At 76.5% G+C, this 55,904-nt stretch carries 58 protein-coding genes (1 of these 58 running past the window's edge); 25 read left to right on the forward strand and 33 right to left on the reverse strand.

Annotated elements, in window-relative coordinates:
* The 4 genes from ACI78U_RS01895 to ACI78U_RS01910 form a co-directional block, all read right to left on the reverse strand.
* Positions 1–477 (reverse strand): hypothetical protein (locus tag ACI78U_RS01895; RefSeq protein ID WP_456873590.1); only part of this gene is annotated, 477 nt, incomplete at its 3' end.
* A complete protein-coding gene (locus ACI78U_RS01900; RefSeq protein WP_456873591.1) occupies positions 474–1,004 on the reverse strand; it encodes a cupredoxin domain-containing protein in 531 nt (176 codons plus the stop codon). The genes ACI78U_RS01895 and ACI78U_RS01900, both read right to left, overlap by 4 nt.
* A gap of 104 nt (positions 1,005–1,108) precedes the next feature.
* Positions 1,109–2,035 carry an alpha/beta hydrolase family protein gene (locus ACI78U_RS01905; protein ID WP_456873592.1) on the reverse strand — a complete coding sequence of 309 codons (927 nt, stop codon included), beginning with the start codon at positions 2,033–2,035 and terminating at the stop codon, positions 1,109–1,111.
* Between the two features lie 2 nt (positions 2,036–2,037).
* Positions 2,038–2,394 carry a hypothetical protein gene (locus tag ACI78U_RS01910; RefSeq protein WP_456873593.1) on the reverse strand — a complete coding sequence of 119 codons (357 nt, stop codon included), beginning with the start codon at positions 2,392–2,394 and terminating at the stop codon, positions 2,038–2,040.
* Positions 2,395–2,448: 54 nt separating this feature from the next.
* Here ACI78U_RS01910 and ACI78U_RS01915 point away from each other — a divergent pair, with 54 nt between their 5' ends.
* Positions 2,449–2,988, forward strand: coding sequence for a helix-turn-helix domain-containing protein (locus tag ACI78U_RS01915; protein WP_456873594.1), 540 nt, complete (start codon positions 2,449–2,451; stop codon positions 2,986–2,988).
* Between the two features lies 1 nt (position 2,989).
* Here ACI78U_RS01915 and ACI78U_RS01920 read toward each other — a convergent pair whose 3' ends face one another.
* From ACI78U_RS01920 to ACI78U_RS01930, 3 genes are all read right to left on the reverse strand, one after another.
* The gene (locus ACI78U_RS01920) at positions 2,990–3,538 is read right to left on the reverse strand and encodes a hypothetical protein (protein ID WP_456873595.1); all 549 of its coding nucleotides are present in this window, start codon (positions 3,536–3,538) and stop codon (positions 2,990–2,992) included.
* 85 nt (positions 3,539–3,623) lie between these two features.
* Complete coding sequence (locus ACI78U_RS01925; protein ID WP_456873596.1) at positions 3,624–5,192, reverse strand: DEAD/DEAH box helicase; 1,569 nt, start codon at positions 5,190–5,192, stop codon at positions 3,624–3,626.
* Positions 5,193–5,462: 270 nt separating this feature from the next.
* A complete protein-coding gene (locus ACI78U_RS01930) occupies positions 5,463–6,476 on the reverse strand; it encodes a GlxA family transcriptional regulator (protein WP_456873597.1) in 1,014 nt (337 codons plus the stop codon).
* Between the two features lie 73 nt (positions 6,477–6,549).
* Between ACI78U_RS01930 and ACI78U_RS01935 the strand changes: the two genes are divergently transcribed.
* Together ACI78U_RS01935 and ACI78U_RS01940 are read left to right on the forward strand one after the other, a co-directional pair.
* Positions 6,550–7,872, forward strand: a complete 1,323-nt coding sequence (locus ACI78U_RS01935) for an MFS transporter (protein WP_456873598.1) — start codon at positions 6,550–6,552, stop codon at positions 7,870–7,872.
* A 139-nt stretch (positions 7,873–8,011) separates the two neighbouring features.
* Positions 8,012–8,884, forward strand: a complete 873-nt coding sequence (locus ACI78U_RS01940) for an endonuclease domain-containing protein (RefSeq protein WP_456873599.1) — start codon at positions 8,012–8,014, stop codon at positions 8,882–8,884.
* Between the two features lie 92 nt (positions 8,885–8,976).
* Here the strand turns inward: ACI78U_RS01940 and ACI78U_RS01945 are convergent, their stop codons facing one another.
* A complete protein-coding gene (locus tag ACI78U_RS01945; RefSeq protein ID WP_456873600.1) occupies positions 8,977–9,441 on the reverse strand; it encodes a MarR family winged helix-turn-helix transcriptional regulator in 465 nt (154 codons plus the stop codon).
* A 50-nt stretch (positions 9,442–9,491) separates the two neighbouring features.
* On the opposite strand from ACI78U_RS01945, the gene ACI78U_RS01950 reads away from it, so the two are divergent.
* Positions 9,492–9,962, forward strand: a complete 471-nt coding sequence (locus ACI78U_RS01950; RefSeq protein WP_456873601.1) for an SRPBCC family protein — start codon at positions 9,492–9,494, stop codon at positions 9,960–9,962.
* Positions 9,959–10,354, forward strand: a complete 396-nt coding sequence (locus tag ACI78U_RS01955; RefSeq protein WP_456873602.1) for a DUF6958 family protein — start codon at positions 9,959–9,961, stop codon at positions 10,352–10,354. The genes ACI78U_RS01950 and ACI78U_RS01955 overlap by 4 nt, the downstream gene beginning before the upstream one ends.
* 26 nt (positions 10,355–10,380) lie before the next feature.
* Here the strand turns inward: ACI78U_RS01955 and ACI78U_RS01960 are convergent, their stop codons facing one another.
* Both ACI78U_RS01960 and ACI78U_RS01965 read right to left on the reverse strand, forming a co-directional pair.
* On the reverse strand, positions 10,381–11,982 hold the full coding sequence (locus tag ACI78U_RS01960) for a GMC family oxidoreductase (protein ID WP_456873603.1): 1,602 nt from the start codon (positions 11,980–11,982) through the stop codon (positions 10,381–10,383).
* Entirely contained in the window at positions 11,979–13,517 is a 1,539-nt protein-coding gene (locus tag ACI78U_RS01965) for an aldehyde dehydrogenase family protein (RefSeq protein ID WP_456873604.1), read from the reverse strand. The genes ACI78U_RS01960 and ACI78U_RS01965 overlap by 4 nt, the downstream gene beginning before the upstream one ends.
* Positions 13,518–13,592: 75 nt before the next feature.
* Here ACI78U_RS01965 and ACI78U_RS01970 point away from each other — a divergent pair, with 75 nt between their 5' ends.
* The gene (locus ACI78U_RS01970) at positions 13,593–16,640 is read left to right on the forward strand and encodes a sacsin N-terminal ATP-binding-like domain-containing protein (protein WP_456873605.1); all 3,048 of its coding nucleotides are present in this window, start codon (positions 13,593–13,595) and stop codon (positions 16,638–16,640) included.
* A gap of 27 nt (positions 16,641–16,667) precedes the next feature.
* Here the strand turns inward: ACI78U_RS01970 and ACI78U_RS01975 are convergent, their stop codons facing one another.
* Positions 16,668–17,042 carry a hypothetical protein gene (locus ACI78U_RS01975; RefSeq protein ID WP_456873606.1) on the reverse strand — a complete coding sequence of 125 codons (375 nt, stop codon included), beginning with the start codon at positions 17,040–17,042 and terminating at the stop codon, positions 16,668–16,670.
* 217 nt (positions 17,043–17,259) lie between these two features.
* A complete protein-coding gene (locus ACI78U_RS01980; RefSeq protein ID WP_456873607.1) occupies positions 17,260–17,559 on the reverse strand; it encodes a hypothetical protein in 300 nt (99 codons plus the stop codon).
* Between the two features lie 193 nt (positions 17,560–17,752).
* Here ACI78U_RS01980 and ACI78U_RS01985 point away from each other — a divergent pair, with 193 nt between their 5' ends.
* The 3 genes from ACI78U_RS01985 (at position 17,753) to ACI78U_RS01995 (ending at position 20,299) form a co-directional block, all read left to right on the forward strand.
* A complete protein-coding gene (locus ACI78U_RS01985; RefSeq protein WP_456873608.1) occupies positions 17,753–18,118 on the forward strand; it encodes an STAS domain-containing protein in 366 nt (121 codons plus the stop codon).
* Positions 18,119–18,253: 135 nt separating this feature from the next.
* The gene (locus ACI78U_RS01990; RefSeq protein ID WP_456873609.1) at positions 18,254–19,465 is read left to right on the forward strand and encodes an acetyl-CoA C-acetyltransferase; all 1,212 of its coding nucleotides are present in this window, start codon (positions 18,254–18,256) and stop codon (positions 19,463–19,465) included.
* A gap of 72 nt (positions 19,466–19,537) precedes the next feature.
* Positions 19,538–20,299 carry an SDR family oxidoreductase gene (locus tag ACI78U_RS01995; protein WP_456873610.1) on the forward strand — a complete coding sequence of 254 codons (762 nt, stop codon included), beginning with the start codon at positions 19,538–19,540 and terminating at the stop codon, positions 20,297–20,299.
* A 28-nt stretch (positions 20,300–20,327) separates the two neighbouring features.
* On the opposite strand, the gene ACI78U_RS02000 is transcribed toward ACI78U_RS01995, so the two are convergent.
* The 3 genes from ACI78U_RS02000 to ACI78U_RS02010 form a co-directional block, all read right to left on the reverse strand.
* Entirely contained in the window at positions 20,328–21,191 is an 864-nt protein-coding gene (locus ACI78U_RS02000; protein ID WP_456873611.1) for a DUF1206 domain-containing protein, read from the reverse strand.
* 2 nt (positions 21,192–21,193) lie between these two features.
* Complete coding sequence (locus ACI78U_RS02005) at positions 21,194–22,030, reverse strand: DUF1206 domain-containing protein (RefSeq protein ID WP_456873612.1); 837 nt, start codon at positions 22,028–22,030, stop codon at positions 21,194–21,196.
* A 622-nt stretch (positions 22,031–22,652) separates the two neighbouring features.
* Positions 22,653–23,486 (reverse strand): hypothetical protein, encoded by an 834-nt coding sequence (locus ACI78U_RS02010; protein WP_456873613.1) that lies wholly within the window; start codon positions 23,484–23,486, stop codon positions 22,653–22,655.
* Between the two features lie 78 nt (positions 23,487–23,564).
* Between ACI78U_RS02010 and ACI78U_RS02015 the strand changes: the two genes are divergently transcribed.
* Together ACI78U_RS02015 and ACI78U_RS02020 are read left to right on the forward strand one after the other, a co-directional pair.
* On the forward strand, positions 23,565–25,199 hold the full coding sequence (locus tag ACI78U_RS02015; protein WP_456873614.1) for an SIR2 family NAD-dependent protein deacylase: 1,635 nt from the start codon (positions 23,565–23,567) through the stop codon (positions 25,197–25,199).
* Between the two features lie 38 nt (positions 25,200–25,237).
* Positions 25,238–26,470: a cytochrome P450 gene (locus tag ACI78U_RS02020; RefSeq protein ID WP_456873615.1), complete on the forward strand. Its 1,233-nt coding sequence runs from the start codon at positions 25,238–25,240 to the stop codon at positions 26,468–26,470.
* A 209-nt stretch (positions 26,471–26,679) separates the two neighbouring features.
* Here ACI78U_RS02020 and ACI78U_RS02025 read toward each other — a convergent pair whose 3' ends face one another.
* Both ACI78U_RS02025 and ACI78U_RS02030 read right to left on the reverse strand, forming a co-directional pair.
* Positions 26,680–28,992: a HelD family protein gene (locus ACI78U_RS02025; RefSeq protein ID WP_456873616.1), complete on the reverse strand. Its 2,313-nt coding sequence runs from the start codon at positions 28,990–28,992 to the stop codon at positions 26,680–26,682.
* Between the two features lie 232 nt (positions 28,993–29,224).
* Positions 29,225–29,881 (reverse strand): hypothetical protein, encoded by a 657-nt coding sequence (locus ACI78U_RS02030; RefSeq protein WP_456873617.1) that lies wholly within the window; start codon positions 29,879–29,881, stop codon positions 29,225–29,227.
* A 250-nt stretch (positions 29,882–30,131) separates the two neighbouring features.
* Between ACI78U_RS02030 and ACI78U_RS02035 the strand changes: the two genes are divergently transcribed.
* On the forward strand, positions 30,132–30,263 hold the full coding sequence (locus tag ACI78U_RS02035; protein ID WP_456873618.1) for a hypothetical protein: 132 nt from the start codon (positions 30,132–30,134) through the stop codon (positions 30,261–30,263).
* A 9-nt stretch (positions 30,264–30,272) separates the two neighbouring features.
* Here ACI78U_RS02035 and ACI78U_RS02040 read toward each other — a convergent pair whose 3' ends face one another.
* On the reverse strand, positions 30,273–31,004 hold the full coding sequence (locus ACI78U_RS02040; RefSeq protein WP_456873619.1) for a hemerythrin domain-containing protein: 732 nt from the start codon (positions 31,002–31,004) through the stop codon (positions 30,273–30,275).
* Between the two features lie 201 nt (positions 31,005–31,205).
* Here ACI78U_RS02040 and ACI78U_RS02045 point away from each other — a divergent pair, with 201 nt between their 5' ends.
* From ACI78U_RS02045 to ACI78U_RS02065, 5 genes are all read left to right on the forward strand, one after another.
* A complete protein-coding gene (locus ACI78U_RS02045) occupies positions 31,206–31,970 on the forward strand; it encodes an alpha/beta fold hydrolase (RefSeq protein ID WP_456873620.1) in 765 nt (254 codons plus the stop codon).
* A 13-nt stretch (positions 31,971–31,983) separates the two neighbouring features.
* Positions 31,984–34,245: a SpoIIE family protein phosphatase gene (locus ACI78U_RS02050; RefSeq protein WP_456873621.1), complete on the forward strand. Its 2,262-nt coding sequence runs from the start codon at positions 31,984–31,986 to the stop codon at positions 34,243–34,245.
* Positions 34,246–34,348: 103 nt separating this feature from the next.
* Positions 34,349–34,675 (forward strand): hypothetical protein, encoded by a 327-nt coding sequence (locus tag ACI78U_RS02055; RefSeq protein WP_456873622.1) that lies wholly within the window; start codon positions 34,349–34,351, stop codon positions 34,673–34,675.
* Between the two features lie 82 nt (positions 34,676–34,757).
* The gene (locus tag ACI78U_RS02060; protein WP_456873623.1) at positions 34,758–35,927 is read left to right on the forward strand and encodes an acyl-CoA dehydrogenase family protein; all 1,170 of its coding nucleotides are present in this window, start codon (positions 34,758–34,760) and stop codon (positions 35,925–35,927) included.
* The gene (locus ACI78U_RS02065; RefSeq protein WP_456873624.1) at positions 35,924–36,997 is read left to right on the forward strand and encodes an acyl-CoA dehydrogenase family protein; all 1,074 of its coding nucleotides are present in this window, start codon (positions 35,924–35,926) and stop codon (positions 36,995–36,997) included. The genes ACI78U_RS02060 and ACI78U_RS02065 overlap by 4 nt, the downstream gene beginning before the upstream one ends.
* An 18-nt stretch (positions 36,998–37,015) precedes the next feature.
* Here ACI78U_RS02065 and ACI78U_RS02070 read toward each other — a convergent pair whose 3' ends face one another.
* Positions 37,016–37,636 carry a hypothetical protein gene (locus ACI78U_RS02070; RefSeq protein ID WP_456873625.1) on the reverse strand — a complete coding sequence of 207 codons (621 nt, stop codon included), beginning with the start codon at positions 37,634–37,636 and terminating at the stop codon, positions 37,016–37,018.
* A 101-nt stretch (positions 37,637–37,737) separates the two neighbouring features.
* On the reverse strand, positions 37,738–38,667 hold the full coding sequence (locus ACI78U_RS02075) for a hypothetical protein (RefSeq protein ID WP_456873626.1): 930 nt from the start codon (positions 38,665–38,667) through the stop codon (positions 37,738–37,740).
* Between the two features lie 17 nt (positions 38,668–38,684).
* Between ACI78U_RS02075 and ACI78U_RS02080 the strand changes: the two genes are divergently transcribed.
* The 4 genes from ACI78U_RS02080 to ACI78U_RS02095 all read left to right on the forward strand — a co-directional run bounded on the left by ACI78U_RS02080 (position 38,685) and on the right by ACI78U_RS02095 (position 43,047).
* Entirely contained in the window at positions 38,685–39,407 is a 723-nt protein-coding gene (locus ACI78U_RS02080; RefSeq protein ID WP_456873627.1) for a type 1 glutamine amidotransferase, read from the forward strand.
* A gap of 17 nt (positions 39,408–39,424) precedes the next feature.
* Positions 39,425–40,159: an alanyl-tRNA editing protein gene (locus ACI78U_RS02085; protein WP_456873628.1), complete on the forward strand. Its 735-nt coding sequence runs from the start codon at positions 39,425–39,427 to the stop codon at positions 40,157–40,159.
* A gap of 120 nt (positions 40,160–40,279) precedes the next feature.
* Positions 40,280–42,292: a hypothetical protein gene (locus ACI78U_RS02090; RefSeq protein ID WP_456873629.1), complete on the forward strand. Its 2,013-nt coding sequence runs from the start codon at positions 40,280–40,282 to the stop codon at positions 42,290–42,292.
* 521 nt (positions 42,293–42,813) lie between these two features.
* The gene (locus ACI78U_RS02095) at positions 42,814–43,047 is read left to right on the forward strand and encodes a hypothetical protein (protein WP_456873630.1); all 234 of its coding nucleotides are present in this window, start codon (positions 42,814–42,816) and stop codon (positions 43,045–43,047) included.
* A gap of 283 nt (positions 43,048–43,330) precedes the next feature.
* Here ACI78U_RS02095 and ACI78U_RS02100 read toward each other — a convergent pair whose 3' ends face one another.
* From ACI78U_RS02100 to ACI78U_RS02130, 7 genes are all read right to left on the reverse strand, one after another.
* Complete coding sequence (locus ACI78U_RS02100; protein WP_456873631.1) at positions 43,331–44,389, reverse strand: glutathione S-transferase family protein; 1,059 nt, start codon at positions 44,387–44,389, stop codon at positions 43,331–43,333.
* 157 nt (positions 44,390–44,546) lie between these two features.
* On the reverse strand, positions 44,547–44,969 hold the full coding sequence (locus tag ACI78U_RS02105) for a DUF1810 domain-containing protein (protein WP_456873632.1): 423 nt from the start codon (positions 44,967–44,969) through the stop codon (positions 44,547–44,549).
* Positions 44,970–45,024: 55 nt separating this feature from the next.
* A complete protein-coding gene (locus ACI78U_RS02110; protein ID WP_456873633.1) occupies positions 45,025–45,408 on the reverse strand; it encodes a type II toxin-antitoxin system VapC family toxin in 384 nt (127 codons plus the stop codon).
* On the reverse strand, positions 45,405–45,626 hold the full coding sequence (locus tag ACI78U_RS02115) for a hypothetical protein (RefSeq protein WP_456873634.1): 222 nt from the start codon (positions 45,624–45,626) through the stop codon (positions 45,405–45,407). The genes ACI78U_RS02110 and ACI78U_RS02115 overlap by 4 nt, the downstream gene beginning before the upstream one ends.
* 36 nt (positions 45,627–45,662) lie before the next feature.
* A complete protein-coding gene (locus ACI78U_RS02120) occupies positions 45,663–46,337 on the reverse strand; it encodes a hypothetical protein (protein WP_456873635.1) in 675 nt (224 codons plus the stop codon).
* A 224-nt stretch (positions 46,338–46,561) separates the two neighbouring features.
* A complete protein-coding gene (locus ACI78U_RS02125; protein WP_456873636.1) occupies positions 46,562–47,149 on the reverse strand; it encodes a hypothetical protein in 588 nt (195 codons plus the stop codon).
* Between the two features lie 167 nt (positions 47,150–47,316).
* Complete coding sequence (locus ACI78U_RS02130; RefSeq protein ID WP_456873637.1) at positions 47,317–48,084, reverse strand: DUF6308 family protein; 768 nt, start codon at positions 48,082–48,084, stop codon at positions 47,317–47,319.
* A gap of 63 nt (positions 48,085–48,147) precedes the next feature.
* Here ACI78U_RS02130 and ACI78U_RS02135 point away from each other — a divergent pair, with 63 nt between their 5' ends.
* Complete coding sequence (locus ACI78U_RS02135; protein ID WP_456873638.1) at positions 48,148–48,720, forward strand: TIGR03086 family metal-binding protein; 573 nt, start codon at positions 48,148–48,150, stop codon at positions 48,718–48,720.
* 70 nt (positions 48,721–48,790) lie between these two features.
* A complete protein-coding gene (locus ACI78U_RS02140; protein WP_456873639.1) occupies positions 48,791–49,630 on the forward strand; it encodes an SGNH/GDSL hydrolase family protein in 840 nt (279 codons plus the stop codon).
* A 19-nt stretch (positions 49,631–49,649) separates the two neighbouring features.
* Here ACI78U_RS02140 and ACI78U_RS02145 read toward each other — a convergent pair whose 3' ends face one another.
* The 3 genes from ACI78U_RS02145 to ACI78U_RS02155 form a co-directional block, all read right to left on the reverse strand.
* Positions 49,650–50,669, reverse strand: coding sequence for a hypothetical protein (locus ACI78U_RS02145; RefSeq protein WP_456873640.1), 1,020 nt, complete (start codon positions 50,667–50,669; stop codon positions 49,650–49,652).
* 61 nt (positions 50,670–50,730) lie between these two features.
* Entirely contained in the window at positions 50,731–51,909 is a 1,179-nt protein-coding gene (locus ACI78U_RS02150; RefSeq protein ID WP_456873641.1) for an LLM class flavin-dependent oxidoreductase, read from the reverse strand.
* A 65-nt stretch (positions 51,910–51,974) separates the two neighbouring features.
* Complete coding sequence (locus ACI78U_RS02155; protein ID WP_456873642.1) at positions 51,975–53,033, reverse strand: hypothetical protein; 1,059 nt, start codon at positions 53,031–53,033, stop codon at positions 51,975–51,977.
* 117 nt (positions 53,034–53,150) lie between these two features.
* Between ACI78U_RS02155 and ACI78U_RS02160 the strand changes: the two genes are divergently transcribed.
* Entirely contained in the window at positions 53,151–53,900 is a 750-nt protein-coding gene (locus ACI78U_RS02160) for an enoyl-CoA hydratase/isomerase family protein (protein WP_456873643.1), read from the forward strand.
* 8 nt (positions 53,901–53,908) lie between these two features.
* Here ACI78U_RS02160 and ACI78U_RS02165 read toward each other — a convergent pair whose 3' ends face one another.
* Genes ACI78U_RS02165 through ACI78U_RS02175 form a run of 3 tightly spaced genes read right to left on the reverse strand, consistent with a single transcriptional unit; the run spans position 53,909 to position 55,470 of the window.
* Positions 53,909–54,061: a hypothetical protein gene (locus ACI78U_RS02165; protein WP_456873644.1), complete on the reverse strand. Its 153-nt coding sequence runs from the start codon at positions 54,059–54,061 to the stop codon at positions 53,909–53,911.
* Positions 54,058–54,504, reverse strand: a complete 447-nt coding sequence (locus ACI78U_RS02170; RefSeq protein ID WP_456873645.1) for a hypothetical protein — start codon at positions 54,502–54,504, stop codon at positions 54,058–54,060. The genes ACI78U_RS02165 and ACI78U_RS02170 overlap by 4 nt, the downstream gene beginning before the upstream one ends.
* A 57-nt stretch (positions 54,505–54,561) precedes the next feature.
* Complete coding sequence (locus ACI78U_RS02175) at positions 54,562–55,470, reverse strand: alpha/beta hydrolase (RefSeq protein ID WP_456873646.1); 909 nt, start codon at positions 55,468–55,470, stop codon at positions 54,562–54,564.
* A gap of 121 nt (positions 55,471–55,591) precedes the next feature.
* Here ACI78U_RS02175 and ACI78U_RS02180 point away from each other — a divergent pair, with 121 nt between their 5' ends.
* Positions 55,592–55,904, forward strand: the start of a protein-coding gene (locus tag ACI78U_RS02180; RefSeq protein ID WP_456873647.1) for a helix-turn-helix domain-containing protein. The gene runs 587 nt beyond the window's last position; the window shows 313 of its 900 coding nt (coding positions 1–313); it begins with the start codon at positions 55,592–55,594; its stop codon lies off the right edge, out of view.

The following is a 55,904-nucleotide window of genomic DNA, read 5'->3' on the forward strand; positions in this document are numbered from 1 at the left end:
CAGCCGCGGGGGGCGGGGGGGGGGGGCGGGGCGGCCCCCCCCCCCCCCCCCGGGGGCCCCGCGGCCGGCCGGCCGCCGGGCGAGGACGGCCAGCACGACGAGGACGACGACGGCGGCCGCCTCCACCCAGAAGGACTCCCACCACAGGGTCGCCAGGGTGGTCTCCACGAACCCGAAGAGGCCGACCGTCGTGGACAGCAGCAGTGCGGCCAGGGACCCCGCGGCGAACAGGGCGCCCAGCGATGCCGCCCAGGTCACCAGGCGCGGCGGCGCGGCCAGCAGCAGCAGCGCGCCACCGATCCCGAGTGCGGACTGCACGAGGAACGCCGGGCCGATCACCTCGACACCGCTGTAGCCCTGCTGCCACAGGTAGAGGTGGATGGCGGCGATCGCCGCCAGCAGCGCCGCCCCGACCAGTCGGAGCAGCGCGATCGCCACCCCGGTCCGCGGGGGCCGGGTCGAGGTCTGGCCGCTCATGCCGCGACCGTCACGTTCGTCAGCATCCCCATGGCCCGGTGGTTGCCGATCGAGCAGTAGAAGACGTACTCACCCGCCTCGAGGGTGACCGTCAGCGTGGTCGACTCGCCCGGTCCGATGGTGTCGCTCGCGGCGACGTCCTGCCCGTCCCGCTCGACGACCAGGTCGTGGGTGGCGTTGCCCTCGTTGACCACCTCGATGGTGTACTCACCGGGGGTGAAGGAGCTCTCCGAGAGGTCGATGTACATCTCGCCCTCGGTGGCGGTGACGGTCCGCGCCTCGGCCGGCGCCGCCGGGGCGGCAGCGGGGGTGCTCTCCGGCGCGGCGCTGCTGGGCGTGGTGCCACCGGACGTGGCGCTGCTCGAGGTGGCGCTCGGCGAGGGCGTGTCCTCGGAGTGCTCGCCCTCGGCGTGGGCGCTGGTCGAGGCGGCGGCGGTGTCACCCTCACCGCCGTCCGAGCACGCACCCAGCAGGCCGACGCCCAGGGTGATGGCGAGCGCCGCGGCGCGACGGGTGGGCAGCGACACATGGACCTCCTCGCGAACGACGGGGCCCCGTCCCGGCGACGGTCCACCGTTGGCCGGGGATACTGCACCCACCAGCGCCGGTCGGGAACCCCCGTCCTCCCGGCTCAGGTGGGTGACGTGACCGCGACCACCCGACGGCACCACCCGACGACGGCCGCGAGCACCTCGGCGTCCACCGGTCGGCGCAGCTCGCCGCGGTAGGCCCCCATCGACGCCCGCCCCGGCTGGCGGCGCAGCGTGTGCGTCAGGTCGGGCACCGCCACGGTGGTGACCGGGCCGGGCACCGTCGCCGCGACGACGTCGAGGTCGGCGACCGGGACCTGCAGGTCCTTCTCGCCGGTCACGGCGAGCACCGGCGCGGTGATCCGGGCGAGGTCGCCCCGCGGGTCGTGGTCGAGGAACTCCCGGTGCCAGCGGGCGTTCACCCGCACGCCGCCGATCCGGGCGACGTCGGTGGTGGTGGCCCGGATGCGCTCGTGGTTGGCCGCCACCTTGCGCTCCAGGTCGATCCGCAGCAGCCGCAGCAGGCCGCGGACGGGAGCCGGGAGGGTGGGCCCGATCTGCCGGGCCTGCCAGCGCAGCAGCTCGTCGCCGGGCCGCGCCGACGCCGCCAGCAGGACCACCGCGGCGGCCGGCACCCCGCGCGCGGCCGCCGCCGCGGCGAGCAGGGCGCCCTCGCTGTGGCCGGCCAGGAGCAGGCGGTCGGGGTCGACCTCGGGCCGGGCGGCGAGGGCCCCGCGGGCGCGGACCAGGTCGTCGGTGTTGTCGGAGAACCCGGCCCGCCGCCAGTCGCCGGGGGAGCCGCCGACGCCGCGCTTGTCGTAGCGCAGTGACGCGATGCCGCCCTCCGCGAGGGCGTGCGCCAGTTCCCGGGTGACGCCGAAGCGGGCCCGGCGGTGGTCGGAGTCGCGGTCCAGCGGGCCCGAGCCGGGCGCCAGCAGCACCGCGGGCACCGGGCCGGGGGAGCCGGGCAGGGTCAGGGTGCCGGCGAGCGTGGGCTCGCCCGGCACCGTCAGCGGGATCTCGCGCACGGTCAGCGCCCGGCGGGCAGGTGCGCGGCGACGGCGGCGGCGACCGCGGCGGCGTCGTCGGCGGACACCAGCAGGGTGCCGAACCGCTGCCCCGTCAGGTGCAGGCGCACGGCCGGGCCGCGGCGCACGCTGACGAACGCCTTGCTGCCCCGGCGCCGCCAGGTGCCGATCAGCCGCCGGCCGGGCAGGCCCAGCCCGGGAGCGCGCAGGCCGCGGGCGGCGGCCAGGCCGTCGGGGACGACCTCGGCCGAGTGCACCGCCGTCAGCGGCACCTCGAGGTCGCGCAGCAGGCCGAGGACCTTCTCGGCCCGGCTGAGGGTGACGCGCAGCGTCCGGGGTGTCGTCTCGATCGTCGCCATGGCATCATTGTTATCGATCGTGAGACCGTTGTCAATGATGAGAGAGGTGACTGCGTGGCGACCGCGGACCTCCTGCTGCACCCGGTGCGCCTCCGGGTCGTCCAGGCGCTGCTCGGCGACCGGACCCTGACCACCGGCGAGCTGCACGCCGAGCTGCCCGACGTCCCGGTCGCGACCCTCTACCGGCACGTCGGCGTGCTCGCCGACGCCGGCGTGCTCGAGGTGGTCTCCGAGCGGCGGGTCCGGGGGAGCACCGAGCGCACCTTCCGCCTGGTGGTCACCGCGGCCTCGGTCGGGCCGGCCGAGGCCGCGGCGATGACCCCCGACGAGCACCGCCGCGCGTTCGGGACGTTCGTGGCCGCGCTGCTGGCCGACTTCGACCGCTGGGTGGCGCGCGCCGCGGACGCGCCGGGCGGGCCCGATCCGGCGCGTGACGGCGTCGGCTACCGGATGACCGGGCTGTGGCTGGACGACGACGAGTTCGCCGGCCTGCTCGACGACGTCCGTGCGGTGCTCCGGGCCCGGCTGGGCAACGAGCCGGGCGGAGACCGGCGCCGGCGCCTGGTCGGCACGGTGTTCCTCCCCGGCGACTGAGCTACGCGGCGGCGCGGGCGGCGGCCCGGGCGGCGCGGCGCTCGGCCTGCCGCTCGACCTTGCGCTCGGCCTTCGCCACGCGGCGGTTGGCCCGGGCGAGGGTCCGCGAGGCCTTCTCCACGCGCTTGGCGCCGCGGTCGACGGTGCCGCGGGTGAGCAGCCCGACGCCGATGCCGAGCAGCCACACGTCCTTGGCCACGGTCAGGCCCTGCTCGGTGGGGGCGAGGCTGCCCTCCTTGCGCATGCCCGGCGTGCGCAGGTACAGGCCGAGCAGGCCCCCGGCGAAGCCGGTGAGGACGGCGCCGGCCACCGCGGTCGGGACGAACGGGGTCAGTAGGGCTGCCCCGACGGCGATCTCCGCCGTCGACAGGACCTGCACGAACTGCCGCGGCTCGACGTCCTTGAGGAACGGGTAGGTGCCGGCGGCGAAGCCGTGCAGCCCGGCGGCGGTCTGCTCGTCGGCGCCGCGCTTGCCCAGGCCGCTGTTGAGGATGAACGCGCCGGCGGAGACGCGGGGACCGATCTCGGACAGGGTGATGGGCAGGGCCACGGGGCACCTCACGGGGGTCGGGGACGGTCGGGAGTGCTCTTCCCGACCGTCCCCGCAACCAACCCCGGAACGGAGCCCGACGCGGTCAGCGGCCGCCGCGCCGCGACCGCCCGCTGAACGACGCCGCCGAGTGGGTCCCGGCCCGCGCGGCCAGCTCGGCGCGGGTGCGCGCCGGACCGGGGGTGCGGGACTGCCCGCGGCTCCCGGCCGTGGTGCTCGCCGTGGCCGACGCCGTCGTGCCCGAGCCGCCGCCGGACCCGCCGCGGCGCCGCCGTCCGCCGCCCTGGCCCTGCGGCTGTGGCGCCGGTGCCGGGGCCGGCTCGACGTACGGCGCCGCGGGGCCGGTGAGCGCGGTGATCTGCTCGGCGCCGGGGCGCACCGCGCTCACGACCGGCGTGATGCCGGCCTGGCGGGTCAGCGTCCGCACCTCGCCGTGCTGGTCGGGCGTGGAGAGGGTGACCACCGTGCCGCCGGCGCCGGCGCGGGCGGTGCGGCCCGAGCGGTGCAGGTAGGCCTTGTGCTCGGTCGGCGGGTCGACGTGCACGACCAGCGCGACGTCGTCGACGTGGATGCCGCGCGCGGCGATGTCGGTGGCACACAGGACCCGCGTGCCGCCGGTGCTGAACGCCTCGAGGTTGCGCTCGCGGGCGTTCTGGCTGAGGTTGCCGTGCAGGTCGACGGCGGGGACGCCGGCCGCGGTGAGCTGCTTGGCGAGCTTCTTGGCCTGGTGCTTCGTGCGGGTGAACAGCACGCTGCGCCCGAGGCCGGAGGCCAGCTGGCGCACGACCTCGGCCTTGTCCGCGGCGCTCACCTGGAACACGTGGTGGGTCATGGTGGCCACCGGCGCGACGGCGGGGTCGACCGAGTGGGTCACCGGCTGCGACAGGTAGCGCCTCACGAGCACGTCGACGCCGTTGTCCAGCGTGGCGGAGAACAGCAGCCGCTGGCCGCCCTGCGGCGTCCGGTCCAGCAGCCGCTTGACGCCGGGCAGGAAGCCCAGGTCGGCCATGTGGTCGGCCTCGTCGAGGACGGTGACCTCGACGGCGGACAGGTCGGCGTGCCCCTGGCCGATGAGGTCCTCGAGCCGGCCGGGGCAGGCGATGACCACGTCGACGCCGGCGGCCAGTGCCTGCACCTGCGGGTTCTGCCCGACACCGCCGAACACGGTGGTGCAGCGCAGGCCGAGGGCGCGGGCGAGCGGCTCGACGGTGGCGAGCACCTGGTTGGCCAGCTCGCGGGTCGGGACGAGGACCAGCGCGCGCGGCCGGCGGGCCTGGCGGCGGGTGGTGGAGGCGGCCAGCCGGGAGACCAGCGGGAGGGCGAAGGCGATCGTCTTGCCCGAGCCGGTGCGGCCGCGGCCGAGCACGTCGCGGCCGGCCAGCGAGTCGGGCAGCGTCGCGACCTGGATGGGGAACGGGGCGGTGATGCCGCTGGCGGTGAGCACCTCGGCCAGCGGGGCGGGCACGCCGAGCGCCTCGAACGTGGTGTCGGCGGGCAGCACGGTGGCGACGTCGCCGGCGGGGATCTCCTGCGGCTGCGGCTGCGGCTGCGGCTGTGCGGCCGGCGCGGCGGTGCCGGTGCCGCGGCCGCGGCCGCCGCGACGGCGGCGCGGCCGGGCGGGGCCGGCGGAGGTGGGGGACTGCTGGGAGGTCATCGGTTCCTCGGGCGTTCTCGGGTCGCCGTCGTCGGTCACCGTGCGCGGGCGCAGGCCGGCCCCGGGGAACGGGGCGGAGCGCGCCGGCGGCGACGTCGGACAGCCGGGCGCGCCTCCGTGGCGCTGCACCAGCCCGACGTCGAGTCCTGCCGCTCCGGATGAGCGAGGGCAACGCCGGTCCCCTCACTCAACCAGACGGGGCCGCCGATCCTGCCGCCGAACCGGGGAGTTGCGCGTCACACCCCCTGCGAGGGAGGTGCCTTTGTAGCGCTAAAGGCTGATGGAGGCGCCCCGGTAGGTGCGGCGGTAGGCGCCGGGCGCGACCCCGATCGAGGCGCGCAGGTGCGAGCGCAGCGAGGCCGTCGTGCCGAACCCGGCCTCGGCCGCCACGCGGTCGACCGAGGCGTCGGTGGACTCCAGCAGCCGCCGCGCCAGCGCGATCCGCTGCGCGGCGAGCCAGCGCAGCGGCGACAGGCCGGTCTCCTCGCGGAAGCGCCGGGTGAAGGTCCGCACGCTCATCCGCGCGTGCCCGGCGAGGTCGGCGAGGGTGAGCGGCTGGCCCAGGTGCTCGAGCGCCCAGGCGCGGGTGGCCGCGGTGCCCGCGTCGCCGGGCTCGGGCAGCGGCCGCTCGACGAACTGCGACTGCCCGCCCTCCCGCCACGGAGCGACGACGTTGCGCCGCGCCACCCGGTTGGCCACCTCGCTGCCGTGGTCGCGGCGCACCAGGTGCAGCAGCAGGTCGATGCCCGCGGCGACGCCGGCGGAGGTCAGCACGTCGCCGTCGTCGACGAAGAGCACGTCGGCGTCGAGGCGGACGGCGGGGAAGTTGCGGCGGAAGGCCTCGGCGTCGCGCCAGTGCGTCGCGGCCGGGCGCCCGTCGAGCAGCCCGGCCGCCGCCAGCAGGGAGGACCCGGTGCAGATCGACACCATCCGGGCGTGCCGCGCGGCGTCCCGCACGGCCGCGGCCAGTTCCGCGGGGGCGCGCCCCTCCGCGACGACGGGGCCGCCCATGATCCCGGGCACGACGACCGTGTCCGCCTCGGCGAGCACCGACCCGTCGTGCTCGGGGAGCACCGAGAAGCCGTCGGCGGTGCGGACCGGGCGCCCGTCGAGGGTGGCCACCCGGACCCGGTACAGCGGCCGGCCGGCGTCGTCCTCGGCCAGACCGAGCAGCCGGTAGGGCAGGCCCAGCTCGAACCCGACGACCCGGTCGACCGCCAGGACGACGACCTCGTGCGGGACGGGCGGAGCTGCGGAGCCGTTCGCGGGAGCCGCGGAGGACATGGCCGGATCCTTGCACATGTTGACCTCCCGGCCACTGGCCCGGTCGGCACGACACGGGTCATGCTCTCCGGCCGTGACGACTCCCGCGCCCGTCCGCAGCTCGCGCGTGCACCCGGCGTGGTGGGTGGCGGCGGTGACCTTCCTGGCGCTGGTCGGGGCCGCGGCGTTCCGGGCCGTGCCCGGCGTGCTCATCGACCCGCTGCGCGCGGAGTTCGGCTGGTCGGTGTCGACCATCTCGGCCGCCGTCGCGGTGAACATGGCGCTGTACGGGCTGACCGCGCCCTTCGCCGCCGCGCTGATGGAGCGGTTCGGCATCCGCCGGGTCGTCGTCGGCGCGCTGCTGCTCACCGCCCTCGGCAGCGGCCTGACCGTGTTCATGACCGCGAGCTGGCAGCTGGTGCTGCTGTGGGGGTTCGCCGTCGGGCTGGGCACCGGGTCGATGGCGCTGTCGCTGGTGGCCACCGTGACCGGCCGCTGGTTCGTCGCCCGGCGCGGGCTGGTCAGCGGCATCCTCACCGCCGGCGGCGCGACCGGGCAGTTGGTCTTCCTGCCCGTCGTCGCGGCGATCGCGCAGACCGGCGGCGGCTGGCGGGCGGCCTCGCTGGGGACGACGGCGGCCGCGCTCGCCGTCGTCCCGCTGGTGCTCTGGCTGCTGCGCGACCGGCCGCGCGACGTGGGCGCCGTCCCCTACGGCGGGACCGCCGCCGACGACGTCGACCCGGTGCGCACCGGCGCCGCCCGCACCGCCGTCCGCGGCCTGGTGGAGGCGGCGCGGACCCGTCCGTTCTGGCTGCTCGCCGCCGGGTTCCTCATCTGCGGGGCGTCGACCAACGGCCTGGTCCAGCCGCACTTCATCCCCGCCGCCCACGACCACGGCATGCCGGTGACGACGGCGGCCTCGCTGCTCGCCGTCGTGGGGGTCTTCGACATCGCCGGCACCGTGCTCTCGGGCTGGCTGACCGACCGGGCCGACCCGCGGGTGCTGCTGCTGGCCTACTACGCGCTGCGCGGGCTCTCGCTGTTCCTGCTGCCGCCGCTGTTCGGGCCGGACCTGCACGTGAGCATGGTCGCGTTCATCGTCTTCTACGGGCTGGACTGGGTGGCCACGGTCCCGCCGACGCTGGCGCTGTGCCGCGAGCACTTCGGCGCGCGGGCGCCGGTCGTCTTCGGCTGGGTGTTCGCCTCGCACCAGGTCGGCTCGGCGGTGGCCGCGTTCGGCGGCGGCGTCATCCGCGACGTGACCGGCTCCTACGACCTGGCCTGGTTCGGCGCCGGCGCGCTGTGCCTGCTGGCCGCGGCGCTGTCGATCTCGATCCGCCGCCGCCCGGCCCCGGCCGCACCGCCCGCCGTCCCCACCGAGCCGACCACCTCGTCCGCCGCCACCACCCACGGCTGACGCCGACCCTCCCCGGCGAGGTGCCTTTGTCGCGATATCGGCACCCGGGTGTCCCCGACGAGGTGCCTTTGTAGCGCTATTGGCACCCGGCCTGTGGATGACGCCGGTCGGCGGCTCCTGCGTCCACGACGCTGCCCGGGTGTCTGCTCACCGCCGTCTCCTCCCCGGGGTCTTCGTCGGCAGCGCTGCCATCGGTGAGGGCTTCCTCACCCGCGGCCAGTTGCGACGACGCGGCTACCGCCGGCTCACCCAGGGCGTCTACGCCGACCCGGGACTACCCCTCGACCACCAGTTGCGCTGCCAGGGCGTGGCGCTCGTGATGCCGCCGGGGGTCGCCGTCGGCGGGCACTCGGCGGCCGCCTGGTACGGCGCTGCCTTCGCCGCGGCCGACGACCCGGTGACCCTGGTGTGCCCGGAGGAGGTCCGCTGGCGCGGGCCGCGGGAGGCCACCGTGCACCACACCGTCCTGTCACCCGCGGACGTCGTCGTGGTCGACGACGTGCCGATCACCGTCCCGCTCCGGACGGCCTGGGACGTGATGACCCTCGAACCGCTGACGACGGCCGTCGCCGCGGTGGATGCGATGGTGCGTGCGGGCCACGTCCCGCTGGCCGGCCTCGCCGCGATGGCCGAGCGGGGTGCGGGCCGGTGGGGTGTGAGCCGGGTCCGCCGGGCGGTGCCGCTGGTCGACCCGCGTGCGGAGTCGCCGCGCGAGTCACGGCTGCGGGTCTGCCTCGTCCTGGCCGGCCTCGAGCCCGTGCCGCAGTTCGAGGTCGTCGACCACGGCCGGTTCGTCGCACGGGTCGACCTGGCCTTCCCGGACGTGCGGCTGGCGATCGAGTACGAGGGCGCGCACCACTTCGAGGCGGACCAGGTCGCGCGCGACGCCGAGCGGCTCGACCGGCTCCGCGCCGCGGGCTGGCGGGTGATCCGGGTGACCGCTGCCGACCTGCGCGACCTCGAGGCGCTCGTCGCTCGCATCCGCGCCGCGCTGGCAGCGGTCCGAAAGTGAGGAGCCGTCATCGCGATCAAGGCGCCCAGGGGGCCAATATCGCGATAAAGGCACCCGGGGGAAGGAGTCAATATCGGGATAGAGGCACGTCATCAGCGAGGCCGGGCCGCCAGCTCGTCGCGGACCGCGTCGACGGTGTCCGCGAGGGACTCGAGCACCGCGGCGGCGACCCGGCGGTCGTGCTCGGACAGGTCGTCCCCGACCGAGCGCACGCGGTCCCCGAGCGGGCGGTAGACCCGGGCGAAGGCGGCCCACGTCCCCGGCTGCAGGTGGACGTGGACCGCCCGACGGTCGCCGGGAGCCGCGGTGCGGGCCACGTACCCCGCGGCCTCGAGCCGGTCGAGCAGGGCGGTGACCGCGGCGCGGGACAGCCCGAGCGCGTCGGCCAGGGCGCTGGGTCCCAGCGGCCCGTGCTCGAGCAGGTTCAGTGCGCGCAGGTCGTTGCGGCCCACCCCCAGGACGCCGCACGCCGCCTCCTCGAACAGGTCCACCGCGCGAGCCAGCGCCCGGCACGCGGTGAGCAGGTCTGCGGACGGCAGCGTCTGGTTCCCCGACATGGTTCGATGGTCGCATCGTTCACCCGTCGAACTAATGGAGGGGGGTCCGCGTGCGCTGGACCGAGAGCATCGACGTCGACCGGCCGGTGGCGGAGGTGAGGGCCGCGATCGCCGACGAGCACGAGCTCATGCAGTGGTCGGCGTGGCCGGAGGCGACCGGCTACACGTGCGCGGTCGAGGGCGACGGGCGCAGCCCCGGATCGGAGATCGTCTTCCGCGACCGGTCCGGCGTCGTCCAGGGGCGGCAGCGGCTGGTGCGCGCGACCGCCGACCGGGTCGGGTACCGGCTGCGCAACCGGCTGCCCGGCGGCCGGGAGATGACGCCGGAGGTCGACTTCCGCATCGAGGACCTCGGCGGCGGCCGGTTCCGGGTCCACCTCGGCTTCCGCGCGACCCCGCCGCTGCCACCGGTGGTGCGCCGGCTCGCCGAGGCCGTCGTCGGCCGCCGGGTCCGCGCGCTGCACGTGCGCGACCTCGAGCAGCTCAGGGCGCACGTCGAGCGGCGCCCGGCGGTCCCGTGAGCGCCGACCCGCACAGCGGACCGGTGCCGCAGTCGGCCTGGGACGCCGACGCCGAGGCGCGCGCCCGCGGCCGGGTGCAGGTGTTCAACGCGACCCGTCCCGGCGGCCTGGACGGCTGGACGATGGACCTCGCCCAGTACGAGTTCGTGCGGGCCCACGTCCTCGACACCCTCGACGACCTGGCCGGCCCGGACGGCTGGGTGCTGCTGCGCGACGTCGTGGCGAGCGCGCAGGAGCGCCACGCCGCCCACCCGCTGTTCCCGAAGGGGCGGCTGCGCAACTACTGCACCTACACCAAGGTCGACCTCGAGGCGCGCGGGGAGATCGAGCGGGCGCCCGGTTCCGGCCCGCAGCGGATCCGCCGCCGCCCCGCCGCCCGGGACAGCCATTAGCGCTACAAAGGCCCCCTGGGCGGGGGTCAGGGGGTCGGGGAGAGGGCGGGGTCGGCGGTGCGGCCGGCCAGCAGGTCGGCGGCGCGCTCGGCGATCACCATCGTCGGGGCGTTGGTGTTGCCTCGGACCAGCGTCGGCATCACCGAGGCGTCGACCACCCGCAGCCCGTCGAGGCCGTGCACGCGCAGCTGCGGGTCCACCACCGCGGCGTCGTCGACGCCCATCCGGCACGACGACACCGGGTGGTACAGCGACTCGAGGGTGTCGCGCACCGCCTGCCGCAGCCCCTCCCGGGTGCGGACGGTGGCCCCGGGTGACCACTCCTCGGCCAGCACCCGGGCCAGCGGCCCCACCGAGGCGATCTCGCGGGCCTCCTCCACCCCGGTCACCAGCGCGTCGAGGTCGCGCTCGTCGGTGAGGTAGCCGGGGTCGATCGCCGGCGCCCACGTCGGGTCGGCCGAGCGCAGCCGCACCGACCCCCGCGAGTGCACGTGCACGACGACGGCGGCCGCGGTGAACGCGTCGACGTCGGGGTCGACCTCCGCCTGCCGCCAGAACTTGACCGGCAGGAAGTGGTACTGCAGGTCGGGCTCGGCGAGCTCGGGCCGGGACCGGGTGAACAGCCCCGCCTCGGCCAGGTTCGACGACAGGGGCCCGCGGCGGGCCGCGAACCACCGCGCGTAGCCCGACGGCGACTCGCCCCGGAACAGCGACCGCCCCGACCGCACGGTCCAGACGACCGGCACCAGGGGGTGGTCCTGCAGCCCGCCGCCCACGCCGGGCAGGTCGTGGACGACGTCGACGCCGACGTCGCGCAGGTGCGCCGCCGGCCCGATCCCCGACAGCATCAGCAACTGCGGGGAGTTCACCGCGCCGCCGCAGAGCACCACCTCGGCCGACGCGTGCGCGGTGTGCACCTGCCCGGCGCGCCGGTACTCGACCCCGGTGGCCCGCCCGCCCGAGACCAGCACCCGGGTGGTGAGCGCGCCGGTCAGCACGGTGAGGTTGGGCCGCCCCAGCGCCGGGCGCAGGTAGGCGTCGGCGGCCGACCACCGCCGGCCGCGCCGCTGGGTCACCTGGTACCGGCCCACGCCTTCCTGCACGGCACCGTTGAAGTCGTCGTTGCGCGGGTGACCGGCGGCCACCGCCGACTCCACCACCGCGCGGGTCCACGGGTGCGGCGAGCGGAGGTCCTCCACCCGCAGCGGCCCGCCGGTGCCGTGGAACCGGTCGGCCCCGCGGGCGTTGTCCTCCATCCGCCGGAACAGCGGCAGCACCCGCTCGTAGGACCACGACGGGTCGCCGGTCAGCCGCGCCCACTCGTCGTAGTCGGCGGCCGCCCCGCGGACGTAGATCATCGCGTTCATCGACGACGACCCGCCGAGCAGCTTCCCGCGTGGCCAGAACAGCCGGCGCCCGCCGAGGCCCGGCTGCGGCTCGGTGGTGTAGTTCCAGTCCCGCCGGGTGCGCCAGAGCTTGTACAGCGCGGCGGGGACCTGCACCTCGAGGACGTCGTCGGACCCGCCGGCCTCCAGCAGCAGCACCCGCACCGACGGGTCCTCGGTCAGCCGGGCGGCCAGCGCGCACCCGGCCGACCCGGCCCCGACGACGTCGTACCCGCCGGTCACCGGTGGCGCCCGTGCACCAGCCCCAGGACCCGCGCCACCGTGTCGGCCGCCGCCGGCGGGCGGCTGAAGGACATGAGGTCCACCGGCAGCCGGAACCGCTGACGGGTGATCGCCTTGGCGCGGGTGAACTCCTTGAGCCCGTCCTCGCCGTGGATGCGGCCGAAGCCGCTGTCGCCCACGCCGCCGAAGGGCAGCGCCGGAATCGCGGCGAAGGTCAGCACCGAGTTGACGCTGGTCATGCCGCTGCGCATCCGCCGGGCGAGGTCCATCGCCCGCGCCCGCGACCGGGAGAAGACCGCGCCGGCCAGGCCGTAGGACGACGCGTTGGTCCGCTCGAGCGCCTCCTCGGCGTCGCGCACCCGGGTGATGGTCAGCGTCGGCCCGAAGGTCTCCTCCCGCACCGCGATCGAGGTCTCGGGCACGTCGAGCAGCACGGTCGGCGCCACGAGGTCGCCGTCCACGGTGCCGCCGAGGACCGCGCGGCCGCCCGACGACGTCGCGTCGTCGAGGTGCCGCCTCACCACGTCGGTCTGCGAGGCCATCGTCATGGGGCCGTAGGCGGCCGCGTCGTCGGAGCCGGGCCGCAGGCCGCGGACCCGCTCGGTCACCTCGGCGACGAACCGGTCGTAGACGGGGGAGGTCACGTACGCCCGCTCGATGCCGATGCAGGTCTGCCCGGCGTTGCTCATCGCACCCCAGACGGCGGCGTCGGCGGCGGCGGCCACGTCGGCGTCGTCGTCGACGATCATCGCGTCCTTGCCGCCGAGCTCCATGAGCACCGGGGTGAGCGTCTCGGCGCAGGCGGCCATGACCTTCCGGCCGGTCGGCGCCGAGCCGGTGAAGGCCAGCTTGGCCACGCCCGCCCGGCACAGCGCGGCACCGGTCGCGCCGTGCCCGGTGACCACCTGGAAGGCCCCGGCGGCGTCGGGGACGGCGGCCCGCCACGCGGCGGCCAGCCACGCCCCGACGGCCGGCGTGTACTCGGAGGGCTTGAAGACGACGGCGTTCCCGGCGGCCAGCGCGTAGGCGATCGAGCCCATCGGCGTGAACACCGGGTAGTTCCACGGACCGATCACGCCGACGACCCCGAGGGGCTGGTACTCCAGGTACGCGGCGTGGTTGGCCGCCAGCACCCCCGCGCGCACGCGGCGCGGGCCCAGCGTCCGACGGGCGTGCGCGCCGGCCCAGGCCAGGTGGTCGATCGCCAGGGTGATCTCGAGGACCGCGTCGGCGTGCGGCTTGCCGTTCTCCCGGTGCACCAGGTCGGCCAGCTCGTGCACCCGCCGGGCGAGGTAGCCGCGGTAGGCGGCCAGCCGCTGCCGCCGCCCGTCGAAGCCGAGCTCGGCCCAGTGCCGCGCGGCCGGGCGGGCCCGCTCGACGGTCTGCTGCACCGCGGCGGCGTCGTGCACCGGGAAGACCCCGACGACCGCGCCGGTGGCCGGGTCGGTCGACTCGAAGGTCTCGGTGGTGGCGTGACGGTCGACGGTGCCGGCGGCGGCGTCGGTGACCGTGTCCATCTGCGCGGCGAGCGACATGTGGCGCAGGTTACCGGTGCGTAGCCCCCTGTCCGGAGCCGACTGCGGGACCCGCGCGCTGCCATGCTGGCCGCCGTGGCCGACCCCTTCGACACCGCGGAGCTGCGCCGCCGGGTGCTGGCGGCCTGGCGCGACTCGCCGGCCCGGTTCCGCGAGGACGCCAACGCGGAGGAGGACCTGGTCCGCGGCGGCTACCGCGACCGGCTGCTGGTCGAGCTGGCCCAGAACGCCGCCGACGCCGCCGTCCGGGCCGGGGTGCCGGGGCGGCTGCGCCTGGAGCTGGCCACGGTCGGCAGCGGGGTCGGCGGCGGGGGAGAGGTGCTGCACGCGGCCAACACCGGGGCGCCGCTGGACGCCGCCGGGGTGGCGGGCCTCGCGAGCCTGCGCGCGTCGGCGAAGCGCGACGACGTCGGGACGGTCGGCCGCTCCGTGGTCGCGGGCGGGCCCCCGCTCGAGACGATCGGCCGGTTCGGGGTCGGGTTCGCCGCCGTCCTCGCGGTCACCGACGAGCCGGCGGTGCACTCGGTGCACGGCGGCGTGCGGTTCAGCGCCGCCCGCACCCGCGCGGAGGTGGCCGAGGTCGACGTGCTGGCCGGCGAGCTGGCCCGCCGCGACGGCGCCGTCCCGGTGCTCCGGCTGCCCTGGCCCGCCGACGGCCCGCCGCCCGCGGGGTACGCCACCGAGGTCGTGCTGCCGCTGCGCGCCGGCTCGCGGGCCGCCGTCCGCGCGGCGCTGGAGGCGCTCGACGCCGGGCTGCTGCTCGCCCTCCCCGGCCTGACGGAGATCGAGGTGGTCGTCGACGGGGCCTCCCGCACCCTCTCGTGCGCCCGCACCCCGCCGCTGGTCCGTCTGCGCGACGGTGACACGACGACGGCCTGGCGGGTGGCCGAGCGCCGCGGGGAGCTGCCCGCCGAGCTGTTCGCCGACCGCCCGGTCGAGGAGCGCGCCCGCCGCGGGTACACGCTCACCTGGGCGGTGCCCCTCGACGACGACGGGCGCCCGCGGCCGCTGCCGGGTCGCCAGGTGGTGCACGCGCCCACGCCCAGCGACGAGCCGCTGTCCCTGCCGGCGCGGCTGGTCGCGCCGTTCCCCCTCGGCCCCGACCGCCGGCACGTGGCGCCCGGTCCGGTCACCGACGCGCTGGTCGCCGTCGCCGCGGAGGGCTACGCCGACCTCGTCGCCGCACTCGCACCCGACCCCGCGGTGCTCGCCCTCGTGCCGCGCATCGGCCTGGCCGCCGCCGACCTCGACGCCGCCCTGGGCTCGGCGGTGCTCGACCGGCTGCGCGGGACGGCGTGGCTCCCGGCGGCCGATCCGGAAGCGGAGGAGCGGCTCCGCCCCGACCGTGCGGCCGTCCTCGACGACGGTCCCGACGAGCGGGTCGCCGTCCTCACCGGCGTGCTGCCCGGCCTGCTGCCGGCCGACTGGGCGCGGCGCGAGGGCGCCCCCGCGCTGGCCGCCCTCGGCGTCCGGCGGGTCGGGACGGCGCAGGTCGTGGAGGCCGTCGCGGGGGTCGCCCGGCCGCCGTCGTGGTGGGCGCGGCTCTACACCGCCCTCGAGCACGCCGAGCGGGAGGAGCTCGGGGCGCTGCCGGTGCCGCTGGCCGACGGGCGCACCGCCCCCGGTCCGGCCGGCGTGCTGCTGCCCGGCGAGGACCTGCCGGTCGGGCGGCTGGGTCCCCTGGCGCTGCGCATCGCCGCCCCCGAGGCCGTGGCGCCGCCGCCCGCGCGGCGGCTGCTGGAACGGCTCGGCGCGCGCCCGGCCACCGCGGCCGCGGTGCTGGCCGACCCTGCCGTGCGGGCCGCCGTCGAGGAGTCCGTCGACGCGGTCGACGAGGGGTGGGACGACACCGACCCCGCCGACCTCGCCGGCGCGGTGCTCGCCCTGGTCGCCGCGGCCGGGACCGCGCCCGGGGAGCTGCCGTGGCTGGCCGAGCTCGCGCTGCCCGACGACGACGGCGCGTGGGCGCCGGCGGGGGAGCTGCTGCTGCCCGGGGCGCCGCTGGCCGCGGTCCTCGAGGACGGCGCGCTGGGGCTGCTGGACCCGGACTTCGCGGCCGGGTGCGACCCCGCGGCGCTGCGGGCGGTCGGCGTCCTCACCACCTTCGCCCTGGTGCGCGCCGACGATCCCGACGACCTCGACGTCGACGCGGCGGGTGCGTGGGCCGACGCCGTCCTCGACCGGCTGCCCACCGGCGCGCCCCCGCCGTCGTGGCCGCCGCTGACCGCCGTCCGCGACCTGGACCTGGTCGCCGACTGGGACGGCGCGCTGCCGCTGCTGGCCGCCGCCCCCGGCGAGGCGTGGGCCGACGTCGTCCTCGACGGCGTCCCCGTGCCCTCCCACCTGCGCTGGTGGCTGTCGGCCCACCCGGTGCTCGGCGGGCGGCGCCCCGACCGGCTGCGCGCGCCGGACGGCGCCGAGCTGGAGGGCCTCTACGAGCCGGCGCAGGCGCCGCCGGAGGTGCTGGCGCGGCTGCGGCCGGCCGCCACGGTCGACGACGTGCTCGCCGACCCCGACGCCGCGCGGGACCTGCTCGACCGGCTCGGCGACCCGGCCCGCACGGTGCGGCCCGCCGTGCTGCGCACCGTGTACGCGCGCCTGGCGGCCGCCCTCGACGGCCTCGACGTCGACCCGCCGGCGCGGGTGCGGGTGGCGCCCGACCGCGTCGCCGACCCGGCCCGGGAACCCGTCGGGGTGCTCGACGCGCCGTGGCTGCAGCCGCTCGCCGACGGCGTCCTCGTGCCCGCCGGTGGTGCGCCCGGGCCGGTTGCCGACCTGCTCGACCTGCCGCTGGTGAGCGAGCGGGTGCGGGCCGCGGTCACCAGCACCCCGGTGCGCCGCGGACCGTGGGCCGCGGTGCCCGGAGCGGAGCTGGCCGCGGCCCGGCTCGGTCGCGCGGCGCTGACCGGGGAGGTCGCCGTGCACGAGCCGCTGCTGGCCGCCGGCCGCCCGGTGGCCTGGTGGCCCGACGGCGCGGTCGACCACGTGGACGGCAGCCCGGCCGCGCTGGGCCGGGCGCTGGCCTGGCGGGCCGGGGCCTGGCCGCTGCGGCAGGCCCTGGCCGAGGCGTTCGCCGAGCCCGGCCGGGCCGCCGACCTCGCCGCCGAGGACGCCGTCGGCTGAGGCCCGGCCGGGGGCAGGGAGGTCCTCCTACTGCCAGCGCGGGGCGGCCAGCGCGCCGGGCGCGTGCCCGTGCGCGGAGGGGCGACCGCCGCCCCGCAGGGCGCCACCGCGCGCCGCCGAGCGGCGGGGCGCGGCGGAGTCCCTCTCCCAGCAGCGGTACAGCGACAGCCACTGGTCGGCGGTGAGGGCGTCCGCGCGGGCGGTGGGCGACAGGCCGGCCGCGTGCAGCCAGCGCACGCCGGCCACCCCGGGCAGCCGGGTGCGCAGCACGGCGCCGAGGGCCGCAGAGGGTGCGGCGAGCACCGCCGACGCCAGCCGGTCGAACGCGGCCGCCTCGTCGGTGGGCAGGGCGCCGCGGGCCTCGGCGGCCGCAGGGGACGGGGATCGGGCAGGACGTGACACGGGAGGCCTCCGGAGGGGAGGTCGGACCAGCCGCGGGCAGCCGGCAGCCGGGGAGGGGGAGCGCCCGGGGACGGGCGGGAGGAGGAGCGGGGAGCCGGGGGCTCGACCCGCGGGCGTCGGCGGAGGACGCGGGCGTCGTCGCGGGAGGGGCTCAGAGGCGCATGACGGCGACGCTAGAGCGGTCCCGCGGACGCCGTCCACGGGTTTTCGGGAGGGGTCAGTCCCGGCCGCGGTCCCGGGCGGCCTTTCGGGCCTGGTGGGCCTCCCAGCGCGCGCGGTCGCGGGCCCGCGCGTCGGCACCGCGGTCCCACTTCACGCGGCGCCGGCGCGCCCGGGCCAGCTCCCGCTCCTCGAAGTCGGGGTGGCTCTCCCAGTCGCTGGCCATCGCCAGGACGACGAGGAGGACCAGCCCGAAGACGGCCAGGCCGAGGGCCACGATGACGTTGCCGACGGCGACGACGGCCACCGCCGACACCGCCGCCCAGATCAGGCCCGCCAGGACCAACCGCCCGTTCACGCCCCCAGTATCCCCGCGTCCACCGGGTGGGCGGGGACACGGCGGGGCCCCTTGCGCACCACCGACCCCGGGCCTACCGTCCGAGGTGCGGTTCAACACTCAGCCGTGTACGTCCTCCCCGGACTCCGCGCTTGGTGCGGCTGGTGCAGCCGCTGTCCTTCGCACGGGCCCGCTCTCGACTGAGAGGCGCACCGTGACCACTGTCTCCCCTCGTCCTGCCGCCGACCTGCTGACGGTCGACGTCATCCCCGCGGACGGCGCCGTGCGCATCGTCTGTACCGGCGAGGTGGACTGCTCCACCGCCCCCGAGCTGCGCGAGGCCGTCGACGGCGCCCTCGCCGGCGGGCCGCCCGTGGTGACCGTGGACCTGGAGGCCGTGACCTTCCTCGACTCCGCGGGCCTGTCGGTGCTCGCGGTCGCGCACCGCACCGCCGACCGGGCCGGCACCCGGCTCCGCGTCCTCGTCGGCACCCGCGCGGTCGCCCGGGCCCTGCAGGTCACCGGCCTGTGGGAGCTGCTCGGCGCCGAGCAGGTCGTACCCGGCGCCGGCGCCGCATGACGTAGACCTCCCCTCAGCGCCTCCTGACGCCACCACCTCCGGCCAGGCCGCGTTCCCGCCCGTCCCCGGCGGGGGAGCAGACTGCCTGTCGAACCGCCCGGACGCGGGCGGTGTCCACGAGCCGAGGAGGACGCCGTGCGTGACGCGGTCATCTGTGAGCCGCTGCGGACCCCGGTGGGGGGCTTCGGGGGGTCGCTGCGGGACGTGCCCGTACAGGACCTGGCCTCGACCGTCATCCGGGCGCTCGTCGAGCGCACCGGCCTGCCGCCGGAGTCGGTCGACGACGTCGTCCTCGGCCACTGCTACCCGACCATGGAGGCGCCGGCCCTCGGCCGCGTCGCCGCCCTGGACGCGGGCCTGCCCGTCACCGCCGCCGGCATCCAGGTCGACCGTCGCTGCGGCTCGGGCCTCCAGGCGGTGCTCTACGCGGCGATGCAGGTGCAGAGCGGGTCGGCCGAGGTCGTGCTGGCCGGCGGTGCCGAGTCGATGAGCAACGCGCCCTTCTACTCGACCGCGATGCGCTGGGGCGTCAAGGCCGGTCCCGGCGTGCTGCTGCAGGACGGCCTGGCCCGCGGCCGGGTCACCGCCGGCGGCGTCCACCACCCGGTGCCCGGCGGGATGCTGGAGACCGCCGAGAACCTGCGCCGCGAGTACTCGATCGGCCGCGAGGAGCAGGACGAGTACTCCGTGCGCAGCCACCGGCGCGCCGCCGCGGCCACCGAGGAGGGCCGGTTCGCCGACGAGGTCGTCCCGGTGACGGTCAAGGGCCGGAAGGGCGACACCGTCGTCGACCGCGACGAGCACATCCGCCCCGACTCGACCGTCGAGACCCTGGCCAAGCTCCGCCCGATCATGGGCAGGGACGACCCCGAGGCCACCGTCACCGCCGGCAACGCCAGCGGGCAGAACGACGGCGCCGCGGCCTGCGTCGTCACCTCGCCGGAGAAGGCCGCCGAGCTCGGGCTGCGCCCCCTGGCCCGGATCGTGTCCTGGGCCGTGGCCGGCGTGCCGCCACGGACCATGGGCATCGGCCCGGTGCCGGCGACGGCGAAGGCGCTGGACCTGGCCGGCCTCAAGCTCTCCGACATCGACCTCGTCGAGCTCAACGAGGCCTTCGCCAGCCAGGTGCTCGCGGTGACCCGCGAGTGGGGCTTCACCGAGGCCGACTTCGACCGGATGAACGTCAACGGCTCGGGCATCTCGCTGGGCCACCCGGTGGGCGCCACCGGCGCGCGCATCCTCGCCACGCTCACCCGCGAGATGGACCGGCGCGGCGCCCGCTACGGCCTGGAGACGATGTGCATCGGCGGCGGGCAGGGCCTGGCCGCCGTCCTCGAGCGCGTCTAGGCCCGCCGGGCAGGGGACGGGGGCTGCCCGGCATGATCGGCCGGCAGCCCCCGACCCCCGAGGAGCCTCCCCATGAGCGAGTCCCCCGCCCGCGTCGCCGTCGTCACCGGGGCCGCCCGCGGCATCGGCGCGGCCACCGCCCTGCGCCTGGCCGCCGACGGCTTCGCCGTCGCGGTCGTCGACCTCGACGAGTCCTCGACCGCGGGCACCGTGCAGGCGATCGAGACCGCCGGCGGGCGCGCGCTCGGCGTGGGGGCCGACGTCGGGGACGCCGAGCAGGTGCAGGCCGCCGTCGACCGGATCGCCGCCGAGCTGGGCCCGCCGGTGGTGCTCGTGAACAACGCCGGCGTCACCCGGGACAACCTGCTGTTCAAGATGACCGACGCCGACTGGGACCTGGTCATGCACGTGCACCTGCGCGGCTCGTTCCTGATGACCCGGGCGTGCCAGAAGCACATGGTCGACGCGGGGTGGGGCCGGGTGGTCAACCTGTCGTCGACCTCGGCGCTGGGCAACCGCGGCCAGGCCAACTACGCCACCGCGAAGGCCGGTCTGCAGGGCTTCACGAAGACCCTCGCCATCGAGCTGGGCAGGTTCGGCGTCACCGCCAACGCCATCGCCCCCGGCTTCATCCAGACCGAGATGACCAGGGCGACCGCCGAGCGGATCGGCCGCGACTGGGACGAGTACGTCGCCGAGCGCGCGGCCGCCATCCCGGTGGCCCGCGCCGGCGTCCCCGAGGACATCGCGCACACCGTCTCGTTCTTCGTCAGCGAGGGTGCCGGGTTCGTCTCCGGCCAGGTCGTCTACGTCGCCGGCGGCCCGCGCACGTGATCTGCACGTCCGCGGAAGTGCACTGACGTCAGGACGACGGGTCGCGGTCGGGGTAGCGGGCGCGGGCGAGCGCGTAGACGCCGAACGCCGCGAACCCGACCGCCACCACGGTGAGCAACGCCGGCCCCGCGCCGGTGCGGCCGATCGCCGTCATCGCGCCGTCGAGGCCGGTGGCGGTGGAGACGTCGGCGGTCGTCGCGGCCCGGAACAGCAGCACCCCGACGACGCCGAACGCCACGCCCTTGGCCACGTAGCCCACGCGGCCGACCACCTCGATCACCGGCTCCCACCGGTCGGGTGCGGCGGGCAGGTCGATGTCGCGCATGAAGCCGCCGGTCGCCCCGCGCCACAGGGAGTAGGCGCCGACCGCGGCGACCCCCACGGCGGCGGTACCCACCGCCACCGCGCCGCCGGGCACCTCCAGCGTCTCCCCGGTCAGCTCGCGCAGCCGCTCGTCGGCCTCGTACTCCGCGCCGACGGCGAACAGCAGCGCGGTGACCCCGAGGACGGCGTAGACGGCGGCCTTGGCCAGGCACTTGGCGCACACCACCGCGGTGCGGGTGCGGTGCTCCCGGTCGAGCAGGCCGTGCCACCACAGCAGCACCTCACCGCCCTGCCACAGCGCCAGCGCGAGCAGGCCCAGCCCGATCGCCCACAGCAACACCGCGCCGCCGGGGGTGCCGGCCACCGCCTGCAGCGCGCCGGTCTGGTCGGCGTCGGCGTCCTCGGCGCCGCGGGAGACCCGCCAGGTCAGCCAGCCGATGAGCAGGTGCACCACGCCGTAGGCGACCAGCCCGAGGCGGGCGAGGGCGCGCAGGACGGGGTGGTCGGTGACGCCCCGCGCGGCCGAGACCGCCCGGTGCACCCGGTCGAGGGCGCGCGGGCGCCGCACGCTCAGGTGCGCTCGGGGTAGCGCGCCCGCACGAAGCAGTAGACGCCGAACGCGGCGATGCCGAGGGCGACCAGGGTGAGCAGGAACTGCCCGAAGGGCGCGTCGAGGATCGTCCGCAGCGCGCCGTCGAGGCCGCTGGCCTTGCTCGGGTCGAAGGTGACCGCCGCGTAGACCAGCAGCGCGCCGACGACGCCGAACGCGACGCCCTTGGCCGGGTAGCCGACCTGGCCCAGCCGGGTGACCAGGCGCCGCGCCGACGGGGACGCGGAGGCCAGGTCGACCTGCTCGAGGAACTTCTTCGTCGCGCCCTTGACCACGTGGTAGACGCCGACGCCGATGACGACCAGGCCCACGAGGCCGACCAGCCAGCGCCCGGCCGGCCAGCCGAAGACGCCGGACACGGTCTGCTGCTGGCCGGAGCCCGACCCGCCGCTGCCGGTGGCGTACCGGAACGCGAGGACCGCCAGGGCCAGGTAGACCACCGCCTTCGCGACCGCCTTGCCCGACCGGGTCAGCGCCTTCTTCCGCGCGTCGCCGGACGCCGACCAGCCCGACCGCCAGCGCAACACCTCGGCGGCCTGCCACAGCGCCAGGGCCACCATGCCGATCGCGATGATCCACAGCAGCGGCTTGCCGACCGCGGACCCGGCCACGGTCTCCAGCGCGCCGGACTGGTCGGCCGACTGGCCGCCGCCGCCCCACGCCAGTTGCAGTGCGAGCCAGGCGATGAGCAGGTGCACGACCCCGTAGGCGATCAACCCCACCCGGGCCAGGTTCTCCAGGGTGTCGCTGTTGCCCGCCCGTCCCGCCGCGCCCGTCACCGAGCCGGTACCGTTCATCGCCGCCGCCCTCCCGCGCGCACCCCGTCCGTGATCAGCGTGGCACGGGTGCGACCCCCGCGCGGGTCGAGCGGCGCCGCTCAGCCGACCGGGTGTCCCCGCCGGGTCGTCCGGCCGGTGCGGGACACTGGCGTCGTGGTCAACGCGACGACGGCACGCAGCACCCCCCTCCGCACCGAGCAGGAGACGGCCCGCCGGGCCTGGCCGGTGCGGGCGGCGCTCGGGGTCGGGCTCGTCGTGCTCGCGGTGGTCGCCGTCGTCACCGGCGACCTCGGCGCCCGCCTGCTGCTGGCCGGCCTGGGCCTGCTCGCCGCCGGCCGCGGGGTCGCCCTGCTGCGCGCCGGGTCGGTGCCGGCCGGTGCCGCGGCGGTGGCAGGCGGGGTCGCCGCCGCCGCGGTCGCGGTGGTGTCGGCAGCCGCCACCGGCTGGGTGCTCCTGCTCGGCGTTCCGCTGCTCCTGCTGGCCGGCGCCGGCGTCGCGCTCGCCCGCCGGGGCGCCGCCCGCCGCGGCGGCACGGCGCTGCTGGTGTGGGCCGGGCTCGTCGGCGCCCTGCTGGCCGCCACGGCGGTCTCCCAGGGCACCGGGCGGGCCGCCGAGGTCGCCGCGGTCGTCGCCGCCCTGGTCACCGGCCTCGCCGCGGTGCCGCTGCTCGTGGCCGCCGCCGGGCTGCGCGCGGTGGCCAACCGCCCGGCGCCGGCCCGCCCGCTCGGGTGCGGCGGCTGCGCCTGCTCGGCCGGTGGCTGCGGCGCCTGAGGTCAGCCGACCAGCCACACTCCCGGCCGGCCGTCGGCGGCCGATCCGCTGACCCAGCGGCCAGCTGCACGGGCGTGGTCCGCCCGGTGGCCGGGTCGACGGCGAGGTCGCCGTTCGGCACCGCGCCGCCGGGCAGGTCGATCTCCTGCAGGACGTCGCCGGAGACGCCGACCAGGTGCCAGGTCGCGTCCACGGGGTCCACGGCGTCCCAGCCGGCCACCGTCACCCACGCGGTGCCGTCGCCGCCCACGGCCACCTCACCGACCCGGCTGGCCTCCGCGCCCGAGCCCAGGTCGAACGCCTCGCCGGGCGCCTCGGCCGACCCGGCGTCCACGGTGGTGAACATCGCCCGCGGCTGAGCCCCGCGGACGTCGACGTCAGCGTCGACCGCCACCAGGTGCGGGCCCTCCGCCGCGGCGCCCAGCGCGAGCACCAGGGTGTCCCCGCCCTCGGTGACGACGGCGGCGCGGCTGCGGCTGTCCGCCAGCTCGGGGAGTCGACGGCGACGGTGGCCGCCGCTCCGCTCGCGTCCACCCGCACCAGCCCCCAGCCGGTGCCGCCGTCCGGCAGCGCCACCTGACCGACCGCGAGGACGGCATCGCGGGACGGCCGGGCTCGCGGTGCCGGTGACCGCCGCGGAGTAGGCGGGCAGGAGCAGCACGGCGACCAGGCAGGCGCACGGGAGGAGGCGACGGGCGGTCACGGCAGCGACCCTCGCCGGGCGCACCTGCGACCGGCCTGCGGAGGTCTTGGAGCGGTACTCCGGGGTAGGCCCCGGGGCGTGAGCGGACACGTGTTCGTGGTCGGCGCCGACCTCACGCGCCTGTCCTGCGACGACGTCCTCGTGCCCACCGGGCGCACGCTGCGCGTCGCCGCCAGCTGGCGGCGCCTGCTGCCCGCCGGGCTGGTGACCGACGAGGACGAGCAGGGCGTGTGCGTCGACCTCGCCTGGTCGGGCACGGAGCGGGTGCTGCCGGTGCCCGGTCCCGGCCCGCGGCAGGCGTGGCTGCTCGACACCGTCGACGACGACGGCCGGGGCCTGGACTGGCTGCTCGACGGCGCCCGCGAGGCGCTGGCCGCCGTCGCCGCGCGGGAGGTGGACCGGCCGGTGCACGGCCGGGCCCGGCGGCTGGTGGGGCTGCCCGCGCTGGGCACCGGCTGGGGCGGCGCGGCCGGGCGCCGCGGCGACCTGATCCGGCAGCTGCTGCCGGTGCTCCACGAGGCCGCCGACGAGCACGGCTTCGACGTCGCGCTGGTGCTGCGCGGGTCCAGCGACCTGGCCGCCGCCCAGCGGATCCGCCGCGGGGAGAGCACCGGCTGGGACCTGCCCGAGCCGCTGTGCGCGCTGGCCGAGCAGCTGGGGGAGCGGGCGCGCCGCGGCCAGCTGGCGCTGTTCATCGGCGCCGGGGTGAGCGCGGCCGCCGGCCTGCCCACGTGGGAGCAGCTGCTCGGCGAGCTGGCCGGGCACTCGGGCCTGGGCGGGGACCTGCGCGAGGGACTGACCCGGCTGCCGCCGCAGGACGCCGCGGCGCTGCTGGCGCGGGAGCTGGGCCGCGAGCGGCTCGAGGACTTCGTCCAGGAGCGCTTCGGCCCGGGCCCGTACGCGCTCGCGCACGCGCTGATCGCCGACCTGCCGGTGCAGGAGTTCGTGACGACGAACTACGACCCGCTCGTCGAGCTCGCCGCCGCCGACATCGGCCGGGACCTGGCGGTGCTGCCGTACGACGAGGCCCGGCCCGGGCGGCCGTGGCTGCTCAAGCTGCACGGCGACGCCGCCCACCCCGACAGCGTCGTGCTGACCCGCGAGGAGTACCTGCAGCTGGGCGACTCGCGGGCGGCGCTGTCCGGCGTCCTGCACTCGCTGCTGCTCACCCGGCACGTGCTGTTCGTGGGCACCTCGATGCTCGACGACGACCTCATCCGCATCGCCCACCAGGTGCGCAGCGCCGTGCAGGGCTCGCAGGGGTCCCGCCACCGCTCGGGCACCGTGCTGGCGCTGCAGGAGGACACCGCGCGCAGCCGGCTGTGGGAGCAGGACGTCGAGACGGTGGCCATGGCGCGGGGCGACACCGCGCCGGCGGAGGCGGCGCGGCGCCTGGAGGTGCTGCTGGATCTCCTCGGCTGCCTGTCCGCCCCGCCGACGGGCTACCTGCTCGACCCCGCCTACCGCGGCATGCTCGACGCCGACGAGCGCCGCCTGGCCGAGGCGCTGCAGGAGGTGGCCGGCCGGCTGCCGGAGGGCCCGGCGACGACCTCGGCCGCCGGGGAGGTCGCCGCGCTGCTGCGCCGGCTGGGCCACGGCCGCTCGGCCGGGCGGCGCGAGGGCGAGCCCGGTGACGGGCCCGGTGCGGACCCGCCCGCCGACACCCCGACCGAGCCGCGCGACGACCGGCTGCAGTCCCAGCGGTCCGGCTGAGCGGTTGGCCCGGTCCGGCGCGGGGCAAGCCCGGGCCCATGCGTCTGGAGAACTCCCTCGCCCTGTTCGCCAAGGGCTACGCCTGGCTGCCCGACCTGCGCCGCGCCCACGGGGAGCGTGCGGTGGGCACCCGGCTGGGCGGCCTGCCCGCGGTGGGCATCGAGGGCCCGGAGGCAGCCCGGTTCCTCTACGACGAGGACCACGTCCACCGCGCGCACGCGATCCCCGAGCCGGTGCAGGGGACGCTGTTCGGCAAGGGCGCGGTGCACACCCTCGACGGCGAGGCACACCGGGTCCGCAAGGCGATGTTCGTGTCCGTGCTCATGGACCCCGAGCGGATCGACGCCCTCGTGCAGCGCGCCACCACCGCGTGGGACGCCGCCGCGGAGGAGTGGGCGACCCGGCCGCAGGTGGTGCTCTTCGACGCGTCGGCGGAGGTCATCGCCGGGGCGGTCACCCGCTGGGCCGGCGTCCCGGTGGCCGACGAGGAGGTGCCGGCGCTGGCCGCCGACCTCGTGGCGATGGTCGACGGCTTCGCCACCGGCGGGCCGCGGCACTGGCGGGCGCGGCGGGCTCGCGGCCGGCGCGAGGACTGGCTGGGCGGGATCGTCGAGCGGGTCCGCCGCGGGGAGCTCGACGCGCCGCCCGGGTCGGTGCTCGACGTCGTGGCCGCCCACCGCGACGTCGAGGGCGGGCTGCTCGACCCGCGGGTGGCCGCCGTCGAGCTGCTCAACGTCATCCGGCCGACGACGGCGGTCGCCTGGTTCACGGCCTTCTCCGGGCACGCCCTGGCCCGCTGGCCGGAGTACCGGAAGCAGCTGGCCGGCGCCGGCCCGGAGTTCGCCGAGGCGTGGGCGCACGAGGTCCGGCGCTTCTACCCCTTCGCGCCGTTCATCGGCGGCCGGGCACCGCGGCGCCTGGAGTTCGGCGGGCAGACCATCCCCCGGAACGCGATGGTGCTGCTCGACCTCTACGGGCAGAACCACGACCCGCAGCTGTGGGAGGACCCCTACGCCTTCCGGCCCGAGCGCTTCCTCGGCCGCGAGATCGGCGCCTACGAGCTCGTGCCCCAGGGCGGCGGCGACCCCCGCACCAACCACCGCTGCCCGGGTGAGCAGATCACCGTGGCGCTGCTCGCTGCGCTCGCGCCCTGCCTGGCGCGGCTGCCCCTCGACATCCCCGCCGACCAGGACCTGACCATCTCGCTGCGGCGCATCCCGGCCCGCCCGGCCAGCGGCGTCGTCCTCCGCCCCGCCGCCGCCCAGGGGTAGCCCGGGCGGCAGTCGTGCTCTGCCTACAGGTGGGGGCAGAGCACGACCGTCCGCGGAAGGAGACCCGGCCGCGGCCGTGGTGGTCCCGCGAGCAGTCGTGCTCTGCACACCGGTGTGTGCAGAGCACGAGCGTGGTGACGTGCTGGAACGGCCGCTCCTCAGGGGCCCGCGCCGAGCTCGCGAGGCGTGGGGGGAGGAGCGGTCCTTCGTCAAGCCGCGGCGGCGCCCAGCCCGGACAGCACGGCCGGCAGCGGACCGGGGGAGAGCACGGTCAGCCGCTGGGTGGCCCGGGTGAGCGCGACGTAGAGGTCGTTGAGCCCGCGCACGCCCTCCTCGAGCACCCCCTGCGGGTCCACGACGACGACCGAGTCGAACTCCAGCCCCTTCGCCTCGCCCGGCAGCAGCACCACCGGCCCGAGCGAGGAGTCGGCGTCGGGCCCGGACTGCACGTCCGGCCGCAGCGCCGACAGCGCGGCCACGACCTCGTCGCGCCGGCTCGGCGGCACGACCAGCGCCGTGGTCCCCTCGAGCCCGGCGAGGTGCGCGCCGACCTCCGCCGCCCGCCCGGCGAGGCCGGACTCCCCGGTCACCTCGGCGGCCGGCGGGGTGCCGCCGGTGCGCACCGAGCGCGGCGGCCGCAGCCCGGTGCCGGTCGCGGCCAGCACCTCCGCGGCCACGGCCATGACCTCCGCCGGTGTCCGGTAGTTGACCGTCAGCTCCTCCAGCCGCCAGGCGCTGCCCACGTGCGGCGAGAGCACCTCCTCCCAGCGGTCGGCGCCGGCCAGGCTGCCGGTCTGCGCGACGTCGCCGACGACGGTCATCGACCGGGTCGGGCAGCGGCGCACCAGCAGCCGCCAGGCCATCGGCGAGAGCTCCTGCGCCTCGTCGACGACGACGTGCCCGAACGTCCAGGTCCGGTCGGCGGCGGCCCGCTCGGCGGTGGTGCGCAGGTCGAGCTCGCGGTGCCGGTCGGCGAGGTCCTCGGCCGAGAGCAGGTCGCCGGCGCTGAGCACCTCGGCCTCCAGGTGCTCGTCCTCCAGGTCCACCGATCGGGAGCCGTGCAGCACGTCGAGGGTCTCCTGCGCCCGCTGCAGCGCGCGGTGGCGGTCCCGCTCGGCGCGGGCGCGCTGCACGCTGTCGTCGAAGCCGAGCAGCTCCTCGGCCTCCTCCAGCAGCGGCACGTCGGCCGGCGTCCAGGCGCTGCCAGAAGGGCGGTGCAACAGCGCGCGGTCGGCGTCGGACCACTCCGGCGTGGCCGCGGCGACGCGTGCCGGGTCGGCATAGAGGTCGGTGAGCAGCCGCTCGGGGGTGAGCACCGGCCACAGCCGGGCCAGCAGCGAGCGCACCTGCGGGTCCTCGGCGACCTCCCGGCGCAGCGCGGCGACGTCCTCCCGGTCGAACAGGTCGGCTCCGGCCTGGACGCCGGCGCCGATCCGGTCGACGTAGCGGCGGGTCAGCGTGTCGACCACCCGCTGGACGAACACCGGCCGGGCCAGGTTGTGCAGCGGGTCGGCCTTGCGGGCCGCGGCCCGCGCCCGGCTGACGTCGATCGGCCGCAGCCGCAGCGGGTAGCCGTCGACGACGACCTCCAGCGGCGCGTCGGGCACCCCCTGGCGGTCGGCGACCGCGGCGCGCAGCACGTCGACCATCTCCAGTCGGCCCTTGAGTGCGGCCGTCCCCGGCGGCTCCTCGCCGCGGGCGTCCAGGCCCGGCCGCAGCTGTCCCAGCCCTGCCAGCAGCACGCCGGTCTCGCCGAGGGCGGGCAGCACGTCGGCGATGTAGCGCAGGAAGGTCGGCGTGGGGCCGACGACGAGCAGGCCACGGCGGGCCAGCCGCTCCCGGTGGGTGTAGAGCAGGTAGGCCGCCCGGTGCAGCGCGACCGCCGTCTTCCCGGTGCCCGGGCCGCCCTGGACGACGAGCACGCCCGCGGCGTCGCTGCGGATGACCCGGTCCTGCTCGGCCTGGATGGTGCGCACGATGTCGGTCATGCGCCCGGTCCGCGAGGCGTCCAACGCCAAGAGCAGCGCGGCCTCGCCGGTGAGCCCGGACCCGGCGACGCCGGTGGTGAGCACCTCGTCGTCGAGGCGGACGACGGTGCGCCCGCGGGTGCGGATGTGCCGGCGGCGCACGATGCCCAGCGGGTGCGCGGGCGTGGCGACGTAGAACGGCCGCGCGGCCGGAGCGCGCCAGTCGACCAGCGCGGGGTCGCCGGCCGGGTCGTCGGCGGGCAGGCCGATCCGGCCGACGTAGAGCGCGCCGCCGTCGTCGGCGCGGTCGATGCGACCGACGCACAACCCCGCCTCGGCGGCGTCGAGGGCGACGACCCGCTCGCCGTGGAAGCGCACGGTGGCGTCGCGCTCCTGCAGCGCCTGCGGGTCGACGGCGGGCCAGGTGATCGCCTGCCGCATCCGCCGGGCGGCCAGCTCGCGGGCGGCGTCCAGGCGGTGGTAGAGGTCGGTGACGTACTCCTGCTCGCGGGCCAGTTCGGGGTCGGGGACGACGTCGGACGGGGTGGCCGGCACTGCACTTCCCTCTGCTAGGACGGGTTCGGGCCCTGCCGCGCGGGTCCTGCCGGCACGGAGAGCGGCCGTCCATCCTCCGCCGTCCCGGGCTCCGCGTCACGTGCCTGCGCGTGTCGCCGTCCCGCGCCGCCGGGTCGGGCCGGTCGCGCGCCCGCCGGCGCCGGGGACGAGGAGGAAGGGGGTGCCCACGTCCTCGTGACCGGCGCCGGCCGCGGCGTTCACCGGTCCGGGCTCAGAACAGCGTCCGCAGGGCGTCGGCGGCCGCGTCGACCGCGTCGTCGTCGGCGGTGTTCCCGGTGATCTGCAGGGCGCCGGTCCTGGCGTCGATGCCGCTGTCCGCGGTCTGCTCGGAGACCAGGCCGTAGCCGTACTCGACGCTGACCTCCCAGTAGGTCCAGCCGTCGGCCTCGGCGAACACGTAGCTCACCGACGTGTAGGCGTAGGACGCGGAGGTCGCGAGCTCGGAGTGGTCGGCGTAGCCGTCGTCGTCGTAGTCGTAGGCGACCGCGTCGACGTAGCCGTCGTAGTCGGTGTCGGCGCCCCACACGTCGGGCAGGCCGTTGTAGGTGGTGTCGACGCCGACCTCCTCGACGTAGCCGTCCTCGTCGCTGTCGAAGGCGAACGTGTCGGCCCAGCCGTCGCCGTCGGTGTCGACGGCGACCTGCTCGGTCAGGCCGTTCTCGTCCCAGTCGACCGCCCAGGTGTCCTCCCAGCCGTCGCCGCTGTCGTCGAAGGCGTAGAGGTCGATGTAGCCGTTCCCGTCGGTGTCGTAGGCGTTGTAGGCGTAGGAGTTCGCCGACGCGGTGCCGGTGGTGGCGAGCACCGCGGCGAACGCGGCGGTGGGGACGGCGGTGCGGAGCAGCGTGCGGGTCAGGCGGGTGCGGGTCATGGCAGTGCCTCCTCGGTGGGGAGCCGCGGTCCGGCTCGCTGCGAGGACGCTCCCGCCCACCCCCTGCGCGGGACTGCAGCGCGACTGGGAGGCCGACTTGCACCCGCGTCCCAGTGGGCCGCCAGCGCCGCGTGGCCCGATGGCGGCCGGGGCCAGGGGAGGCCCGGCACCGTCGGCAACCCGCACGACACCTCCCCGTCATCCCGGCGGCCTACCGTCGGGGGCTCCGGAGGACAGGGAGAACGACGCGATGAGCACCACCGTCACCGACCGCACCACCGAGCGCACCGGCGACCGGGTCACCTGGAGCTGCCCGAACTGCTCCGGCGAGACCACCACGGCCAAGAAGCGCTGCCGCGACTGCGGCACCTCCCGCTACTGAGCCCCCGTCTCAGGCGGCCGGGGGAGCCCCGCGCAGCCGGACCACCGCGGCGCGGTGGGACCGCCGGCCGGTCAGCCGCCAGGCCAGCCGCAGCCGGCGGTCCACGCCCGACAGCAGCCGGGCCCGCTCGGCGGGGGAGGCGTCCTCGAGGGCCAGTCCCAGCACCAGCAGCCGCTCGCGGCGGCCGAGCACCGGGCGCGCGGCGCGGCTGATCGCCGTCCACCGCGCCGGCGGCAGGTGCGCGGCCACCAGCGGCAGCAGGTCGCGCTCCTCGGTGGCGGTGTGCTCCTCGACGGCGCGGGCGAGGTCCAGGCACGCCAGGGCGAAGGCGTCCCGCGCCCGCTCGGTGCGGGCCACCGCCCACTGCCGGGCCGCGGTCGACAGGTCGCGCAGCGCGTTGTCCACGGCGGCGCAGCGGGCGGTCCAGCCCGCCAGCGCCGCCCGCGCAGCGTCCGCGCCGGCGGCCGGCAGGGCCTGGAGGAGCGCCGGCCAGAGCAGCTCGCGCTCGGTGGCGTGGTGGGCGAGCAGCACCCGGCCGACCAGGTCGGCGTGGCGGGTGAGCGCGGCGGCGCGGGCGGCGTCGTCGGCCGGTGCCCAGGTGGACAGCTCGGCCAGCACCCGCAGTTCGCGGCGCACCAGCCGGTGCAGGACGAGCTCGGAGTCGACCGCGCGGGAGCTGCCCGTGCGGAGTGCGGGACCGCCCGGGACGGCGGGGCGGGAGGGAGCCGGTGCGACGGTCATGACACCCCTCGGTGCGGGTCCGGGCCCGGGCGCGCGAGGGGCTCTGCGGCCCGGGACGAGGGAAGGGTAGGCAGCCGCACCGCCGGGGGACAGGGGGTCGCGCGCGGCGTGTCCCGGCGCGCTGCGGGGTGGGACGGGGACAGGGACGTGTCCGTCCGTTACGGTCGGGCGGTGAGCGTGGTCACACGGAACTGTGTGCGCGTGAGCGGACCGGAGACGGCCCGGCCGATGCTCCTGGCGCACGGATTCGGCTGCGACCAGACGATGTGGCGCGCCGTCGAACCCGACTTCGCCGTCGACCACCGGGTGGTCACCTTCGACCACGTCGGCTCGGGCGGCTCCGACCTCACCGCCTACGACCCGCAGCGGTACGCGTCGCTGGGCGGCTACGCCGACGACGTCGTCGACCTCTGCCGGGCGCTGCGCCTCTCCGACGTCGTGTTCGTCGGCCACTCGGTGAGCGCCATGATCGGCGTGCTCGCCGTCCTCCGCGCGCCGGAGCTGTTCGGCGCGCTGGTGATGGTCGGGCCCAGCCCCCGCTACGTCGACGACGAGGGCTACACCGGTGGGTTCAGCCGGGCCGACGTCGCCGCACTGCTGGACTCGCTCGACAGCAACCCCGAGCAGTGGGCGGCGGCGCTGGGGCCGGTCGTGGCGGGACCGGAGAACCCGGAGGTGGCCGCCGAGCTCACCGCCAGCTTCTGCCGCACCGACCCCGTGGTGGCCCGGCAGTTCGCCCGGGTCACCTTCCTCTCCGACAACCGCGCCGACCTGCCCGCCGTCTGCGTGCCGACCCTGGTCCTGCAGTGCACCGACGACTCCATCGCCCCCGAGCCGGTGGGGCGCTACGTGCACCAGCAGGTGCCGGGCAGTGTCTTCACCCAGCTGGCCGCGACCGGGCACTGCCCCCACCTGTCGGCGCCGGAGGAGACGGTGGCCGCGATCCGGGCGTTCCTCGAGCGCTGAGACGGACGGCACCGTGGGGGAGGAACGGCACGAGCGTCCAGGCGGTCTCGCCCGCCTGCTGGAGGAGGACCCCGCCGACCTGTACGAGAACGCCCCGTGCGGCTACCTGTCGATGGTCCCCGACGGGCGGGTGGTCAAGGTCAACGGGACGTTCTGCACGTGGACCGGGCGCCTGCCCGACGAGGTCCTCGGCCGCCGGCTGCCCGACCTGCTCAGCGCCGGCGGGCGGGTGTACTTCGAGACCCACCTCGCGCCGCTGCTGCGGCTACAGGGAGCGGTGCGGGAGGTCGCGCTCGACGTCGTCCGGGCCGACGGCTCGGTGCTCCCCTGCCTGGTCAACGCCGTCGAGGTGCGCGACGACGACGGGCGGCCGCTGCTGGTGCGGGCCACGGTCTTCGAGGCCACCTCGCGGCGGCGCTACGAGCGGGCGCTGCTGGCCGCGCAGCGGGCCGCCGCCGACTCCGAGGCGCGGGCGCGGACGCTGCAGCAGGTCGTCTCCGAGCTCGCCGCCGCGGCCTCGCCCGAGCGGGTCGCCGACGTCGTCGTCCGCCGGGCCCGCGGCGCCGTGCAGGCGGGCGGCGCCGGCCTGTGGCTGGCCCGGCACCGCCCCGGGCGCGCGGTGCCCGGGCGGCCGGTGCCGGTCGCCCTCGCCGCCGCCGAGGGCCTGACGCCCGAGCTGCGCGACGCGCTGGTCTCTGCGGCCGAGGACGGTGTGGAACTCGTGCGGGCCGGCGGGGTGCGGGCGGTGCCGCTGGGCCCGGGGCTGCGCGAGCGGTGGCCCGAGCTGGCGGCGGCGATGGCCGAGGCCGGGCAGGAGTCGATCGTCGTCGTCCCGGTGTCGGCCGCCGACGACCGGCACCTGGGGGCGCTGGTCCTCGTCCTCGGCGTCACCGACGACAGCGAGCTGATCAGCCTGAGCGAGCCGGGCACGCGCGGCGCGCTGACCCCCGCCGACGCCGAGCTGCTGGCCACGCTGGGCCGGCAGGCGGGCCAGGCGCTGGAGCGGGTCCGGCTGCACGAGGAGACCGTGCGGCAGGCCGACCGGTCGGCGTTCCTCCTCGAGGCGGCGCGGCTGATGGCCGCCGGGCACGGGATGACCGAGACCGTCGAGCGTCTGGCGAGCCTGGCGGTGACCCGGCTGGCCGCCGTCTGCGTGATCGACGTGCTCACCGAGCGGGGTCTGGTCGAGCCGGTCGTGGCGCACGCCGACCCCGCGCGCCGGCACCTGGTCGAGGAGCTGCGCGACCTGCACCTGCCGCGCCGGGACGGCAACCACCCGAGCGTGCAGGCGATGGCCGGGCGGCGGACGGTGTGGCTGCGGGGCGTCGACCAGGGCCGGCTGGTGCGCATGGTCACCGGCCCCGGGCACCTGGCGGTCTCCTCCGCGCTCGAGCTGACCGACCTGGTCTGCGTGCCGCTGGTCGCCGACAACCGGTCCCTCGGGGTGATCACGCTCGGCAACGACGCCCGGCGGGGCCCGTTCACCGAGGCCGACGTCGAGACCGCCGAGCAGCTGGCGCTGCAGATGTCGCAGGGCCTGGAGGTCGCCGCCCGCATCGAGCTGGAGTCGCGGACCTCGCACGCCCTGCAGGCCAGCCTGCTGCCGCCGGTGCCGCCGTCGGTGCCCGGGCTGGCGCTGGCGGTGCGCTACCTGCCCGGCAGCCGGGGCGCCGACGTGGGCGGCGACTTCCACGACGTCGTCCCGCTGCCGGAGGGCGACGTCGCGCTGGCCGTCGGGGACGTCGTCGGCCACGACGTCACCGCCGCGGCGACCATGGGGCAGCTGCGCAGCGTGCACCGGGCGCTGCTGGCCGAGCGGCCCGGTCCGACCGAGCTGGTCGACCGGCTGCACGGCAGCTGGCCGCTGCTCGGGCTGCCCCGCATGGCCACGGCGCTGTTCGCGCGGCTCGACCCGGCCACCGGCGCGCTACGGATCGCCTCGGCCGGGCACCCGCCGCCACTGCTGGTCTCGGGCGGGCGGGCCGAGCTGCTCGACGTCCCCGCCGGCCGGCTGCTGGGCGCGCCGCCGGGCCCGGCGCCGGAGTGGTCGGGCCTCCTGCCGGCGGGTGCCACGCTGGTGCTCTACACCGACGGGCTGGTGGAGAGCCGCACCGCCGACATCGACACCGGCCTGGCCCGGCTGCGGGCCGTGGCCGCCGGTGGCGAGGGAGAGGTCGCCGACCCCGACGAGCTCTGCGACCGGCTGCTGGCGGCGCTGACCGGTCCCCGCCGGGCCGACGACGTCGCGCTGCTGGCGCTGACCCGGCTGCCCTGACCCCATCGCCCGGGACGAGGCCGACCCCTGGCGGCCGGCCCGCCCCGGGCGGACCATCGCGGTATCCCCCCAGCACGTCGGCGCGCACCCCGAGGAGGCGGCCGTGGGACCTGCCGGCGAGGAGCGCGCCCCGCGGCGCGCGGCCAGCGACGACCTCTGCGACGCCCTCGACGGCGCCGGTGGCGACCTCACCGTCTCCGCCGACGCGATGCGCTGGTCGCCCGAGCAGGCGGCGGCCCCGGAGCCGGCGCGCGCGTTCCCCGGCCTGGACGCCGCCGCGGGGATCGGCGAGTTCCTCGGCCTGGACCCCGCCGCCGTCCGCCGCCTCGTGTCGGGCGCGGCCACCCGGCTGGCCACGGTGGCCGGGGACGCCGTCGCGGAGCTGCGCCAGCTCGCCGCCGACGCGTTCCCCGGCGACGACCGGCGCTGACCCTCCCGGGCGGGCCCCGGCCGGTGCGCTGTACAACCGTGGGCAGACAACTGCCACGACGACGTGGGGAACCGGAGTCCGCATGAGCACCGACCAGTTGACCCTGGCGCCCGCGCCGCGGTCGGAGGCCGCCGAGCAGGTCCGCCTCGAGGTGCGGCAGTTCCTCGCCGAGGAGCTCGCCGCCGGCACGTTCACCACCCACGTCGACACCTGGCTCTCCGGCGTGGACCCCGGCTTCTCCCGCAAGCTCGGCGCCCGCGGCTGGCTGGGAATGACCTGGCCGAGGGAGTACGGCGGTCACGAGCGGACCGCGATGGAGCGCTACGCCGTCACCGAGGAGCTGCTCGCCGCCGGGGCGCCGGTGGCCGCGCACTGGATCGCCGACCGGCAGTCCGGGCCCAACCTGCTGCGCTACGGCACCGAGGAGCAGCGCAAGGAGATCCTGCCGCGCATCGCCGCGGGGGAGTGCTACTTCGTCATCGGGATGAGCGAACCCGACAGCGGCTCCGACCTCGCCTCCATCCGCACCCGCGCCACCCGGACCGCCGACGGCGACTGGGTGGTCAACGGGGCGAAGGTGTGGACCAGCAACGCCCACCACTCGCACTACGGGATCGTGCTCGTGCGCTCGGGCCCGCCCGGCGAGGGCCCGCGCGGCAAGCACCAGGGGCTGACCCAGCTGCTGGTCGACCTGTCGCTGCCCGGCATCACGGTCAACCCGATCCGCATCCTCGACGGCGGCCACCACTTCAACGAGGTCGTGTTCGACGACGTCGTCGTCCCCGGCGAGATGCTGCTGGGCACCGAGGGCGCCGGCTGGCACCAGGTGACCGCGGAGCTGGCCTTCGAGCGCTCCGGGCCCGAGCGGTTCCTGTCGACCTGGCCCCTGCTGGCCGAGTTCGGCCGCCGGGCCGCCGCCTCCGGCGACCCCGCACAGCTCGCGGTGCTCGGCCGGCTGTCCGCGCGGGCGCTGGCGCTGCGGCAGCTGTCGCTGCGCATCGCCGCCGCGCTCGACCGCGGGGAGCTCCCCGACATCCCGGCCGCGCTGGTCAAGGACGCGGGAACGACGTTCGAGCAGGACGTCGTCGACGAGGTGCGCCGGGTGGTCGACGTGCCGGCGTCGCTGGACAGCCCCGACCCGCTCGGGCGGGCGCTGGCCGAGGCGCAGCTGCACGCGCCGGGCTACACGCTGCGCGGCGGGACCAACGAGATCCTCAAGGGGATCGTGGCGCGCGGGCTGGGGCTGCGATGAGCGACCAGGACCTGGTGGTCGGGACCGTCCGGGAGATCCTCACCGGCCACGAGCCGTTCGTGCTCACCGCCGAGCGGCCGTGGGACGAGGGCCTGTGGGCCGACCTCGCCGGGGCCGGGCTGACCGGCGTCGGGCTGCCCGAGGAGGCCGGCGGGTCCGGCGGTGAGCTCGCCCACGCCGTCGCGGTGGTGCGCACCCTCGCCGCGGGCGCCGGTGCGGTGCCGGTGGCCGAGCAGCTGCTCGTCGCCGGGCCGGCGGTGCTGGCCGCCGGGCTGGCCCTGCCCTCACCCGACGAGCCGCTGACCGTCGCGCCGGACGGGGCGGTCACCGCCGAGCCCTCCGACGACGGCGACGGGCCGGGGCGGTTCGTGCTCACCGGCACCGCCACCGACGTCCCGTGGGCCGGCGTCGCGCGGCACGTCGCGGTGCTCGCCGCCCCGCCGGCCGGCATCGAGGGGGCGGTGCTGGCCGTGGTCGACGCCGCGGGGCTCGACGCATCCCGGGCGGTCAACCTGGCAGGGGAGCCGCGCGGGTCGCTGGTGCTCGACGGCGTCGGCGTGCCCGGCGCGCTGCTGTCGCCGGCGCAGGCGGATCTCGTGCGGGCCCGCTACGCGCTGGCCCGCGCGGTGCAGATCGCCGCCGCGCTCGAGCAGGTGCTGGCCTGGACGGTGCAGTACGCGGGCGAGCGGGTGCAGTTCGGCCGGCCGCTGGGGAAGTTCCAGGCGATCCAGGTGGAGCTCGCGCAGATGGCCGGCGAGGTCACCGCCACCGCCGCGCTCGTCGACGCCGCCGTCCAGGCGCTCGACCGCGACGCGGACACCGTGGTGCTCGCCGCGGCGGCGGCGAAGGTGCGCGCGGGGGAGGCGGTCGGGACCGTCGCCAAGCTCGCCCACCAGGTGCACGGCGCGATCGGCTTCACCCAGGAGCACCGGCTGCACCACCTCACCCGGCGCTGCTGGTCGTGGCGCGACGAGGCCGGCACGGAGCTGGCGTGGTCGCGCGCGCTCGGCGCAGGCCTGGTCGCCGCCGCCCCCGACGACGTCTGGCCGGCCTTCACCCGGGTGGTGTGACCGCCGGCCCGGGCCGCGCTACACGGTCTCGGGGATGCGGAGGTGGGCGAGGATCAGGTCGAACTCGTCGTGGTCGGTGATCTCCATCCGCATGAGGCGGGCGAAGTCGTCCCGGCTGGCGCGGGCGTGGGTGCGGCTGGCGGCCATGCACTCGCGGTCCTCGAAGGTGACGGCGGAGGAGGCCAGTCCCTTCTCCCGGTCGAGGAACAGGCTCACGCTGCAGAAGCCGGTGTAGCCCTCCATCCGCGGCACCATGATCGTCCGGTAGGCGTCGAGGATGCGGTCGACGTCGGCGGGGTCGGCCCGGCTCCACGTCACCCGGGTGGCCGCGCCCGACGGCGCCTCCGAGCGGCGGTGCATGACCGCGACCTCCCACTCCTGCACCTCCGGCGGGCCGCCGAAGATGCCGCCGGCCCGCTCGCGCAGCCCCTTCACCCCGTCCTCGCTCGCCGCCATCGCCTCGCGGTCGTGCCAGGACGAGGTGACGATGCAGCGCCCGGTCTCCCGGTCGGCCAGCATCGACAGGCCGACGTTGCCCGGCATGCTCGTGACCGCGGGCATCACCTCGTCGACGACGTACGAGATGCCGTCGTCGACGGTCATGGGTGTCCCGGTGAGCGTGGTCGAGCGTGCGTACATGCCGTCCTCCTGTCGGGACGGCGGCGCCCGCGCGGCACCGCCGCGTCGCACAGCCTGCTGGACCGGACGCGCCAGCGGAAGACCCCGGCCGAACCGGCCGGTCAGCGGCGGGTGATGTCCTCCCGGCGGCCGCGCGGCGAGGTCCGCGGAGGCCGCCGGCCGCTGGCCATGACGAGGCCGAGCACGCGGTAGCGGTGCGGCCGGTGGGGCTCGAGCAGGTCGAGCATGGCGGCGTCGTCGGCCCGGGCCCGGCCGGCGAGCACCCACGTCACCAGCGAGGGGATGCCGCTGTCGCCGGTAAGGACGGCGTCCCGGTCGCCCCAGGTGAGCGCGGCCAGGCAGCCGGTCGTCCACGGGCCGACGCCCGGGACCGAGCGCAGCGCCGCGGTGCCGGCGGCGACGTCGCCGTCGGCGAGGTCCTGGTGCCCGGCCAGCGCGGCGCCGGCGGCGACCAGCGTCTGCGCCCGCCGGCGCTCGAGACCGAGGCGGTGCAGGTCGGCGTGGGACAGCCGGGCGAGGGCGGCCGGAGGCGGCGGCGCCCACAGGCTGGGGACGCCCGGCGCGGGGGAGCCGTGGGTGGTCACCAGGCGGCGCCACTGGTCGGCGGCGTCGAGGCGGCTGATCCGCTGCTGCACCACCAGGCAGGCCAGGTCGTGCCAGAGCGTGCCGGTGCGGGCGATCCGGCGCCGGCCGTGGCGTCGCCACAGGTCGCGCAGCGGCGGGCCGGCGGGGTCGAAGCCGGTGACGTCGTCCTCGCAGCCGAGCAGTCGGGGAGCGCGCTCGAGCAGCCAGCCGGCGCCGTCCCCGAACGCCTCCACCCGCGCGGTGCCGGCGCCCGGCGTCCACGTGACGACGACGGTGCCGCTGCCCTCCGGCGTGCAGGTGGCCCGCTCGAACCGGCCGGGCGCCACCCGCGCCGTCGGGTCTCGGGGCAGCCAGAGGACCGAGCCCAGCGTCGCGGCGAGGTCGACGTCCCCGGTCGGGACCGTGCGGACGGCGCCGGGCGCGGACGGTCGGTGTCCCTCGGGCACCCGCCGATACTGCACCCGTGCAGACCGCGCTCGCCCTCGTCCACGACGCCGATCCCTCCCGGGGCTCCCGGCTGGTCGGCACGCTGCGGCCGGCGTTGGAGGCGCAGGGGCTGACCGTCGTCGTCGGCACGACCGTCGGGCCGTCGCCGCTGCTCACCGACCTGCCCGACCCGGCGGACCTGCGCACGCTGGTGGTGATGGGCTCGGGTGCGGCCGCCTACGACGACGCGGTGCCGTGGCTGGGCGCGGAGCTGGCCTACTTGCGGCGGGCGGTCGACGCGGGGACGCCGGTGCTCGGCGTCTGCTTCGGCGGACAGGCGCTGGCGCGGGTGCTGGGCGGGGTGGTGGCGCCGGCGCCCGCGGGCGAGCACGGCTTCCTCGACGTCGCGACCGCCGACCCCGCGCTGGTGCCCGCCGGGCCGTGGTTCGAGTTCCACGGCGACCGGTTCACCGTGCCCCCCGGGGCGGTCGAGGTGGCCCGGACCGGGCGCGCGGTGCAGGCGTTCAGCGCCGGCCCGCACCTGGGCGTGCAGTTCCACCCGGAGATCGACCCGGCCGCCTTCGCGGCGTGGGAGGAGACCTGGGCGCTCACCGGCCCGCCACCGCCGGAGGCCGCCGCGCTGGTGCCGACGCTGCGGCGGGAGGTCGCCGAGCGGGCGCCCGAGGCGGCCGCGGCCTGCGCCCGGCTGGTGGCGGCCTTCCTCGCCCGGGCCGAGGCGCTTCCCGAGGCGGCCGCCTGACCGGGCAGCATGGACCCGTGAGCACTGACCGGCACGGCCACACCCACCGGCTCGACCTCGCCGACGCCACCGTCCGCGAGTGGGACGCGACCGTCGTCGCCGTCGACCCCGAGCGGGGCGTCGTCCTCGACCGCTCCGCCTTCTACCCGGGCGGTGGTGGGCAGCCGCCGGACGAGGGCGTGTTGCTGTGGGGCGGGGTGCGCACGCGGATCGCCGGGACGGTGAAGGGGGACGACCTCTACCTGGTCCCCGTCGAGGGCGACCCGGTGCCGCCGCCCGGGACGGCGGTGCGCGGCGCGCTCGACGACGAGCGGCGCACCGCGCTGATGCGCACCCACTCGGGGCTGCACGTGCTCACCGGGGTCGTGCTGCGGGACTTCGGCGCGAAGGTGACCGGCGGCAACATGGAGCCGCTGACCGCGCGGATGGACTTCGACCTCCCCGAGGTGCCCGCCGACTTCCGCGACCGGGTGGCGGAGGCGGTGAACGCCGAGATCGCCGCCGACCGGCCGATCGAGGTGCGCACGCTGCCGCGCGAGGAGGCCTACGCGATCCCCGACCTCATCCGGACCGCGACCGACCTGCTGCCGCCCGACATCGAGCAGGTGCGCATCGTCGACATCGTGGGCCTGGACCTGCAGGCCGACGGCGGCACGCACGTGGCGTCCACGGCGATGGTGGGCCGGGTCGAGGTGGTGAAGCTGGAGAGCAAGGGCCGCGGGTTCCGCCGGCTCCGGATCCGCGTCGTCTGAGCGCCCGCACGCCTGGCTCCGGGAAACCGTGATCCACGAGCGGACGGATCCGATCCGGCTTAGTCTGCTCGTGTGCGGGGAGCAGACTCGGCACCGGTGGCTGTGAGGTCCGCAGTCGCCGTGCCCTGGCTGCGGAGGCTCCTCCTGCTGGCCTGCCTGGTGGCGGGCATCCACGCCGTGCTGCTGCTGGCGTCCTCCCCGGCGCGCGCCGAGGATCCCCTCGACCCCGCGGGCACCGCGCTCGGCGGTGCTGTCGAGGCGGTCGGCGTTCCCGTGGGAACGCCGCTGCCGGTGGTGGAGGACATCACCGAGGCGCCTGCCGAGGTGCCCGTCCCGGCGGTGGAGCCGCCGGCCGACGTTCCCGCGGAGACGCCGCTGCCGGTGGTCGAGGACGTCGCTCCGGTGGCCGAGGCCGTGACCGAGCCGGTGGCATCGGTCGTGGAGCCGGACGTTCCCGCGGGAACGCCGGAGCCGGTCACCGAGGGCGTCGAGTCGGTCGTCGAGTCGGTCGTCGAGCCCGTCGTCCCGCCGGTCGCGGCTCCGGTGGAGGAGCCGGTGGCCGAGGTCGTCGAGCCGGTCGTGCAGCCGGCGGTCGAGGTCCTCCCGCCGGTCGCCGTCCCGCCGGTCCCCGACAACCCCGGCCGGGGAAGCGGCCCGGTGCTCCCGCCGCAGGCGGCTCCCGTCGCGGAGGCCGTGGTCCCGCCGGTCGCCGCCCCGATCGTCGAGCCGGTGGCCGAGGCCGTCGAGCCGGTTCCCGTTATGCCCGGCCAGGGTGGCGGGCCGGTGGTCCCGCCGGTCGACGCTCCGGTCGTCGAGCCGGTCGTCGAGGTCGTGGAGCCGGTGGTCGAGGTCGGCGAACCGGTCCTCCCGCCGGTGGTCGAGGTCGTGGAGCCGGTGGCCGAGGTCATCCCGCCGGTGGCCGTCCCGCCGGTGGCCGTCCCGTCGGTTCCCGACGTGCCCGGCCACGGAGGTGGGCCGGTGCTGCCCACGCTCCCCACCCCGGTTGTGGACGTCGTGGTCCCGCCGGTCGCCGGCCCGGTGCTGGAGCCGGTCGTCGAGGTCGTCGAGCCGGTCCTCCCGCCGGTGGTGCTGCCGCCGCCGGACGTCGTGCACGAGGTCGTCGATCCGGTGGTTGATGTCGTCGTGCCGCCGGTGGTCGGACCCGTCGTGGGACCGGTCGTCCCCCCGATCGTGGAAGTACCCGGGAGCGGAGGCGGAGCGGTGCCGCCGCCGGCCATCCCGGTGGTGGACGTCGTCGTCCCGCCGGTGGTGCCGCCGCTGCCGGACGTCGTGCCCCCCGTCGTCGCGCCGGTGGGGGAGGTCTTGCCTCCGGTGCTCGCCCCGGTGGGGGAGGTCGTGCCTCCGGTCCTCGAGCCGGTGGTGTCCCCGGCGCCGGACGTCGTGCTGCCGTTGCCGGCTCCGGTCGTCGAGGTCGTGGCCCCGGTGCTCGCGCCGGTGGTCCTGCCGGTGGTGCCTGCACCAGAGGTCGTCGTCCCCGAGGTGGTCGTCCCCGAGGTGGTCGTCCCCGAGGTGGTCGTCCCCGAGGTCGTCGTCCCTGCGGCGGAGCCCGTGATCGAGCCCGCGACCGACCCGGTCTCCGAGCCCGCTGCCGAGGAACCGGCCGAGCCCGCCGTCGAGGCGGAAGCCACCCCCGCCGCAGCGGTCGGCGAACCGACCGCGCAGGCGCCCGTGGCCGTCACCGTCACGGCCGTCGACGTCGTCGTCGAGGTGGCGGGGTCCGCCGTCGCCACGATCGTCGGCGGCCCCACCGCCGCGGACCTGCCCGAGTTGGAGTCGGCGACCGCGCCGCCCGTGGGCACCGACCCGTCCCCGGCCGGCTCAGCTGCGGACACCAAGCGCGCGGACACCCGGACCGGCTCGCGGTCCGCCCCCGCGCGCGGCGACCCGCCGGCCGCTCCCGACCTGCCGGCCGAGCCCGTGTCCCCGGCGCCCGACCCCAGGCCGCCCGCGCCCGCGGCGCCGACGTTGTCGTCGTCGACCTCGGTCGCCGCCGTGGCGGCGGTGTGCCCCTGCGCGGCCCCGCCCGCCGCCTACTCCTTCGTCTGGGCACCGACGTCGCCTGCCGCCGTCGTGTCCGCTGCCCTGCGCGACCCGTCCTTCTCTCCCGACTGACCTCCCTGCCGGGCGTGCACCAGCCGCCGGCCGAGGTCGGGTCCTCCCCGCACCGCACCGTCGGCAGTGCGACGCCCTCCCGGGCGTGACCCTGACCTGGCACTCGCTGGGTCGGGGCCACCGGGCGGGGAGGTATCGGGGCTGGGGGTTCCGCGCGGCGGGCGTCCCGCCGGCTCGGCACCCCTGATCTCCCCGCCCGACATCCCAGGACGACGGGGGCGGTGGCGCACCGCCGCCCCGCCCCCGTCGACCGGGCACCTCGCCGTCACCGGGTCGTGCGGACACCCGGGTGTGTCGTCGTGTGTCACGACGACCCCCGGGTGCCTCCCGACGCCCGGAGGCGTCACGGTCGTCGGGTGGACGGCCCGCGGTTCCTGCTGGAGTGGCTCGAGCGGGAGACCCTGGCCGGCGCCGCGGCGCTGTGCCGACCCGGTGACGGCGCAGGTCGCGGCACCTGCGGGCGAGGAGTGCCGCGGAGCGATTCCTCCCGCTCGGCGCCGGCGTCGGGCACAGTCCCGCCCATGACGGCCTTCGTGATCGTGACCGTTCTGGTGGCGGTCTTCCTGATGATGCTCAGCTCGCGGCTGAGCCGGTCCCGTCCGCCCGGCCGCCACGCGCGTCACAGCGGGGGCGACGGCGGCTCGTACGGCGACGGCTCCTGGTCCGACGGTCACCACGGCAGCCACTCCGACTCCGGCGGGTGGGGCGACGGCGGTGGCGGGGGTGACGGCGGCGGGGGAGGCGGCGGGGACTGACCCGTCCGGCGGCGCGCAGGGGACACTTCCACGCGATCGGCGGCAGGGGGACCGTTCTCGCACGACGGCAGTCGTGGTGCTCGGAGCGGCGCCGCGGCTTCGACGCGGGCGGCGGGTACAACGTGGGCCGGTCCTCGCTCCGCCGTGCGCACGGCCCCGGGACGCTGGCGGCCGGCGGCTTCCTCGCCACCAGCGGTGACGGGGGCGGCGGCTCCGACGGAGGCGGTGGGGCGGCGGCGACAGTGGCGGAGGCGGGGACGGCTGACCCCGCCTCCGCCCGGGCTCAGTGCTGCCGCTCCTCGTCGGGGCGGTGGCCGATGCCGCCGGGACCCCGGTCGGCCGGCACCTCCTCGCCGGGCGCGACCGGGCCCGGCGGGGTGCCGTCGCCGAAGGGTGACCCGCCGAGCTCCTCGCGGCCGTGCGGGGTCAGCCAGGTGCCCGTGTCCGGGCCCATCGGGATGACCTGCGTCGGGTTGATGTCGGCGTGGACGACGTAGTAGTGCTCCTTGATCTGCGGGAAGTCGATGGTGTCGCCGAACCCCGGCGTCTGGAACAGGTCCCGCGCGTAGGCCCACAGCGCCGGCATCTCGGACAGCTTCTGCCGGTTGCACTTGAAGTGGCCGTGGTAGACGACGTCGAAGCGGGCCAGCGTGGTGAACAGCCGGACGTCGGCCTCGGTGATCGTGTCGCCCATGAGGTACCGCCGGGTCGCCAGCCGCTCCTCGAGCCAGTCCAGCGCCGTCCAGAGCCGCTCGTAGGCCTGGTCGTAGGCCCGCTGCGAACCGGCGAACCCGCACCGGTACACGCCGTTGTTGACCTCGGTGTAGACCCGCTGCATGACCTCGTCCATCTCGTCCCGCAGGTGCTCGGGGTAGAGGTCGGGTGCGCCGTCGCGGTGGTGCGCCGTCCACTGCGTGGAGAAGTCCAGCGTCATCTGCAGGAAGTCGTTGGTGACGACGGCCTTCGTGGGGACGTCGACCATCGCCGGCACCGTGATGCCGCGCGGGTACTCCGGGTCGCGGGCAAAGAAGGCTTCCTGCAGCCGCTCGTAGCCGAGCACCGGGTCGCGGCCGCCGGGGTCGAGGTCGAAGGTCCAGCTGCGCTCGTCGTGCGTGGGCCCGCAGATGCCCATCGAGATCACCGGCTCCAGGCCGAGCAGGCGCCGCACGATCGCCGCCCGGTTCGCCCACGGACAGGCGCGGGCGATGACCAGCCGGTAGCGCCCGGGCTCGACCGGCCACGGTCCCGAGCCGTCGGCGGTGATCCGGTCGGAGATGTAGTTGGTGTCGCGGCTGTACTCCTGGCCGCCGGTGACGTATCCGGATCCGCTGTCGTCGCTCACGTGATCAAGCCTCGCCGACGGCGGGCTGGCGCGCCGGGTGGAGTGCTGTGACGCGCGTCCTCACGCGGCGGAGTGGGCGGGGACCGGCCGGCTGAGTCGTCCTGGAGACGCTCGTGCTCTGCCTACACCTGTGTGCAGAGCACGAGCGTGCCGACCACTACAGCCGGGACGTCGTCGCGTCGTCCTCCCGCCCGTCGAAGTACTGCTCGAGCACCGCGCGGAAGACCGGCTGCGACGGGTCGGCGCGCGCGAACAGCGTCATCGACGAGCGCAGCTTCACCGCGTCGACCGGACCGAACACCGTCACGGGGTCGCTGCCGTCGAGCCCGGTGAGCGCCTCGGCGCACTCGACCAGCCGCGGGCCGAGCACCGGGTGGGCGAGGTAGGCGCGCGCCTCGTCGAGCTCGCTGATCGCGTAGTGCTGCGCTGTCGGACTGCGGCCGAGCCCGGCCACCTGCGGGAAGACGAACCACATCCAGTGGCTTGTCTTGCGCCCGGCGCGCAGCTCGGCGAGCGCCTGCGGGTAGGTGCCGGCCTGGGCGTCGACGAAGCGGGACAGCCGGTACGGGTCGTCGGTCATCTCTTCCTCCCGGAGCGTCTCCCGTCCGACTCCGGCGGGAGGGCCGGCCTGCTCCTCAGCCGGGAACGACCGTCACCGGGCACCGGATACCCGGTGCCCGACCCAGCCGCCCGTCCGCGGTGACGACCGCACAGTCCAGCGCCTCGGCGAGCGCGACGTACGTGGCGTCGTACGCGGTCACGTTCTCCCGCAACTGCCAGACGCGGTCGAGCAGGCCGCTCATGGGCTGGCGGGTGACGCCGAGCCGACGCCAGGTGTCGAGCGCCGCCCACCCCTGGTCGGCGGTCATGCTGTCTGCGGCTACCAGACGGCGCAGTGCGCTGGTCACCTCCGCGTCGACGAGGTGCGGGACGTGGACCTGTTCCTCGCTCAACAGTGCGCGTGCGGGTCCTGCGTTCAGGAGCGCTGCCACGACCGCTGACGCGTCGGCGACGATCACCGTCCGGTGCGGTCGGCGTCCAGTGCCTCGAGGACGTCCTGGGTCGGGATGCCGAGGTCGGGAAGAGCTCTGAGCAGAGCCGGGTTGTCTGCCCGTCGCGAGACCGCAGTCAGCTCGCGGACAGCGAGGGCGGCCACCGACATCGCCTCACGGTCGGCCATGCGCTCGAGGCGTTCCACCACGTCGTCCGGGACGTTGCGCAGATAAAGGGTCCGCATGTCGCAGAATGCTAGCAGCTTGCAAGCGGTGTGCGCTCAGTCGTAGGGGTCGGTGAGGACCGCGGTGGCCTCGACGACGTCGAACGTGACGGGCGGACCCTCGGTGGTCGTGGTCCCGGGGACGTCGGCCGGCGCGCTGCCGTCGACGGTGAAGGTCGCGCCCCACGTGACGGTGAGGCCGGCCGTGTAGGTGCCGGACCGGTACAGGTGCTCGGCGGCGTGGTCGGGGTAGGCGCCGCCGGGCTCGGTGCTGGTGAGGGTCGGCACTGCGGGGTCGCCGGTGCGCCAGGTGTACTGCTCGGCGCGGGCGACGGTCACCACGGAGAAGCCGCGGATGTCGACGGTGAACGTCTGCGTGGCGGGGGAGTCGGTCCAGAAGACGACCGGCAGCCCGGACAGCCCGCTGCCCGGCGGCGCGTGCTGCGTGCGGAGCTGCGGCAGCGGCAGCCGCTGGAAGTAGGTGAACACCTCCTCCGGCGAGGGCGGCGGGTTCAGCGCGGTGATGTCGATGCACGCCGTCCGGACGTCGGCCCAGTCCTCCAGTAGGTCACCGGGAGCGAACCCTGCCGGTACTTCGACGACGGCGGTCCCATCAGGACGGACGACCGGGCGCTGCTGGACGGTGAGGAAGCGGACCACCTGGCCGGGCTCCGCCGGGCACTCCTGGAAGTCGAAAATCCCGCAGAAGCCATTACGTTCGTCAGCGAGCACACACGGCTGGCGTAGCCGCCACACGTAGTCGACTGCTGCAGCCCCGACAGCGCCGACGACCTCGGGGACACGACCTCCCGAGAACGCCGTCGTCACAGCACCATCATCGAGTCCTGTCTCAGGGCACTTGGAGTAGCTGCAGTCGGCACCAGCAGGCTCCGCGGCGACGAGGATGAATGCTGCGACGCAGAGCCATGCAAACAGGCAGCGGATGGCTTGCTTAATCATCCGTACCCAAAACTCGTGACGATCCAGGACTGCTGAGCGGAGGACCAGAGGAGGTCGATGCCGCCAGCAATGTTCGGCGCAACTTCCTGTCCTTCGTCGACCGGCACCCCGTTCGCATCGATCCGTTGCACAGCTTCCTGCCGGATGCCGAACCCAAAGGCTGCTGCCTCTCCATCAAGCCTTGGTGTTGTCACGTCGTTGAGCGTCAGCTCACCGCCCTGGTACTGATAGCCAGCCGCGGCGGTCTCGTCAAATACTCGCGCGATGCGCTGACACTCGCCGCAATCCGGCCCGAGTTCGCGCAAGGGTTGGCCAGCGGGGATGGACTGCTGCCGCTCCAGGAGGTCGATCCAGTAGCGGAGGAACGCCTCGGCGCCTGCGGCGTCCTGGGTGCGGGCCTCCGGCGGTACCGGGAAGTCGGCCGGGCCGACCGCGGGCAGCGCCTCGGTGGTGGGCGCCGCGGAGGTGGCCGACGGGAGCGTCTCGCTGGGGGCCGGGTCCGAGGAGCCGCACCCGGACAACAGCGCCGTCCCGAGTGCGACGGCCGCTGCCGTCAGTCGCATTCCCCCGCGGTGATCACGCACGGCTGGGGACGATAACCAGAACGGGGCCGTCATCCGGGCACCCCTGTGGACGAGCCACCCGAACGGTGGCCGGCCGAGTCGATCATCGGATGCGTGCCGCTCGCGCCGGCGTGTCCGCACGTGTCCCGTGCACTCAGCCGATGATCAACAACCGACCCAAGCCCACGTCACGCCGGCAGCAGCGCCTCCAGGCCCTGCTCCGAGTCGGCGGCCAGCGCCCGCCCGACCGCGACCGCGTGGGTCATCCGCAGCGACCCGGCCAGCCACAGCAGGACGTCGTGCAGCCGCAGCCGGGTCAGCGGCCGGCCGAGCAGTGTCGCCGTCGCCGTCTCAAGCACGGTGAACGCGGCCGCGTTCGCCACCAGCTCCCGGTGCACCACGGCCTCCGGTCCGCTGTCACCCTCGGCCACGTGCCCGTACAGCTGGCGCCGCGTGACGCCGTCCAGCAGCGGCACCAGTGCCGGGTGGCGGTGGTGCAGCGCCGCGCGCACGTGCCGCCCGCCGACGTCCCGCAGTGCCGCGCCGACCGTCCCTGGCTCGGCGAGCACGGAGAACTCGTCGGCGGGCAGCTCCCAGAACGCACGACCGGCGGCGCGGTCCACCATCCCGCGGAGCGTCGGCCAGACCTCGTCCATCGTCGTGCGCACCTCCCGCCACCCGGCCGGGTCGAGCCGCCCGTGCAGTCCCTCGGCGACCAGCACGTCGCGGTCGGTCGGGTGGTCGGCGGTCTCCGGCGGCTGGCCGTCGAAGCGGTCGAACGCGTAGGCGAGCACCTGCACCCACCGGCCCTGCGGGTGGCTGGGCGAGCGGAAGAACAGCGGGCGGCGGCCGCGTGCGTACCCGAGCACGGCGGCCAGGGCGGTGGCCAGCGGGACCGGGTCGGGTCCAACGCTGGGGAGGACGAGGGCGGAGCCGTGCCCCCGTCCCCCTGTCACGGGTGCATTCCTACCGCGTCGCCGGCGCCGATGAGTCCTGCCGTGCGGGACGGTCAACCCGACATGCAGACGACCGACCTGGGTCCGGCGACCGCCGAGGTGGCGCGCGTCGTGGCCGGCATCCGCGACGACCAGTTGACCGCGCCGACGCCGTGCGAGGGCGCCTCCGTGGCGGGTCTCCTCGGCCACCTCGCCGGACTCGCGTACGCCTTCCGCATGGCCGCCGAGAAGACGCCCGTCGACGGCACCGCCTCCACCGACCCCACCCACCTGCCCGCCGACTGGCGGACGTACGTCCCCGCGCAGCTCGCCGAGCTGGCCGCCGCGTGGGACGACCCGGCGGCGCACGAGGGGATGACCGCGGCCGGCGGCGTCGACATGCCCGCCGACATCGCCGCCGTCGTCGCGCTCGACGAGGTGGTGGTGCACGGCTGGGACCTGGCCGTCGCCACCGGCCAGCCCTATGTCGTCGACGACGCCGCGGCCGAGGCGTGCCGCGCGTTCGCCGAGTCCTTCGACGACGACCGGCCGCCGGACCTGTACGGCCCGGTCGTCCCGGTGCCCGACGACGCCCCGGCGCTGGACCGCCTGCTCGGGGCCACCGGCCGCGACCCCGGGTGGAAGCCGCCGGTCTGAGACCTTCGACCCTGGCCGGTTCCGGAGAAGGGTGCTGGAGTGCTCCCAGGCCGGGGGATGGGGGAAGGCCGTGCGCAGGCAACTGCTGGCCGGGGTCGCGGCGCTGGTGCCACTGCTCGCGGCGACGCCGGCGGTCGCCCAGCAGGAGCACCCGTTGGGGGCTCCGGTCTACCTGGCACTGGGCGACTCCGTGGCCGCGGGCGTCGGTGCGGTGCCGTACGTGACGGGATACCCGGAGCTGCTCGAGGACCGGCTCGACGACGGGTACAACCCGTTCGCCGACAGGGCGACGCCGCACGCGCCCGTGGACTTCGAACTCGTCAACCTGGCAGTGGGTGGCGCGACGACGACGAGCCTGATCGCCGAGCAGCTGCCAGCAGCGCTCGACCTGATCGAGAAGCGGAACGGCGACCGCAACCCGCGGAACGACGTCGAGGTCATCACGGTGACCATCGGCGGCAACGACGTCGTGCGGCCCGCGATCGCGGCGTGCCTCCTCGATCCCACGCCCACCGACTGCCAGGCCACGGTGGACGCCGCGCTGGCCGGGGTCCGCGCGCGGCTCACCGCGATCCTGGGACTTCTGGTCACCGTCGCCGGTCGCGACACCGAGGTCGTCGTGACGACGTACTACAACCCGATCGGCTCCTGCGACCTGGGCAGGAACCCCGCCGCGCCGGTGGTCGCCGACGTCGTGCTGGAGGGCGGCGCCGTCCCGGGCGTGCTGTCGCTGCAGGCGGGGCTCAACGACGTCATCCGCCAGGTGGCGCGGGAGACCGGCGCCCAGGTGACCGACCTGTACGGCGCGCTCGAGCCGGAGGACTACGTCGGCGGCCGCGACTGCCTGCACCCCGACCCCTCGGGTCACCAGGTGATCGCCGACGAGGTCTTCGCCACGCTGGCGAGGTGACGCGCCGGCCGCGGTGGGTCTAGCGCAACCGCCACAGGGTCGGCTCGCCGCGGCAGTCGCTGACCACCGACACGCGGCCGGCGCGGTCGACGTCGGCGCCGTCGACGGCACCGCTGTCGCACAGCTCGACCTCGGAGAGGACCTCGCCGGCGGCCAGGTCGACGGTGCGCTGCAGCACGCGCGGCACCTCGGCGTCGGCGACGGTGTCCACCAGGGTGGCGACCTCGGTGGCCGGGTCGACGACCACCGCGGCCGGCAGGTCACCGGGCACCGTGGTCAGCACCTCGGCGCCGCGGGTGATCGAGACCTCACCGGTCCGCCCGACGGTGCCGTACACCTCGCCGTCGGCGACGGTGAGCGGGCCGGCCGCGCCCGGGCCGAGCGGCGCGTCGGCGACCACGCCCAAGGCGGCGTCGACGGTGAGGACGGACGCGCTCCGCCCGGTGTCGACGGCGGCGACGACCCCGCCGTCGTCGGTGCCGCGCAGGTCGCGCGGGACCCCGGGCAGCTCCAGCTCGCCGCGGACGGCGCCGGTCGCGGGGTCGACCGCGAGGAGCCGGTCGGGCCGGCCGACCCCGCTGAGCGCCAGGTACAGCACGCCCGCCCCGGTGACGGCGTCCACGGCCGCGACGTCGGCGGCGCCGACCGTGCCCACCGGCTGCGGCGAACCGGCCCCCTGCGCGCCCGCGGCGACGAACGCGAGCCGCCCGTCGGCGACGCCCACGACCACGACGCCCTCGCCCGCCGCGGCGACGACGGTGAGACCGGGCCGCTCGGCGTCGAGGCCGGGCACCGGGACGGCGGTCGTCGTGCCGTCGGCGGCGACGTCGGCCAGCACGAGGTCCCCGCCGGGCGGTGCGAGCAGTGCGACCGACCGGCCGTCCTCGGTGGCGGCCACGTCGACGGTGGCGGCCTCCGCCCCGGCGACCCCGGCCAGCGACACCGTCGCCGGCCGGGGGACCGCCGTGCCCTCGACGACCGATCCGCCGCAGCCGGTCAGCAGCAGGACGGCCAGCAGGAGCCCGGGACCACGGCGCACCCGACGGAGTGTGGCCGGACGCGTCCGCTGCGCCAAGGCCCTCGCGCTGCGGCCACCGTCGTCAGCTCTGGCCGGCCTTCTCCTTCTCGTAGCGCTCGGTCATGGTGGCCACGGCCTGCAGCTGCGCGGCGGCGTAGTCCTCGCGCTTGCCCATGGCGTGCTCCTTGGCGTTCAGCGACGCCTGCGCGTGCGACACCTGCCCGCCCTGGAAGTGCGGCATGACGTGCTGCGCGATCAGCTCCCACGACCGCTTGGTCGCCTGCGGGTTGGCCCACTCGTGGCCCATGAAGAGCATCGAGCCGAAGCCGCCGGACTGGTCCCACAGCCGCTGCACCTGCTCGCGCGCGTCGTCCGGCGTGCCGATGACGCCCACCCCCGACTCGCGGACGAAGTCGATCATCTCCTTGAGGTCGCCGCCCTCGACCGCCATCTGCGGGAACGCCGCCGTCTTCTGGAAGTACCGGAACCAGGTCTCGATGCCGAACTCGACGTCGCGGTAGGCCTGCTCCCGCGTCTCGGCGACGTGCACCGGGCTCACCAGCCGCCACCCCGAGCGCGAGACCGTCTGCCCGTGGTGGGCGGCTCGCTCCTCGACGACGTTCCAGTGGTGGCCGAGGGCGTCGAAGCCCTCCTTGGTCAGCGTGGCGCCGATCGACAGCAGCCCGACGCCGTGCCGGCCGGCCATCCGCGGTCCGGTGGGCGAGGCGACGGCGGCGACGGCGATCTCGAAGCACGGCTGCGTGTAGGGCCGCAGGTGCAGCCGGGCGTCGACCAGGTTGTGCGTGCGGGTCTGCTCGGTGACCGTCTCGCCGCGCAGCAGCCGCATGATGATGTCGAGGTCGACCTCGAGCAGCTCGCGGGTGTCGGTGGGGGTCAGGCCCAGCATCATCGAGTCGGTGGGCAGCGAGCCGGGGCCGCAGCCGAGCATGGCGCGTCCGCGGGTGAGGTGGTCGAGGAGCACCATGCGCTCGGCCACCCAGAGCGGGTTGTGGTAGGCGATCGAGGTGACGCCGGTGCCCAGCTTGATGTGCTTCGTGCGCTCGGCGGCCGCGGCGATGAAGATCTCCGGCGAGGCGATGATCTCCGTGCCGGCCGAGTGGTGCTCGCCGATCCAGGCCTCGTCGTAGCCGAGCCGGTCGAGGTGCTCGACCAGTTCGAGGTCGCGCTGCAGCGCGAGCGTGGGGTTCTCACCGGCGGGGTGGAACGGGGCCAGGAAGGTGCCGAAGCGCAGCCGGTCCATGGGGGAGTCCTCCTCGGTTCGGGGATGCCGCCATAGTGGTCCAGGTCACACCCTGCTGGCGAGGGTCAGCCGACGACGAACGCGGTCGACGACGCCGCCTCCGAGGTGATGCAGGAGCCGATGACGGTGAGCCGGTCGCCGGTGAGCGCCATCCGGCCGAACGTCCCCTGGCCCTCGCACAGCCGGACGTCGTCGAGCTGCTCGCCGCTCCCGAGGTCGAGAGTGACCACGCCCGACTCCACCTCGAACCCGGCCACCGGCAGGTACGCCGCGCGCCCGTCGGGGGAGACGGCGAGGTCGGCCAGGGGGCGGTCGGTGCCGGGGATGGCGTGCGACGCGGTCACCTCGCCGTCGGCCACGGTCACCACCCGGAACGGGTCGTCGCCGGAGCCCGCGGTCAGCGTGACGACGGCGGTGCCGTCGTCGGCGAGCCGCAGCGCGCCCGGGATGCTGGCCGGCCGGTCGGGCGCCAGCTCGACCAGCCCGGTCCGCTCCAGGTCGTCGGACCAGGTGCCGAGGACCGCGACGTCGGCCAGGTCAGGTGCGCGGGCGTCGCTGAGCAGCGCGGTCGGGCCGCCGTCGGGGCCGACCGCGAGCGCGCGGACGCTGAGGCCGGACTCCAGCTCGGCCGTTGCCCGGAGCGCGCCGGTGACCGGGTCGAGCGCCGCGATCGTGTCCTCGCCGGCGACGTAGAGGCGGTCACCGGCGGGGGAGACGGCGGCGGTGTCCCCGACGACGTCGAGCCCGGTGACCGTCGGCTCGCCGCCGGGCGGCACCGTGGTGAGCCGGCCCGGGGCGGTGACCAGGGCGGTGCCGTCGGGGGTGACGAACAGCCGGTCGCCGGCCTCGGGGAGCCGGCGCAGCCCGCCGACGCCGTCCTCGCCGACCGGTGCCAGGTACACGGCCGACGGGTCGGCGGTGCCGGCGAGCAGCGCGAGCGCACCCTCCGGCCCGGGGGCGAGGTCGAGGACGTCGACGCCGCCGGGGACGACCACGTCGAGGTCGACGATGGCGAGGATCTGGGTGAACGTCTGAGGTGCCGGCGAGGGCTCGCCCTCCACACCCGTGCACCCCGTGGCGGCCAATATCGCGATAAAGGCCAAGGCGCGGCGGGCGGTCGGCATGCGGGCTCCGGGGGTCGGTGCGGCGAGTCTCCGGCCGCCCGGACCGCCCCGGCAACCGCGTGGTCTGATGCTCGGCAGTGCCGGCGCCGGGCCGGTCCGGAATCCGGAGGTGCGCTCGTGGGTGACGCCGAGGTCCTGCTCGAGGTCGACGGCGGCGTGGCGGTGGTGACGCTCAACGCGCCCGACCGCCGCAACGCGCTGACCCCGTCGATGGCGTCCGAGCTGATCGGCGTGTTCGACGAGGTGGACGCCCTGCCGGAGGTCGGCGCGCTCGTCGTCCGCGCGGTGGGCCGGTCGTTCTGCGCGGGTGGCGACATCGCGACGCTGACCAGCGCCGGGAAGGACCCGGCCGCTCCCGACGCCTACGAGGGCATGGGCCGGATCTACGACTCCTTCTACCGGCTCGGGCAGGTGCGCGTGCCCACCATCGCCGCCGTCCGGGGCTCCGCGGTCGGCGCCGGGATGAACATGCTGCTGGCCGCCGACCTGCGGATCGTCGCCCACGACGCCCGGCTGCTCGCCGGCTTCCTCAAGCGCGGCATGCACCCCGGCGGCGGGCACTACGTGATCCTGTCCCGGCTGGTCGGCCGCGAGGCCGCCGCGGCGATCGCGCTGTTCGGCGAGGAGATCGACGGGCGCCGCGCCGCCGAGCTGGGCCTGGCGTGGCAGTCGGTGGAGGAGTCCGCCGTCGAGGACCGCGCGATCGAGCTGGCCCGCCGGGTCGCCGCCGACCCCGAGCTCGCCCGGGTGGCCGTGGGCAACTTCCGCAACGAGGTGGTCAACGGCGCGGTGAGCTGGGAGGTGGCCACCCAGTTCGAGCGTCCCGCGCAGATGTGGTCGATGCGCCGGCAGGCCCGCCAGGACTGACCCGGGAGTCAGGGGTCACCGCAGGCGCGGTCCCCGTCCTCCACGGCCCGGTCCCCGTGGCGGGTCCGGTCGTCCCCGGTGGGCTCGACGTCGACCAGCCAGTCGCCCGGTCCGGGCGTCCAGCGGGGGACGTCGAGCGAGCGGTGCTGCGGCGTCGTCATCGGGAGGAGACCCGGCGCAGGAACGACCGCGGCACGTCGACCAGCGGCTCGACCCGCCCGCCGGCCGCGAGGTGCAGGCTCCAGGTGCCGTCGAGTGAGTCGTGGAGGACCTCGTGCAGGGCGTCGGCCCACTCCTGGTCGTCCTCGACCGGCTCCGGCTCACCGGGACGGCAGAGCGCCGCCGCCAGGTGGACGCCGTCGCCGGTGAGGTGGGTCGCCACCTCGCGGTGGACCTCGAGCAACCCGGTGAGGAGCCGCCGGTCGGGCAGCGCCGGGACGTCGTCGACCGGCAGCAGGACGGGGGACTGCCGGCCGTCGGCGCCCAGCCAGGTCAGCCAGAGGCTGCGGCGGCCGAAGGTCAGCGGCTGGAGCAGGGACACCCAGCGGCGGGTCAGGGCGAGCGAGGAGCGGACGGGGACGTCGGCGAGCAACGGTGTGGTCATGCCGCACACCGTGGCAGCGCCGGAGGACCTCCTCCGGGGTTTTCCACAGGCCGCCGGTCAGGTCAGGTGCCGGCGGAACCAGTCGAGCTGTGCCGGGGCGGAGCGCTGGAACGCCTCGCCCACGTAGGCCTCGAAGTGGCCGACCGGCAGGACGAGCAGCTCCTTGGGGTGCCGGGCGCGCTCGAAGTACTCGAGGGTGAGGTCGGCGACGGTGAGGTGGTCCTTCGCGGCCACGACCACCATGAGCGGGGTCGGGGCGATGTCGGCGATGTAGGCGCCAGGCTCGTACTCGACGAACATCTCCACCGAGCGCAGCGTGACCTCGTTGCGCCAGGTGGCCGCCCGGTCCTGCATCGGGCCGAAGAAGAACTCCGAGGTGTCGGCGGTGGGCAGCGCGCACACCTCGGCGGGGTCCTTCTCCCAGGTCACCTGCATCATCGCGGGCGGCTTCCCGGCGTAGCGGGCGGCGCGGTCGGCGTCGAACACGGCCCGCAGGTCGGCGAACTGGTCGGCCCGGATGAGCCGGCGGGCGTTGGCCAGCCCGCTCACCAGAGGCACCTGGGAGACGACGCACTTCACGCGGCGGTCGAGGGCGCCGACGACGAGCACGTGCCCGCCGCTGTAGCTCGATCCCCAGATGCCGATGCGGTCGGGGTCGCACCACCGCTGGGTCTGCGCCCAGGTGATCGCCGTCCGGTAGTCGCGGACCTGCTGCCACGGGTCGATCTCCCCGCGCGGCTCGCCGTCGGAGGTGCCGAGGTTGCGGTTGTCGTAGGCCAGCACGCCCAGCCCGCCGGCGGCGAAGTGCTCGGCGAAGTCGTCCAGGTGCATCTCCTTGACGGCGGAGAAGCCGTGCGCCATGACGACCAGCGGCCGGCGCGTGTCGGCGGGGCCGTCGTCGGGCGTGTAGTGCCAGCCGCGCAGGGGAACGCCGTCCTCGGTCGCGAACTCTATGTCCTCTCGCATGCGGCCGACCCTGGCCGCCGCCGTCCGCGCCGTCGCGGCGGTCCCTGCACCTCCCGCGGCGATGCCTGCAGACCTTGCCGCCGAACCGGACCCGGAGTTGGCTGCGCGGCGGGAGGTGCCCATGACGCTGACCGCCGAGCGCTGGACCCTCGCCGACCTGCCCCGCGGCGAGCGGGACGACGCCTTCCGGCAGGCGGTCGACGCCACCCACCTGCCGTGGTCGCTGCGATCGGGCCCGGGGGCCCCCGGCCCGGTCGAGCTCACCCGGTACCGCGTCGGCGACCTCGCGCTGGTCGACTGCCGGTGCGGTCCCTGCACGGGGTCGCGCGGGCGGGCCCAGCTGGCGGCGAGCGACGCCGACCTGGTGGGCGTCCTCTTCGTCCGCGAGGGGCTCGAGTTCGTCGAGGTGGGCGGCGCGCAGGTCGTCGTCCGTC

It is taken from the genome of Geodermatophilus sp. SYSU D00710, from assembly GCF_054050195.1.

Coding starts and splice junctions, on each gene's coding strand:
- ACI78U_RS02095 (WP_456873630.1), top strand. CDS start 42,814: ATGACGGCCTTCGTGATCGTGACCGTTCTGGTGGCGGTCTTCCTGATG.
- ACI78U_RS02005 (WP_456873612.1), bottom strand. CDS start 22,030: ATGAACGGTACCGGCTCGGTGACGGGCGCGGCGGGACGGGCGGGCAAC.
- ACI78U_RS01965 (WP_456873604.1), bottom strand. CDS start 13,517: ATGTCGCTCGCCGCGCAGATGGACACGGTCACCGACGCCGCCGCCGGC.
- ACI78U_RS02175 (WP_456873646.1), bottom strand. CDS start 55,470: ATGCGAGAGGACATAGAGTTCGCGACCGAGGACGGCGTTCCCCTGCGC.
- ACI78U_RS02150 (WP_456873641.1), bottom strand. CDS start 51,909: ATGGACCGGCTGCGCTTCGGCACCTTCCTGGCCCCGTTCCACCCCGCC.
- ACI78U_RS02060 (WP_456873623.1), top strand. CDS start 34,758: ATGAGCACCGACCAGTTGACCCTGGCGCCCGCGCCGCGGTCGGAGGCC.
- ACI78U_RS01930 (WP_456873597.1), bottom strand. CDS start 6,476: ATGTCCTCCGCGGCTCCCGCGAACGGCTCCGCAGCTCCGCCCGTCCCG.
- ACI78U_RS02035 (WP_456873618.1), top strand. CDS start 30,132: ATGAGCACCACCGTCACCGACCGCACCACCGAGCGCACCGGCGACCGG.
- ACI78U_RS02040 (WP_456873619.1), bottom strand. CDS start 31,004: ATGACCGTCGCACCGGCTCCCTCCCGCCCCGCCGTCCCGGGCGGTCCC.
- ACI78U_RS02115 (WP_456873634.1), bottom strand. CDS start 45,626: ATGCGGACCCTTTATCTGCGCAACGTCCCGGACGACGTGGTGGAACGC.
- ACI78U_RS02165 (WP_456873644.1), bottom strand. CDS start 54,061: ATGACGACGCCGCAGCACCGCTCGCTCGACGTCCCCCGCTGGACGCCC.
- ACI78U_RS01925 (WP_456873596.1), bottom strand. CDS start 5,192: ATGACCTCCCAGCAGTCCCCCACCTCCGCCGGCCCCGCCCGGCCGCGC.
- ACI78U_RS01995 (WP_456873610.1), top strand. CDS start 19,538: ATGAGCGAGTCCCCCGCCCGCGTCGCCGTCGTCACCGGGGCCGCCCGC.
- ACI78U_RS02070 (WP_456873625.1), bottom strand. CDS start 37,636: ATGTACGCACGCTCGACCACGCTCACCGGGACACCCATGACCGTCGAC.
- ACI78U_RS02020 (WP_456873615.1), top strand. CDS start 25,238: ATGCGTCTGGAGAACTCCCTCGCCCTGTTCGCCAAGGGCTACGCCTGG.
- ACI78U_RS02030 (WP_456873617.1), bottom strand. CDS start 29,881: ATGACCCGCACCCGCCTGACCCGCACGCTGCTCCGCACCGCCGTCCCC.
- ACI78U_RS02065 (WP_456873624.1), top strand. CDS start 35,924: ATGAGCGACCAGGACCTGGTGGTCGGGACCGTCCGGGAGATCCTCACC.
- ACI78U_RS01945 (WP_456873600.1), bottom strand. CDS start 9,441: ATGTCGGGGAACCAGACGCTGCCGTCCGCAGACCTGCTCACCGCGTGC.
- ACI78U_RS02170 (WP_456873645.1), bottom strand. CDS start 54,504: ATGACCACACCGTTGCTCGCCGACGTCCCCGTCCGCTCCTCGCTCGCC.
- ACI78U_RS02155 (WP_456873642.1), bottom strand. CDS start 53,033: ATGCCGACCGCCCGCCGCGCCTTGGCCTTTATCGCGATATTGGCCGCC.
- ACI78U_RS02105 (WP_456873632.1), bottom strand. CDS start 44,969: ATGACCGACGACCCGTACCGGCTGTCCCGCTTCGTCGACGCCCAGGCC.
- ACI78U_RS02135 (WP_456873638.1), top strand. CDS start 48,148: ATGCAGACGACCGACCTGGGTCCGGCGACCGCCGAGGTGGCGCGCGTC.
- ACI78U_RS01910 (WP_456873593.1), bottom strand. CDS start 2,394: ATGGCGACGATCGAGACGACACCCCGGACGCTGCGCGTCACCCTCAGC.